The organism is Dyadobacter luteus (genome assembly GCF_003383615.1).
In the GTDB taxonomy this organism is placed as follows: domain Bacteria; phylum Bacteroidota; class Bacteroidia; order Cytophagales; family Spirosomataceae; genus Dyadobacter; species Dyadobacter luteus.
Genome location: NZ_QNUL01000006.1, coordinates 173,015 through 230,685, shown reverse-complemented (window position 1 = coordinate 230,685; position 57,671 = coordinate 173,015). Strand labels below are relative to the sequence as shown.

The following is a 57,671-nucleotide window of genomic DNA, read 5'->3' as shown; positions in this document are numbered from 1 at the left end:
CCGCTGCGCACTACCGCCCAGCCGTAACTTGCCGGTTTGGTATCATGAATCAGAATAACTCCTGCTGCGCCCTGGCGTGCTGCCTCTTCGAACTTATAAGTCCAGCGTCCGTAGTAAGTCATGGTTTTTCCTTTGAACAGTTTCGGATCCCAGAATCCCGGATCATTAACCACAACCACAACCGTTTTCCCTTTGACATCCAATCCGTCATAGTCGTTCCAGCCATACTCAGGTGCTACAATACCATATCCCACAAAGATCATCTCCGAATTTTCAAGCTCCACTTGCTCCTTTACTCTTCTGGAGGCGGCCACGAAATCATCCAGGTAATTCAGCTCAACCGCAGGACCTGTTCCTTTAAAAACCAGTTTACCTTCCGGTTTCGACATAATGTCTACCATCGGCACTTTCTGGAAGTAGCTGTCACCATTCCCTGGCTGAAGTCCTAATTTTTCAAATTCAGTTTTGAGATAATTGATTGTTTTCTCCTCCCCGGCAGAAAAAGGCTTGCGACCTTCTAGGGAGTCAGATGCCAGAACCGCAATGTGTTTTGAAAATTCCTGTCCATTAATCAGTGCATCATTTTCGTTCGATGTCTTTTCAGAACAACCGGTTAACACAGATGCCGCGCCCAGCCAGGCGAGCAGATGTAATTTAAATTTCATAAAGTATCATTATTAGGTCAGAAATGGATATTTAAATGAAGTTGGTGAAATTAGCTACATTTGTTTACAAACTTAAAAAACAAATAATATATGAGTTTAGCCAAATTGAGCTGTTCTCTTCTTGCCATTTCACTTCTTGCCAGTGGTTGCAAGAAGGAAAAAGAAGAATCGGCTGTTGAAAAAGTACCGGGGTACGATATCACCTCACTTGACTCCACCTATAAAGCCTGCGACGACTTTGATAACTATGCGAACGGAGGCTGGAAAAAGAATAATCCAATTCCTGGCACAGAAAGCCGCTGGGGCGCATTCGGTATTCTGGATAAAGAAAACAAGGAGGTTCGCCTGAAAGGAATCATCGAAGAAATTACAAAACAGAAGGATCGCAAGAAAGGTACAGAAGAGCAGCAGATCGCAGATTACTATCAGTCGTTTCTGGACACTGCAACGATCGAGAAAAGAGGTATTGAGCCTTTGAAACCATATCTGGATAAAATAGAATCGATTGCTTCTTTGAAGGATCTTGCATCGGTATCCGGTGAATTGCAAAAGATAAGCGTTTCGACTGTCATAGGTTTTTATGTTGACGGAGATCTAAAAATAGTAAGACAAATGCACTTTATCAGGGTCAGGATGGATTGAGCCTGGGTGAAAAAAGCTACTATGAAAGAGCCGATTCGAGCACTGTAAAAGTTCGTAACGAGTTTGTAAAACATGTCGATACGATGTTCGGACTGGCAGGTTTTAAAGATGTAAATCCTGGAAAAGCCATTCTTGATTTCGAAACCAAGCTGGCCAAACTACAACTCAGCAATGTAGAACTACGTGATCCCGTAAAAACGTACAACAAGACAGCCTATAAAGACTTCAAAGCACTTTTGCCGGATTACGATCTGGATGTTTTCATGAAAAATCAGGATATCAAAAGTGATACTGTGATCTTACAGAATATTGCTTACCTGACCAATACCAACAAATTGCTGAAGGCGACTCCGATCGCTACTCTTAAGTTGTATACCAAATGGCAATTACTTTCATCGGCTGCCGGGTATCTTCCAAAGGGTTTTGATAACGAAAACTTCCGTTTCTTCGCTACCGTGATGCGCGGAACCAAACAGCAACGAGCAAGAACTGAAAGAGCAATCCGCTCTACAGACGGTCTCCTGGGTATGCCATTGGGTAAACTATTTGCTAAAAAATACTTCCCCGAGGATGACAAAAAGAAAGTATCTGAAATGATCGAAAACGTTCGTGCTGTATATGGTGAACGTATCGACAAGCTTACCTGGATGAGTGACTCCACGAAAGCACGGGCTCACAAAAAGCTGAAGTCATTTACATATAAGATTGGCTACCCCGACAAATGGAAAGATTACTCTTCTATTAGTATTGAAAAAGATAAGCTTTATGAAAACGTAGTGGCGGCATCTTTGTTCAGCCATGAGGAGACAGTTAAAAAAATTGGCAAGTCTGTAGACAAGAGTGAGTGGTACATGACACCGCAAACCGTGAATGCTTACTATAATCCGCTTGGTAATGAAGTTGTGTTCCCGGCTGGAATTTTACAACCGCCATTCTACAACCGAAATGCGGATGACGCGATCAATTACGGAGGCATTATAGCCGTAATCGGACATGAATTTACACATGGTTTCGATGACCAGGGCTCTCAGTTTGATGAAGAAGGTAACCTGAAAAACTGGTGGACTGCCAGCGACCGTGCCAACTTTGATAAACTTACGAAACGTTATATCGATTATTTCAGTGGTATAGAGGCGCTACCAGGTTTCAAGATCAATGGTGCATTGACAATCGGAGAAAACGTGGCTGACCTTGGAGGTTTGACCCTCGCATACTACGCGTTAGAAAAATCTTTGAAAGGCAAACCGGAACCTGAACTGATAGATGGTTTCAACTGGAAGCAAAGATTCTTCCTCGGTTGGGCTCAGGTATGGCACATGAACACCACTGATGAGGCATTGCGCAATCAGGTTCAGACTGATCCGCACTCCCCGGCACGTACCCGTATCAATGGCCCACTTCCTCACCTTAAAGAATTCCAGAATGCCTGGAACTGTGGCGAAGGCAACAAAATGGTATTGCCTGAGGCTTCGAGAGTTGTGATTTGGTAGGTTTAAGAAGAAGTTACAGGAGGTAAAGAAGTTATAAGTAGTTAGCCATTCGGGAGCATTTTCCGGATGGTTTTTTTGTAGAAAAAAGGTAGAGGAGTAAGCTGTTGAAGAGCATTATCCGAAAGACTAACTTCTTTAACTCCTTCTAACTTCTTAACTCCTTATTAAACCACCTACTTCCCCGCCATATACCTATTTCTGTACACACTCGGACTACAGCCTTTTACCTGCCGGAATTGGCGGGCAATATTTTTACTGTCGGTGAGCCCCATGTCCAGAGCGATTTCAAATACTGACATATCCGTATCCAGCAACTTTTGAGTAAACTTTTCAATTCTGAGATTGAAGATATACTTATATACCGGGTAGCCTGTAATTTCCAGAAAGCGCTTTTCCAGTGCCCTACGAGACAGAGGCACTTGTTTCACCACTTCATCCACATGCAGATTTTTATCAATATTCTGGTGGATAAACTTTAAAGATGTCGCTATATGGTCATCGTTGGTCGCATAGATATCCGTGGAATGTCTGGTAATAACCTGAGTAGGTTTCACAAGAATATCGTGGTATTCGGCTATACCATTTTTGATCATATGATCCAATAAACGCGCTGTGTCGTAACCTCCCTTTTCCACATCCAGTGCAATACTTGAAAGCGGAGGATCAGAAAGATCGCAAATCATTTCATCATTATCGACACCTAATACAGCCACTTCTTCAGGAATACGGATCCCCAAATGACGGCAAGCTTCTGTGATATGTTGCCCCTGGTTGTCGTCGCACGCCATCAATCCTATAGGTTTGGGCAACGATTTCAGCCATCGACTTAGTGAACTCGGCTTATAGTACCATAACTCTGTTGAACGCGCTTTCTTATGTTCAAAGTAATGCACTTCATGTCCCATACTTTTCAGCCGTTCTTCAAACCCTTCCGCACGCTCTCGCGACCACACAATATCTCCGAAACCATAGAAGGCGAAGTTGGTAAATCCTTTCCTCAGGAAATAGTCGGCTCCCATTTGACCTGTTTCATGATACGCTCCGGTGATGTTGGGAATTTCAGTAAACCGCTCCTTGAAGTCCTGCGCAATCACCGGAATACCTGCCTCTACGAACTTGCCAATTTCCTTATCATTGTAAAGCTGCCCGATAATTCCATCCGCTTTCCATTCTAAAGCCCACTTGAGAATACCGTCGAGCCCGACTGTCTCCCTATGAAACAGAGGCATCCGGCAAAATATCCAGGGGCCAAACTCCCTTGAATAGCTATTGATTCCCTTCATCAGGCTTTTACTATAATCCTCCGCGAAATCAATAAGCAGGATAATTTTGTACATGAATAGCTGTAAACGATTGATATTAAATGATCAAACTAATAAACCTGAATTCATTTCTAAGCAAAAATGCTATATTTATCTTTAAACGATTTGAATTATGGACATGAATACAATTCTATTAGGCCATATCGCGCTCGCAGTCACATTTCTGGGAATTACTCTATTCTTCCGGGCGAAACAACCTCAGAACATCAATTCCTTTTACGGATACAGAACCCATGTTTCTATGAAAAATGCTGAAATCTGGAAGGAAGCGAATGCTTTCAGTTCAGATCTCTTTGTGAAGTTTTCTTTTATTTTTATCATTTTCGAGACCATTTCCTATTTATTAATTGGCGGGATCAACTCGTTTTACATATCTGCAACATTCCTGACAATTATCTCTATCGCGGTAATTCCATTGACGGAGATTCATATAAGAAAGAAGTTTGATAAAAATGGACGAGCTAAAAACTAAGCATTAGTTTCAGACAATTCTTTTTTAATACCTAACCGATCATTCGTTACCAACGGACGTGCCCATATTCCTATACTCAAAATATATCCTAGCGGTACAAGCAGAAATACCATAGCCATCCTGAGGCCAAATGCTTCTCCGAGTGCTCCAACGATAAGGGGAACAACTGCACCTCCACAAATACCCGCACACAGAATACCCGAAAAAGTACCGTGGTGCTGAGGCACCGAATTTAACGCAAGGGAGAATATAACAGAATACATCACTGAGGCGAAGAACCCAGCTGCTGGGAAAGCAATAAGCGCAGTGTCCAGTGTTCCGAACAAAGCAGCTAATACAGATAATACAGCACCGGAAGTAAACAAAATAAGCACCTGCCGGCTATCAAATATTTTAAGTAAAAGTAACCCCAGCAAGCACCCTATAGTAAGTAATCCCCAGAAATTAGAGATCACTGTAGCGCCAGTAGTTCCCGGGTCCGCACCATGATAGGTTTGTAAAAACTGAGATATCCAGTTAGCGATTCCTTGCTCGGTACCTACGTAACAAAATATCCCAAGAAAGAACAACCAAACCTGCCTGTTCACAGCCAGTTCCCGAAACGAATTACCGACATCGATTTTTTCATCATCCCTTAATTCCACTTTTGGAAAACGGACAACTGCAATGATCAGAACCATCAGAATAGAAATGACAGCAAAAACCCAATACAAGGAAACCCATTTCAAATTCTGAGGTACAACTTTGTTTAACAAATCCAGTAAAAAATCCGACTTGGCACTATGTACGTTAGAAACCAGATAGCTATACAAAAGCGGGCTCAGAAATGAGGCTGCCCCGAAAAACAGCTGTGCCATCACTGAGTTGAAAGCAAATTTGGATTCACCTCCTGCCACTCTGAGCAATGGATTAATTACAACCTGAAGCATGGACATCCCTATTCCTATCAGGAATAAGGAAAACAATGCGATTCCAAAGCCAGGCTTGACCGCAAACAGAAACGCTCCGGCAAATGATATCAGAAAGGCCCAGAGTAGAACTTTTTTCTCCCCCACCCTTTCCACCAGCAACCCTGCGGGAATCGACATAACACCGTAAGCAACAAAAAAAGCAAAAGGAAGAAAGCCCGCAAGTCCCAGGCTTAGATTAAAATCCCGGACAAGTTCAGGAATAATCGGACCAAGAATATTCGTCAGAAAAGATATGACGAAGAAAATAAGGAGAATCAGTAGAACGATAAAAGTATTTTTCCGCATGACAGGCAATTTTGGACTTTCCCTGCACAAGCTGCCGGAAGATCCATTTAGTGAGTTAAAATATAATTCATGAGTCTCTTTGGTAGCTGTGTGTGATCAATGCAAAAGAACAAATTAGTTTTTATGCATCAGTGCGGCAGCTCCAAGTAATGCAATATTTTCATTTTCGGAAAGAAGCAAAGTAAGATTGCGGATCGAACGCGGGTACGCAAAATCTTCCAGACTCTTCACCATACTATTTTTAAAGAAGCGGCTTGCTTTCGCTATGGAACCTCCGAATACAATAGCTTCAGGGTCGTAAGTGTACATCACTGTCTTCACCACAGCTCCCAGATGTACCCCAAATTCCTCCCATGCGGCCAATGCACTTAAGTCACCTTTCAAAGCTGCATTATGCGCTTCCCAGGCATCCATTTGCAGTACATTACGAAAGAACCTGTTGCACACATAATCTTCAAGAATAGAATCGCGGTAGGGAAGCATTCCAATTTCGCCTGCGCCACAGTTATTACCCGAATACAGATTGTTATCGATAATGATTCCTGAACCCAATCCCGTACCTACAGCCATGCCCACTACCGACTTAAATTGCCGCGCCAATCCGAATCGATGCTCTCCAAGAATAAAACAGTTTACATCATTATTGATAGACACCGGCAGATTAAACTCTTGTTCAACAATATCCCGCAAGGCCACTTCTTCCCAAGAAGGAATATTCATTACATTATAGACCATTCCGGTATCGACATTCACCACGGAAGGAACACCAATCCCAATTCCCTGTACAGGATATTTCGTTAGCGGCCTGATAAGCTCCATGAGCTGTGAGAGTGTCGAAGAAAGAGACTCCTTGTTTTCCAATGATATTTTAGACTGACGTGTAATCGCACCACCCAGCTCAATTCCGGCCCTGATATTGGTGCCCCCGATGTCTACCCCGATATTCATTAATTAAAAAGTTGAGTATTTTGTTATTGTCCTGACCTGTCTGCAAAACCTTTTTACAGACAGGTCAGGTTTTTAGAGAAGGATTTACTTATATCATTTTGTCGTGACAACACTCGTTCTTCCCGAACGACCTGCGCTGTCAAACGCTTTCAGTTTTACAATTCCTTTTACCTGCGCCGGTCCTTCGTACAAAGTCGATTTCACAGTAGGCTCAGAACCATCCGTAGTATAGCGAATAGCCAGCCCGGGTAATTCTGTATTGGCTTTCAATGTCCCGTTTTCTACAATCGCACCTGGCATCGGCAATCTGTAATTATATCCTCCATTCATGTATTTCAGTTTAGGAATACTGCGTTGAGCCATTGTATTGGCAAATACATTCCAGCCTTCCTGCATCATCTTCTTTCTGACGTTATCATCAGCTACATTCTCCCAGCCCCTTTCCGGTGCCCACGCACTTTCAGAGAAGCCCATGAGTTTAGGTAAAATGGAATATTCCATCATATCTCTTCCCTTGATCGTCTCGGCCCATAGTTGCGCTTCAATTCCAAGTACATTTTTTCTCGCTTCAGGTTTCAGCAACTGCTTACCAACAAACTCTTCCTTCATAGGCTTGCCCATTGCAGTTTCCTCCGTCGTCTTGAACATATTAAAGGGAGCAAATGCCCAGTTATCTCTGGCGTCAACAAATCCTCCCCAATATAATCCCGGTTCTTTCGGATCATTGTCGTAGGCCATGTCGAAGTAAAAGTTGGTAACGTTACAGAACACCACCTGATAGCCCGCGTTGGCAAGTCTGTTGCCCAAGTCCACATCAAATACGTTATTCCAGATATAAGGGACTACCGGACGACCAACAAATTCCGGATTTGCATTGTAAACACCTGCCGGCGTCTTGGTAAGAGCTACTTCTTCCCAGCCGTGTACTTTCAGATTTCTTTTTTCAAGCCTCGGCAATAATTTTCTTAAGAAATAAGCCTGCAGGTTTTTAGCGCCGCCAATTGAAGGATTTTCCTTTAATAGCTGAGCTGCCATCGGGGATTTAGTCCATGCTCCATCTGCCACTTCATCACCACCGGTGTGGAAAGTGTCCATGGTAAGTCCTGCCTCTTTGTAAAGTTTGGCCATTTCGTCTACCACCTTTTCAAAGAAATGATAGGTCGACTCCCGGGCGACACTTACAACGTTATTCTTATACGCCTGTGCAGAAATGTATTCCGATTTATCATCCGGATCAATCAGCCTGTATTCATTCGCTTCTTTTTCTTTTCCTTCTTTCATCAGGCGCTCATAGCGCGCTTCCATAGACTTGATAGCAGCAAGTGCATGACCGGGAAAGTTGAGTTCAGGAATAATCTTGATGTGTCTTTCGTTGGCATATTTCAGGATTTCTATAAAATCCGCTTTGGTATAATATCCACTGCCGTGCTTGCTTTTATCTTTTGCAAAAGGACCCGATCCGTATGAAGGATGTAATGCAGGTGCATTGATACCAGAAGTATGCTGCCGCTGTCCGCCTACTTCTGTTAACTCGGGCAGTCCGTCGATTTCTACACGCCAGCCTTCATCTTCTGCTGTATAGAGAAGCAAATGATTGATCTTATAAGAGGCCAGCAAATCTATCACCCGCTTAACAGATTCCTTAGTCTGGAAATTACGGGCAACATCCAGGTGCATACTTCTGAAAACAAAACGTGGTGCATCCTGAACATTTACAAAAGGAAGTGTAAGCTCGTTAACCGGTTTAGCATAATTTTCAACCGGTGCTAATTGAAGAAGACTTTGAATTCCATAGAACACACCCGCTTTATCAGCCCCTGTGATAGAAATACCCTTCGCATCCACATCAAGTGTATAAGCTTCCTGTGTTTTTCCGCTAACATTCACTTTGCCATTTTTCAGAATGATCACCGGCTCTGAAAGTGCAGTGGCAGCAGGCAATCCTTTCTGTACCGGAAATTCAGTTCCCGTAATTTCTTTTAATTTCTGAATAAGGTAAGTCGCTTCATTTTCCAGTCCTTCGTCATAAAACACATGATTTCTGTTGGAAAGGGTTATAGCTCCTTTCGGAGCAGTTATTTTGGCTGGGGTAGGTATAATTTTCAGCAGTTGGTCAGCTGCCAGTGTAGTAAAAGCGAGATTATTCGCATAGCGGGACTCGGCAGTTGGCACTTTAAGAAGATCCCTTTTACCTCTTAATATCTGCTCTTCCGTTGTAAAAGGCTCAATTACATAATCAGCAACTTCTGCAATCTCCCCTTCTTTACCATCCTTATCATAAAATACAAAGTATAAGCCAAGAGGCGCATCCGTCTCTTTGATCACGCCTTCTGTACCGGTATAATGGATAACTGCAGAATCTCCTGGTTGAAGAGAAAAGTCTTTGCCCGGAACCATCTTATACCAGTCACCATTGATGTGTTCTACCGTTGCTGGTTCGGGTGTCTTGTTGGTATGGATAGGACGAGGCGACATACTAAAGAATAGCGCCCAATTGGTACCGTCCAGTGTAATCCCACTCTCATTTTTTAGCGTAAATTTTGCAGAAAAACTACCATCAGGCTCAACAAAATTGCTGATGAGTTTCCAGGATACTTTGATTTTCTGACCTTCCTCCTTTGAAAGCTTTCCTGAGCTTCCACAGCTGAATAGCCAGAATGAGACAAGAGATAACAGAAGTAGTTTCTTCATAATTGACTGGTTAGTTGGATCCAAAATGATTGTTTGGCAATTTATCGATTCACCAGTTGATTTTTTAAATATTTTTAAAAAATCAGTAAACTCTTAAATTGCCTTCATTTTGTTCCGCAGTCTTAATACTGAGAACTTCTGAAAACATACTATTCCGACTTTCTGGCCTGAACGACGGAGTCGGGCTGAACAGAGAATGCAACAAACCACGCTAACGATTCAGCGCAGCCTGCTGCCGCATGCAGACCGGAGTGTTCTTACTTATTCTTTCCTTCCCACATCATCAATCCTTCAATCAAAGCTCCAACCTGATCCAAAGGCATTGCTTCCGTTAAGTAGGCATGCGGACCCATGGCATCATCCCGCCAGGTATTATTACCACCTTCGACAATCATTTTCCCTCGTTTCACTCCAAAATAAGGCTGCACGCCACGGATTGCTACCAATACGGCAGTCTGATCCCAGCTCATTCGTCCCTGCGCATCGCCTTCACTCTTTGGCATCGCATGTACATATACATCTTTTACCGGACTATCCAGCCTTTCATTCGCTACAAGTTTTAGCCCTGTTTTGATCTGATTTCCTATTTCAAAGCCACTCAGTATAATCTGTGTCGGCCACTGACTAAATACCTTTTCTGCAGCAAGAGAATCTGTGAATACGTTGTACTCCCTTCCTTCCGGAAAAGCACCGGCCATAGATACGAGCTGCCTCACCTTTCTCCTTACCAAATCCTCACCCGACAAAAGTGAGTTTTTATCAGGCTTAGAATCCAGTAGGTTACTCAGGTTTGTCAGAAAGCCGATCGTGATAATGGTAACACTATTATCCGGTTGCGCTGCCAGTACTTTCCTGTATGTCTCCACTGCGTCGGGCGCATCAGTTGTATTTTTGATCTTATGTGGGTATTTCGCAACCAGCATCTCAGGCCATTTTTGAGAAGCACCGTAATCAGGAGCATTACCCTTAGGAGCACCAACCGGCAACTCCGGCCTTCCGAACCAGGTATTGATCACGTCTATAGAAGGAATTACCAACTCATTTTTGTTAGATGCTATGACAGCCAAGGGTCTCATTTCACCTCTGTCAGCCATGGCATGAAACATAGCCATCGCTCCCACATCATCGTAGTCCGGCCCAATGTCCGTATCCAGAATGACAGCCGGAGTTTGTCGGTTACCTATTTGAGCATATGCTGATGAAGTGATGAAAACGCTGAGGAGTAAAACTATTCTATACATTATTCTAAATTCTGATTGCTACTGAAAGGTCCTTGATTACCTCAAAGTACCTGTTATGTTTCCTTTAAAAATTACGTTGAAGTGCTCCTTATTGCTGCAACAGTGTGGAAAAAATTTATATACCTGACTTACCGTCATTACCAAGTTTATCGATTTCTCTTCTTACTTCATCCAATAATTGCTGTTCAGTAGGTAAGTAAAGCTGATATTTACTCGTAATGATATTTCTGCTGTTTTCGGGTAACGAGATTTTCACCATAGTATCATTTTTATCAGTACAGAGTAATATGCCAATTGTAGGATTTTCAAATTCCTGTTTCTCATACCTATCGTAGTAGTTTACATACATTTGCAACTGCCCTAAGTCCTGGTGTGATAACTTTTGTGTTTTAATCTCAATAATGACAAAACACTGTAACAGTCGGTTGTAAAATACCAGATCCACGAAAAACTCATCTCCATCTATATGTATTCTTTTCTGACGGGCCGCAAACGTAAAACCGTTACCAAGCTCCAGCATGAATTCCTGCAAATGGGTAATAATGCCCGTTTCAAGATCTTTTTCATAGTAAGCAGCTTCTCTTTTTAATCCCAGGAACTCCAACACCATCGGATCTTTAATAATTTCTCTGGCATCAACAGGGTGTTTTTCACTTCGGGCTACCGACAATACCGATGCCACGTCGTTACTCATCAAAAGACGTTCAAACAACTGACTATTTATCTGCCGCTCCAGTTGCCTCGCCGACCAATTATTCTTTTCAGCTTCTGCTATATAAAAATCTCTTTTATCCTGATTATCAATACGAATAAGTAATCGATAATGAGTCCAACTGAATTGCGTACGCAGTGCGTTCGCAATTGGAAAAACACGGTAAAATTGTCTGTTCATTTCCAACTGCCGAACAGAAAAACCCGAACCCATTACTGGTTGAAACTCCTTTGATATCGACTTAATCAGAAAAGTGCCATAGGCAGCACGGTCTTCACCTTGTTGCTCTTCTTCAAAGATGACCTTACCAATATGCCAGTACATCAACACTCTTTCAAAATCTACACTCCGGATGGCTCTCTGCTGCGCATCAGAAATAATCGCCTGTATCTCAGTGATAACATTTTTATTCAGCTCCATAGATGTGTGTGTGTGTGTGTGTAAAGATTAGATAAGTGCAAAGTTATCCCGCCCCCTATTGACAAATATAACTGAATAAAATAAGGAACTACCGGAGAGATGAGGATGCGCAAGGAAGGGGAAACAGGTCACCCGATGAGGTAGTAATACAGTACCTTCCTCCCAAACCTTTGTGATTCCGTTACAAGTCGGTTAACTTCGCCATTGCGTTTGAACATCCTCATCGGGGTAGCTCTGATCATTCCACGTCAGATATTAAATGCAGAACAACTTTCGCATCAGAATCACAAATCACTATGAATTTATACGGCCTGATAGGATTTCCACTTACTCATTCGTTTTCAAAGCGCTATTTCGGTGACAAATTTACAAGAGAAGGGATAAAGGAAAGCAGCTACGATCTCTATGAAATGGAAACATTGGACGGACTTGCTGATCTGCTCAAAAAACCTGATCTGCGAGGATTAAATGTCACTATTCCACATAAAAAAGCCGTCATCAGCCATCTGGATGATTTAGATGATTCTTCGGCAGAAAGAATTGGGGCAGTCAATACCATTAAGATTTTTGCTGATGGCAGTACCAAAGGATATAATACCGATTACTACGGATTCAAGCAATCATTGGTAGAATGGCTTGACCGCCGCGGAGAAGCATGCAGTAGTTTCCAGGCACTTATTCTTGGAAATGGCGGAGCTGCTAAAGCTGTACAGGTTGCATTGCAAGATCTGGAGATTACCTATCAGCAGGTATCCCGCAGTCCGCAGAATGGTTGCCTTGTTTACGAAGATCTGAACGAAGAGATTGTTGGCTCTCACCGCCTTGTTATCAATACAACTCCTCTTGGTACATTTCCCAATATAGAAGGATGTCCGGCGCTACCTTTTGAATGGGTCGGCAATCAGCATTATCTGTATGATCTGGTTTATAATCCTGCAGAAACAACCTTCCTGAAAAAAGGAGCAGAAAAGGGCGCTGCCACACAAAATGGTCTTAAAATGCTGGAGCTGCAGGCCGAAAAAGCCTGGGATATCTGGACCAGCGACGACGAAATGTGGAGTATTTAGTCTTTTCGGTAATAAGTCCATAAATCATCCTGTACCTTCTCGGATCCAGTCAGAATTCCGTGAGGTGCAGGAGCCATAATTCCTTCTCCCAATACCTTATTGCTCTGGCAACGGCGTATTTCATCCCATAGTCCGCTTTTCAGAAAAGAATTAATAACTGCTGGTCCGCCTTCTACAAACACAGAATGTATCTTCTGGTTTACCAGCTCCTTCAACAACTGTCCTATTTCATCATTTCCAGGTGTAAGCTGAACAGCCGCAGTTTCAGGAGTATCACTGTAACGCTGAGGAAAAGCTATTGCATCTCGTCTGCTTTTGTAGCCTGCTATCAATGTTGGTTGCGATCCGTCAAAAAAATGAAGCGTTTCCGGCAAAATCCCGTTTCTATCCAAAACTATTCTCACCGGGTTTCTCCCTGCCCATTTTCTGACATTCAACCGGGGATTATCCACCAGTGCAGTATTAAATCCCACCAATATAGCATCTTCTTCACTACGCCATTTATGCACACGCATATTGGAATACGCTCCACTGATGGCTACCGGAGCGCCGTTGCTGTGGCCCAGGTATCCATCTGCTGTTTCTGCCCACTTCAGGATTACATAAGGACGATTTGCTCTAAACGCCAGAAAAAAACGTTTGTTCAATTCCAATCCCTCCTCTTCAAGTACTCCCTGCTCTACTTCAATTCCTGCATCCCGAAGCTTCTGTATACCTTTTCCAGCTACCAAAGGGTTAGGATCATGATTACAGATAACGACCTTTTTTACATGCTTCGCTACCAGCAGATCCGCACAGGGAGGTGTTTTCCCGATATGAGAACACGGTTCCAGCGTTACATACACCGTTGCATCTTCCAGCCATGCTCCGTTTCCTTTCTCTTCAGCATCTTCCACCGCTCTTACTTCGGCATGTGGCCCGCCATAGTGTCTGTGCCATCCTTCGCCTATAATTCTACCTTCATGCACGATCACACAGCCCACCATAGGGTTAGGACTTACGCTTCCCCTACCGTATTCCGCCAGCTGTAAAGCGCGCTGCATCCATTGAATATCTGAGTTCATAGTGGTAAAAATACAAAGTCAGGGCGAAACTCGAGTTTCGGGAGTTCTTTAAATTTGTTAACTTTCCGACCTTGGAATAAAAACTGATCAAAAATGACTTCGGCACGTCAGCTATATAAAAATATCGTAAGCGGCATTACAGCATATCCCGAAAAAGAAGCGCAAGCCATCACATTCATGCTATTGGAGCATTATATGCGGTTAAGAAATATTGATGTCCTTGTGGACAGACCTATTCCTGAAACCACAGCGCAACCCGACTGGCTATCCATTATCTCACGCCTCAACAATAGCGAACCTGTTCAGCACATTATTGGCTCCACAGAATTTTGCGGATTGGAGTTCAGAGTTTCTTCTTCTGTGCTTATTCCACGGCCGGAAACAGAAGAGTTGGTAAGAATGGTCACCCGCGACTATGCTGAACCCGACAAAGATATTTCGATTCTTGACATCGGGACAGGTAGCGGATGTATTGCCATCGTGCTTGCCCGCTTTCTTCCGCATGTGAATGTACACGCCTGGGATGTATCTGATGAAGCGCTGGAAGTTGCCCGCGAAAATGCCCGTCAGTTGATTGCAGATGTGCAGTTTGCAAAGCAGGATATGCTGAATGTAACATTTCCGATACCAGGAAACGTTATCAAATTTGACTGTCTGGTAAGTAATCCGCCATACGTTACTTATTCTGAAGCGGAGCATATGCTACCTAACGTGTTACGTTTCGAGCCACACGAAGCACTGTTTGTAGAAGATAACGATCCGTTATTATTTTATAAAGCCATTGCTGATTTTGGCAAACATCACCTTAAAGAAGGAGGAAAATGTTATGTAGAAATCAACGAACACTTCGGATTAGAAACAAAGAAAGTTTTTGAAGACAGATCTTATCAAAAAGTGGAGATTCTTCGCGACATACATGGAAAAGACCGGTTTGTGAGAGCCATTTGGGGAAATTAAAAAGCAAAACTGAGACAGTTGTACTCCGTAATGCTTAAAACAGAAAAACATGTATTTAGAAAAAATAAAAGATGTACTCGGCGAATTAGGGAAAGTGGTCGTAGGGCAGGATCGGTTGCTGAACCGGCTTTTGATTGGTCTTTTCACAGGAGGACACATTTTGCTGGAAGGAGTACCGGGCCTTGCCAAAACTTTGACCATCAACTCAATGGCCAAAGTTTTAGATCTTGAATTCAAAAGAATACAATTTACACCCGACTTACTGCCAGCCGATTTAATCGGTACCATGATCTACAAACCCAAGATCGGTGATTACGAGGTCAAAAAAGGTCCGATATTTTCCAATATTATTCTGGCAGATGAGGTAAACCGCTCTCCCGCGAAGGTGCAATCGGCCCTGCTGGAAGCCATGCAGGAAAAGCAGGTGACGATAGGCGACGAAACTTACCCACTTGATCGTCCTTTCATCGTTCTTGCCACGCAGAACCCTGTGGAACAGGAAGGAACCTATCCGCTTCCGGAAGCGCAAATCGACAGGTTTATGATGAAAGTATATGTCGACTATCTTGAAAAAGCTGAGGAACTGGAAGTAATGAGGAGAATGTCCGACATCAATTATGATTACAAAATAAGGCCTCTACTTAATAAAGAAGATATTTTTGCAATCAGGAATGCGGTCAACAATGTCAACATTTCCGATACACTGGAGCGTTATATCATTGAGTTGGTTTTTGCCACGCGTCGTCCGTTGGATTATGGATTGAGAGACGAAGCGCGATACATACAGTTTGGTGTCTCACCCAGGGCGACGATCTATCTGAACCGTGCAGCCAAAGCCATGGCTTATCTGGAAGGAAGAGATTATGTATTGCCGGAAGATATCAAGGAGCTCGCACCCGACATTATGAACCACAGGATATTGCTTAACTATGAAGCGGAAGCCGACAATGTAAGAACAATATCTATTATTGATTCTATATTGAGAAAAGTGGCGATTGGATAGTGGTTACGGAACAGGGTCATGACCGTGACCTCCCCAGGGGTGACAACGGCCTATCCGTTTTAATCCCATCCATCCTCCCCTGATCACACCATGTTTCTGAATAGCCTGAATCATATACTGCGAACAGGTAGGTGTATAACGACAGGAATTAGGAAGATACGGCGACAGTACCCCCTGATATATACGGACCAATCCTATGAGTATGAATTTCATTTTATGACTTGTAAAAGGTAGTCTGCACGCTTAAAACATCTGCTCCATAACGTAAATGTACCAGCTTGCGTTCTGCAAAAGTTTTACGTTCTTATTCTTAATATAATGTGGCAGACAAAATCAATACATAATTTTCTATCATATTTGTACAGGTATACGATAACCCTTTGCCTTATTGCCCATTAACATCATATAAAAATGATCTCCTACATCATCTGGGATGTGAATCCCGAAATTTTTACAATACCCGAAATAGCAGGCTTTGGCCCTTTCCCTGTTCGCTGGTACGGATTGCTGTTTGCAGCCGGCTTCCTGATTGGTCAGCAGATCATGATTCATATTTTCAAAAAAGAGGGAAAACCTCAGGAAGATATTGACGCACTTACGCTGTATATGGTCATCTCAACAGTTCTGGGTGCGCGTATCGGACATTTTTTGTTTTACCAGCCAGAGGTATTATTCAAAAACCCGCTGGAAGTCATCATGCCTCCGTATGCAGGTCTGGCCAGCCATGGAGCCATTATCGGAATCATCACCGGTCTTTTGCTTTATTCAAGATCGAGAGCTTCATCCGGGCAATCCTTCCTTTGGGTAGCAGACAGGATTGTTATTGTAGTTGCCCTTACAGGCTGCTTCATCAGATTCGGAAACCTGATGAACCATGAGATCGTGGGTAAATTGACCGACGTTCCCTGGGGTTTTATATTCCTGCAAAACACCGAATTTTCGCAAAATCCAAGGCATCCTGCTCAGCTCTACGAGTCCATTTCATGTCTGGTTCTGTTCTTTATTTTGTTTGCTTTATGGAATAAGTACAAAACAAAAACCCCACGCGGACTACTTGTAGGTGTATTTTTCGTGTGGGTATTTACACTGAGGTTCCTATACGAATTCCTTAAAGAAAACCAGGAAGCATTTGAAGCAGATTATGCCCTGAATATGGGACAGATGCTGAGCATTCCTGCAGTTGCTCTGGGATTATTCTTTATTTTGAAAAGCAGGCAAAATCAATTGCCAGATTAGGCTTATATTTAATTATCAATAGGTTACATAAAAGAGGGAGCGCACGCTCCCTCTTTTATGTCCAAGCCAATAGAATTATTTCTACTTTTTCATGAAAATGAAAGTATTTAAAAGTTTTTTTTACCTAATTTTCCCTTCAAACTCACCTATCATTTATTCAAATTATCCATGAAACTACTATTACCAGTTTTTACACTTTTCCTGCTATCACTTACTGCCAATGCTCAGGATTTCGCACCTGATTCTTCTGTTACCACGCAAAAAGAGCAATTATACACCTTTGCACCCACCGAAAATTTATCGGTGAAAGGTCAGATTGACGCAGAAAAAAATTACAAAAAGTATAAAGGAGCTGCTACAGGCACTTTGATCGCCAGTCTTGTTTCACCTCTGGTAGGACTGATACCTGCTATTGCAACATCGGCAACCACACCAAAACTACAGAATCTGGGATATCCCGACGAAACCCTGTTCAGACAAGGCGAGTACCATGCTGCGTATACGAAAAAGGCTAAAAAAATCAAGCAAAAGAAAGTATGGACGAACTGGGGGATTGGTTTTGGGGTAAATTTAGTAATTGTTGTTATTGCAGCAAGTGGCAAATAATATATGTAAAAAACCGGGAGTTGGCCAGCTCCCGGTTTTTATTGAAGTTATTCATCACGTTAAATTTCCTGACTACTTACCATCTCTTCAGGCAGTAGCAACATCCATCTTATCACGTAGTATTTGCTTCGCTTTTACAAGCTGATTTTTGACAGTATTCTTTGAAATTCGTAAGAATTCGGCAATTTCCTGGTAAGATTTCCCTTCTTCGATATTAAGCTTTAGAATCAATTTTCGCTTTACTGAGAGTGACTCAACAGCATTTTGTACGAGACTTATTCTCCTCTCCTTTTCCTCCTGTTCGTCATCAGCCATCAGCATCATTCCTTCCATAAAATGTTTTCTGAGCTGCTCGCTTTTCTCCATTTTCTTGAAATAGTCAAATGCCATGTTTCTAAGGCAGGTGAATAGGTACGAGCTAAAATTATACTCGGTCTTGATGTGCTCACGTTTGATCCAGATCTTCAGAAAAACATCCTGAACCATGTTTTCAGCTTCTTCCTCATCTTTGAGCAGAGAAGTCGTAAACCGAAGTGCAGGCGACTTATAATAATTATACAGTTCCGCAAAGGCATTTTCATCCCCCTGGATCACTTTTGTCAGAATATTTTCGTCAGGATAGGCCACAGTCGTAAGGGTTTAATCAATAAAATGATAGGTTCAACTACAAAAAATCGAAATCAATTACTATAATAAAGTTTACTTTAATCTTTCTATAATTATATTTAATACATCAAAAACCTGACATTACTAAACAATATACTGTAATGAGAAACAAGTCAAATGATTTATAAAATATCACAAAACACTAATTGCGTAATCTTAAATTCTGCTATTAAAAAAAGCTTTAATGTTTTCTTTTGTGCGGCGTCATGAATTTCTGATGATAAATGTACCTGATGATTTTTGAATTCAAATCGCAACTTGCGTAAAAATATCTTCATTTTGCGCAAAGTGCATTTATTTAACAAATCAGTAACAATTATTTAGTGTCGAGGTCATATTGACTCATTATCAAGTGATTTCGCAATGCCCGGTTGCCAGAAATAACCGTACATCTGACAATTTTGCGTTTCAGTAATTTCTCAATCTGAAGCATCTTCGATAGCCCGCCTTTTTACATCACAAGTATATAGGTACAGACAAGTTTCTTTCCTAGACTCAGAGCTAAACCTGCGACACCTTCATGAATCACAGTCAGATTGAAAACATACTTAAAAAGATAGCCACAGTAAAAATTGCTGTATACGGAGACTTTTGCCTGGATTCGTATTGGATTATGGATTCATCTGCATCGGAAGTGTCTGTGGAGACGGGCTTGATGACGGAAACAGTAAGAAAACAGTATTATTCACCTGGCGGAGCCGCGAATGTAGTAGCCAATGTTGCTGCACTGAAACCTGGCTCTATTCATGTAATTGGTACAGTAGGAGATGATATGCACGGACGCGAACTTACTGCACAGTTGAAACAAGCAGGGGCCGATACCTCTTCTCTATTTATTCAAAAAGAGAATTTTGATACCTATACTTATCTGAAGCGGCATCTGGAAGGAACAGAAGAACCACGGGTTGATTTCGGCTCCTATAATATAAGAAGCGCGGAAACAGACACCTTGCTCTTAAAAGCAATTGAAAGCGCACTCCAACAATGCGACGCACTTATTTTTAATCAGCAGGTTACCGGTAGTATTTCAAATCATTCTTTTATTGAAGGGGCTAATTCCATTTTTGCAAAGTACCCCGACAAAATTGTTATCCTTGACTCCCGCCATTTCAACAGTCATATAGAGAATACATATCTCAAAGCCAATGACCGCGAAATTGCAACTTTGGCAGGTCAGGAATTCGACAACTCTACGTCCCTTGCCGATCTGAAAAAATGGGGTCGTGAAATCTTTATTACAAAACAAAAACCGGTTATCGTTACTTGCGGAGAAAAAGGTATTCTTTCTTTTGATGAGCAAGGCGACTACCATGTACCGGGATTGCAATTGAGTGGAAAACTGGATACCGTAGGAGCCGGCGACACAGTTATCAGCGCTGCTGCTCTGTGCCTTGCCGCAGGTATTCCCGTACAGGATGCAGCTATTTTTGCCAATTTCGCAGCTGCTGTAACCGTACAAAAACGCTTCACAACCGGTACAGCAAATGGAAGTGAGATTACAGCAGTAGCAAGTGAACCCGATTTCATTTTCAATCCTGACCTCGCAGTTAACGAAAGAAATGCCGTGTTCATTCACAACACAGCGTTCGAACTGTGCGATCCGCTTGTGCTGGAAAGGATGGGACATATTAAACATGCTGTCTTTGACCATGACGGAACGATCAGCACGTTGCGGCAAGGCTGGGAAAGCATCATGGAACCGGTTATGATGAAATCTATACTGGGCACTCATTACGAGACCGTTGAGCAGAAGGTATATCTCGCTGTCCAACACACCGTAAAAGACTTCATCCAGAAAACCACAGGAATACAAACCATTTATCAGATGGAAGGTCTGGTAGCCTTGGTAAGAGAGTTCGGTTTTGTACCGGAAGATCAGATACTCAACAAGTTTCAGTATAAAGAAAAATACAACGATGCCCTCATGGAAATGGTAGGGAAACGTATCCAGCGATTCACATCCGGAGAGTTGTCTCAGGAAGATTTCACATTGAAAGGTGCCGTCCGGTTTTTAGAAGTCCTTAAGGAACGGGGTGTCAGAATGTACCTGGCAAGCGGGACAGATGTAGATGATGTACAGCACGAAGCAAGGATATTGGGTTATGCTCATCTGTTTGATGGCGGAATCTACGGAGCGCTGAGAGAGTATACCAAGTTCTCAAAAAAAATGGTGATCGAAAATATCATCCACGAAAATGAACTCCATGGCAGTGAATTGGCTGTTTTTGGCGATGGTCCTGACGAAGTGCGTGAAGGAAACCGGGCAGGTGGAATCTCCATTGGCATCACCAGCAATGAAGAGCAACGGTTTGGTCATAATCCTGATAAAAGGCCCAGACTTGTAAAAGCAGGTGCTCAAATCCTGATTCCTGATTTTTCTCAATATCAAAAACTGATTGCTTTGCTTTTCAACGCAAACAATTGAATACAAACATCCACAAACCACATCCCTTACCCGATAACCGATCCGGTAATGATTGACAAAATGAAAAAATACATTTTTCTTCTATTCATTTCTCTCTTCTCCATACAGTCAAACGCTCAGATTGTACAGCAAACCCTTGTTTTTCCACATCAGAGTCAACATGTCCATGCGAGTAGCCTGGTGAACCTGCCGAACGGCGACATGCTCATTACCTGGTTTCAAGGCAGCGGTGAACGCACCGAAGACGATGTAAGAATTATGGGTTCCAGATTAAAAAAAGGACAAAAAACCTGGTCGGCACCATTTCTGATGGCAGATACACCTCACCTGCCCGACTGCAACCCAGTACTTTTCCTGAATAAATCAGGTAAACTGTTTCTTGTCTGGATTGCCGTTCAGGCCAATTTGTGGGAGCAATCGATTCTGAAAGTGAGAACTTCAACAGACTATTCCAAAGATGGAGCGCCGATATGGAGCTGGCAGGATAACATATTGCTCAAACCAGACTCAAAGTTTGCAGAAGAAATGGCGGCGAAGTTCAAAAAGCTGCCGGAATCTACAACAGGCTGGGCCGGATACGCTCCCAAATATGATGAAATGATTGTTGAAGCAGCCAAAGATCCTTCCAAGCGTAGTATTGGCTGGATGACCAGAATCAAACCGCTGATTATGCCGGATGGGAAAATTATTCTTCCGCTGTACTCCGATGGCTACAACTTATCGATGATGGCCATTTCAAAAGATGACGGAACCAGTTGGCTGCCAAGCCTTCCTGTGGTGGGAAGAGGACCTATACAACCGGCAGTGGTTGCCCGAAAGAACGGAAACCTCGTGGCTTACATGCGAGACAGTGGCGATGAACCAACCCGTGTACATATCAGCGAGTCGACCGACGGCGGCGAAAGTTGGGAACCAAGCAAAAAAACGGACATTCCCAATACAGCAAGTGTAGAGCTTCTGGTTCTGAAAGATGGTCGTTGGGCGTTTCTCGGTAATGATATAGACGATGGTCGCTATAAGATCAACCTGCTTTTGTCGGACGACGAAGGCAAAACCTGGAAATCGAAAGTAGTATTGGAAGACGATACAACTAAAAAAGGAGGTTTTTCCTACCCTTCGCTTATTCAAAGCAACGATGGTTTAGTGCATCTTTCCTATTCTCATCATCCGGAAAAAGGGAAAAAATCCATCAAATATGTAGTTGTCGACCCGTCAAAAATCCGATAGAATAGCAAGATGTGATCCTCCTGCTTCAAAATTTATAAACTCACAACAATGCAAAAGTTCATTAGTCCTTTTCTGGTTTTAGCAATGGCAGGTATTATTTCCTGTTCAAAATCAGTAATTACGCAACCTGTTCACGAAGACAAGCCCTTTGTTCAGGATTATAGTGTCAAATATTACTCCGACACCGTTCGGCAGAACCTTATTCAATCGGCATCAGACAAAAACGGGCTGATAAAGATTGTTTCGTCTGAAGGACTTCTTCATCCATATAATGGTCATTTTCAATACCACGGAACCATTGCTCCTGATCAGTCTTACAGATTTTTAAGAGACAAAAAAATCAAGGCAGTAATCAGCTATCAGGATCAGTTTGTGTACCTGAGCGACTCCGTAGTTTTTGCCAATGCGTGGGCAGGAACGGTCTTTATCAAACATGATTTACCAGATGCAAAAGTATTTGAAGGGGGAAAAAATTTCGACTTTCTGGTTTCCGATGGAAAATCGCTGCAACTGGTGCAAAAAAATCAGACGCCCTGGACTGGCTCACTGTCGGGCGATAATGTACTTGAAATACGATTCAATCAGGCCGACAATCAGTTCTGGATACTTGGAAGTAAAACACTTTCCGTCTTCGATCCGGCATCCAAAAATCTGAAAAAAGTGTTCGATGGTACCCATTTCAGTTCATTCGATCTTTACAAAAAGGGAACAGTGGCTATGATCGGAACTACGGACGGATATCTAGAATACGACATTGCCACACAAAAGCAAGCCGGTGAAATTCACAGAAAATTGCCTGTTACAAATATCACTTCGGTAAAAGTCATTAATGATAAACTATGGTTTGGCACCGTAGATGGCGCTTTTTCACTTCGTGCTGATGGCAAATATGACTATTATAACGGCGAGCGCTGGCTTCCGGGCAATCGTGTGAAGCAGATCACGAAAGGGCCCGCCAACTCGGTATTGTTCCTCACCAATGCAGGACTCGGGCAGCTTCACTTTAAAGATATGACGCTGGAACAAAAAGCTTTGTTCTACGAAGGGCAGGTTCGCAAGCTGCATATCAGAAACGGTTTCAACGCCACTGTCCGCGGCATGGATCACGGAAATTTGTCGACCGGTTTCATGGAAGATTCTGACAACGACGGGTTATGGACTTCGATGTATCTGGGAGCAGAAATATTCAGATATGCGGTCACAAAAGATTCCTCTGCCTTGCAAAATTGCCGCGAGTCCATGGAAGCAATGGAGAGATTGTATAGCGTCAATCCGGTTCCTGGCTTCCCTGCCCGATCATTTGAAAGAGCCGGACATGTGAATGAGCTCGGCGATTCTGAATTCTGGCAGCAATCTGCGGAAAAGGAATGGGTTTGGAAATCAACAACGAGTAGTGATGAAGCGATCGGGCATATCTTCGCATTCGGAGCCATGGCTGAGCTGGTTCAGGATCCAGACCTGAAAAGTCGTGCTGTTACGATGATTGATACACTCATGTCACATATTGTAAAAAATGACATGTATATGATTGACTATAATGGGAAACCCACTTTATGGGGAAAATGGAACCCTTCTTATGTCAACTCCTTCCCTGTAAATGTGGGAGATCGTAAACTGAACTCCTCCAATATCATCGCCATGCTTCAGACTGCTTATCATTTCACAAAAAAAGAAAAGTATAAGGAAAAAGCGTTTGAGCTGATGACGAAACACGGATATTTTGAAAACCTAATGCGCCCAATGGAACTGATTGGCAAAGCACCGGAAGATGCAACGGCTCATGCCAAACATATGTCGGACGGATGGAACCACTCGGATGACGAAATGTATTTCCTTGGTTATTGGGGATTGTACCGATATGCGCTGAATGATACATTAAAGGCGCGTTACAAAGAAACAATTATCGACCACTGGAAAGCTGAAAGGCCTGAAAAAGAAGGTGCATGGAACATTTTCACCGCACTCACAGGAACAGATACGTTTGACCTGAATGAGGCCGTTTGGTACCTACAGGAACATCCGCTGGACATGATCGACTGGCGAATCCGCAACAGCCACAGAAAAGATATTGAGAAAATAGAGCCTAATTTCCGTAAGCAAACAATTACAGAAGTGCTACCCGCAAGCGAGCGTCCTATTCAAAGACATAACGGCAATACTTTCAACCTTGATCGTAACAGCAGTAATGGAACTTCTGCACAAAGCGCAGGAGATATATGGCTGCTGCCCTACTGGCTGGGAAGGTATCTGGGGGTAATCAGTGCTCCGGTAAGCAAATAGGTACTACTTCAAAGTTATTTTCACTTTTCCGATCAGTTCAACTGCTGTAACTTTGAAAACATTTCTGATCATTTTACTAACTGTCGCGGCCATGAGTTCCTGTCAACCGGATGAGAAACAGATCACACACGATCTTTCCTACCATCACGATCTTGATAATAATGATAATTTTTCACCTGACGGCTCCTGGCTGGTTTACGATACCCGCACGGATGACGGCGGAATTGCAGCCTCATCCAAAATTGAAAAAGTAAATATCAATACTGGCCAAAAGAAGGTATTGTTTCAAATAGCAAATAATCAGGCTTGTGGGCCTGGCGCAGGAGCGGTAAGTTACAGTCCGGTTGAAAATGCAGTGGTATTTATTCATGGACTCACAGCCAGCACTGAAGCTAATCCCTATCAGCAATGGCGACGCACGGGAGTGATTATTGAAGATGCGAATCCGAATAAGCCGATATACATGGATGCCCGTGACGTAACATATCCTTTCACGCCCGGCGCGCTACGGGGAGGGACACACAGGCACGAATGGAGTGGTGACGGAAAGTGGATCGGATATACTTACAACGACGCGATTCTGAAAGCGCTGGAAGACAGCACAGGAGAACGCCATAATCTGAGAACCATTGGTGTATCAAAAAAAGGAATGGCGGTACGGGTAAGCCATTCGGATGAAAATGTATCAGGTACCTGGTTCAGCGCATTAGTAGTAAAGGTAACACCGAAACCTCAACCCGGAAGTGATGAGATCAGCCATGCAGCGAGTGACAGCTGGGTTGGGAAAAATGGCTACCTGAAAGATGGCAAACACCAAATCGCCAGAGCATTTTTAGGGACTGTAAAAACGGAAAGTGGTAGTGACGTTCCAGAAGTTTTTATTGTTGATATTCCTGAGGACATCAGCATACCTGGCAATAGCGGTCCACTTGAAGGAACTCCTGACACTTTCCCAATGCCCCCGAAAGGAACGGTGCAGCGACGGCTTACGCATACTGCGAACCTCTCAAAGCCAGGCTGCTCAGGTATTGTTCGCTCCTCGCCTGACGGCAGTACGCTTGCTTTCCTTGCTCACGATGCAACGGGTATTCAGCAGGTATTTCTTATTCCAGTAACAGGTGGAACGCTAACACAGCTTACCTATCATAACTCCGACGTAAATGGTAATGTAAGATGGCATCCGGACGGCAAAAGTGTAAGCTACATCTGGAATGGCAGTATAATGCTTTGCAAAACAGGTACAGAGGAATTTGAAAAGCGTTTTGTTGAACTTACCAACCCAACCCCCATTGCTCCAACCAATACCGTATGGTCACCGGACGGCAAAACCATTGCTTTCAACAGACTTGTAAAACAAGCCAATGGACAGCCTGCCACACAACAGATTTTTATTAAAACGATCAGATAAACAGAAGAAGCATGGCTTAATTCCGTGCTTCTCTTTGCAGTTTCCGGGAAGAATCCCGGATCAACAATTCGGACTGTAATACGACACTGTTAGCAGGATCTATATCCGAAGTTCCTGTCAGGTGGTTGATCATCGTTTTCACAGCAATGGCACCCATTTCTTTTCCCGGATAATAGACTGTTGTAAGGCTTGGCTCCACCACCTGAGAAACAGGATCATTGTTGAAGCCTGCAATAGCAATATCTTCTGGAATGCGGTAACCACGTTGCTTCAACTCCTGAATACAGCTGATAGCGCAAATATCATTCGCCACAAAAATAGCATCGGGGCGTACAGGCAGCTTTTCCATATAATCTACAGCTGCTTTACCTGCCTCTCTGGAAAGATCCGTTTCCAGCACCCATGCCTCGTCAAATGCAATTCCATGAGCTTCAAGTGCTTTCCGGTAACCACTCAGTCTGTCGATATATACATTTCTTTTCAAATTCCCTGTAACGTGTAAAATATGAGTACACCCTTGCATAATCAGGTGCGAAGTGACATCATAGCCAGCCTTTTCATTGTCAATCACGATCGTAGCGCATTCCGAATGATCAAAGATCCTGTCAAAAAACAAAACAGGTACCCGCTTTTTGACGAAATTCTCAAAATGATCAAAACCCTCTGTATCATAAGCCAACGAAACCAGTAAACCGTCTACCCTACTGTTATACATGGTTTTCGCATTGGATTTTTCCTTTCCCTGAGATTCCAGCGACTGACTGATCAGCAAGTTATAGCCTGCCTTATTTGCCACTTCCTCCATGCCGGCAAGTACAGCAGACATAAAACTGCTATCGAGACGAGGTACAATCACGCCAAGTGTACTGGTACTTTTCCTTCTTAAATTACTTGCAAACGTATTAGAGCGGTAGCCGAGCTCTGCCGCCGTATTGGCAATGGAAAGCTTGGTTTTACTATTAATCGCCGGATGATCGTTCAAAGCTCTGCTAACAGTTGCCGGAGACAGATTGAGGATTTTGGCGATATCATAAATAGTTACTTCCTTTTCCATGGGTAATTCCGGTACTTGATTGTTTTTTATAAAAAATCAAGAGACAAATGTAAGGGATATTGTAACCGATTGCGTCCATGTATATATCCCAATTCTTTATCGCCTTGATTTATCCAAAGCAAATAAGAAATGTTGGCTAATGCAATCGGTTACAATCCAAAATAAAACAAATATTTTTATATTATTAAACTAAATAGTAGCATCTAACATGATTCATACCATGCGTTGGTTCGGGCCTAATGATCCGGTTTCCTTATCTGACATACGTCAGGCAGGATGCAGCGGGGTTGTGAGTGCTCTGCATCAGATTCCGGTTGGGGAGGTATGGGGAACAGAGGACATCCGTGAAAGAATCAGCATCATTGAGAAGGACAATGACAAACTGACTTCATTGCATTGGCTTGTAGTGGAAAGTCTGCCGGTTCACGAGGAAATCAAAAAAGGCCTTCCATCCAGAGAGCAATATATCCAGAACTATAAAACATCCCTGAAAAACCTGGCAGGTGCCGGCATTACAACCGTTTGCTACAATTTCATGCCGGTGTTGGACTGGTCCAGAACTCAGCTGGATTATACCCTTGCCGAAGGGCATAAAACATTACGTTTCGTATGGGAAGATTTCGCCATTTTCGATCTGTTCATTCTGAAAAGGCCGAATGCCGAACAGGATTATGAACCTGAGATCAGGGCATCCGCACAGTTGAAGTTTGAAGCTATGACTGCTGACGAAATCAGTACGCTTACCAATACTGTTTTGCTGGGATTGCCTGGCTCAGAAGAGGCTTTCGACCTGGCCGTTTTTCAGGATTTACTGAATGCCTATCGCGATATAGACGACCAGATACTTCGTCAGAATCTCTATTATTTTATACAGCAAGTAGCTCCGTACGCTCAGGAATTGGGTGTCAATCTTTGTATACATCCTGATGATCCTCCGCGACCGCTATTGGGATTACCTCGTGTCGTAAGTACAGAGGACGACCTTGCCGAACTGATGCAGGTAAGCGATGTAACAGCAAACGGCATTACGTTTTGTACAGGATCACTTGGTGTACGTGCTGACAACGACCTGCCCGGAATGATCCGTCGGTTTGGAAATCGTATTCATTTTGTACACCTCAGAACAACGAAGAGAGAAACAGGTACGAGAAACTTCCACGAAGCTCCACACCTGAATGGCGATGTGGATATGTACGAAGTAGTGAAAGCACTTGTGCAGGAAGAACACAAGCGTATAGAATCCGGTGCAAGGGTTTCTCAATTGCCCATGAGGCCCGATCATGGGTTTCAGATGTTGGACGATCTCCATAAAAGAACCTATCCGGGCTACTCAGGAATAGGTCGACTGAAAGCACTTGCAGAATTGCGGGGTCTTGAACTAGCAATACGGCGTTCTCTTAATCTATAGTGAATTTTTAAAATACTTTTTATGACAATTGAAAATGAACTGACTGCGCCTCAGAACCTGCTCCAACAGAATTTTTCTCTGAATGGACAACTTGCAGTGGTAACCGGAGGAGGAAGCGGAATTGGCTTTTATATTTCCCAATGCATGGTAGCAGCTGGCGCAAGGGTCGTGATCACAGGAAGAAGAGAAGATGTATTGAAAGCAACTGCTGAAACGCTTGGTGATCAGGTAAGTTATTTTGTCAATGATATCACAAAATTGTCCACCATTCCTGACCTGGTGGCAGCTATTGAGGAAGCGCACGGGCCGATTGATATTTTGGTAAATAATGCCGGTATCAATATGAAAAAACATGCTGTTGAAGTTACAGATGAAGATTTTGACCGGGTCATTCAAACCAATCTTCATGCCGTATTTTCCATGACCCGCGAGGTGGGAAAACGTATGGTGGAAAGAAAACGGGGATCAGTGATCATGATTACATCCATGGCAGCATTGTATGGTATCGACAGAGTGGTTGCCTACACTGCCTCAAAATCTGCAATCGGAGGAATGGTCAAAGCGCTTACCACAGAGTTTTCTCCATACAATGTTCGGGTGAATGCTATTGCTCCGGGTTTTATAGAAACCCCTATGATGCTTACTGCCATGAACGGGGATCCCTCGCGTCGCGACAAAGCGATGGATCGTACTCCGATGGCTACCTGGGGAAAACCGGATGATATTGGCTGGGCAGCAGTGTTTCTTGCTTCTCCCGCAGCTAAGTTCATCACCGGTGTATCCTTGCCTGTAGACGGAGGCAATTCCATCGGTTTCTGATCATCCGTTATCTTAAATATATTCCTAACCTTGAAGAATTGATTCATGAAAAAACACCTTCTGATAAACCCAATTGTAATCCTCACTTTCATCTGTACACTTTTTATTGCCGGCAACACCACTGCTCAGAAGATCAAATGGAATAAGGTTAAAGTATTGGTATACACCAAAAACGGCCAGGGCTATGTACATGACAATATTGCGAATTCTGCAACTGCAATTCAGGCACTTGGAAAAGAGCACGGCTTTAAGGTAGATGTGAGTGAAGATCCCGCTCAATTCACAGATGATAATCTGAAACAATATGATGCATTGATTTTCTCTAATACCAATAATAATGTCTTTGATAATGATGCACAACGTGTTGCATTGATGCGGTACATTCAGGCAGGCGGTAACTTTGTCGGATTACATTCTGCATGTGGTACCGAGCGTAGCTGGAAATGGTTCAAAGGATTATTGGGGGGAACGTTCTTCTGGCACGAACCCGGACAAGCATTCGCAGTGAATGTTCTCGATGCCAAAAATCCTTCTCTGGCTCACTTGCCAGCTCAATGGAAAAGAGACAAAGATGAGTTCTACTTCCTGAAAGAAATGAGTGTAAACCTGAATGTGCTTGCAGTAAACGATCATACTACTATAGAAAAACCCGGAGGAAAAGCGCTTGACACTTTTGGCAGTGTATTCCCGTCAGTCTGGTGGCACGAGTACGATGGAGGCCGCGCTTTTTATACATCATTAGGTCATGAAAAAACGGATTATGAAAAGGATGATCTGAGAAAGCACATTCTTGGAGGAATTGAATGGGCCATCGGACCTCAAAAACCAAGAAATTACAGCAAAGCCTACGCCACGAAGCCGTAACCCAGAATTATAGCCCAACAGGCTTACATCTCTTAATATCGGGCAACGCCCGATACTCGATACTCGATACCCGATACATCCTGATATATCCCTATACATAAAGCCGGATCACATGAATAACTCAGAACAAAACAACCAGAACAGAAGGGAATTCCTGAAAAAAGCTGCTACCGGTACTGCAGGTATCATTGCTGCCAGTATGTTCCCAACCATCGTACCTGCAAGCGTTTTCGGCAAAAATGCGCCGAGTAACAGAATCAACATCGGCCAGATCGGCTTCGGAAGAATCGGAGCGTCACATGATTTGCCGGAAGTAATTAAAAACGAGGCGGCTCATGTAATCGCCGTTGCAGACCTTGACAGAAACCGCCTTGCTCAGGGAAAAGCATGGATCGAAAAAAAGTATGCTGAGCGGACAGGAAAAGACAAATACCTGGAAGTAAAAACATACGAAGACTATCACGAAATATTGGGCAGAAAAGATATAGACGCTGTCATTATCAGTACCCCTGACCATTGGCATGCGCAACCGGCGATGGAAGCAGCGGTGGCGGGCAAACATATCTATATGCAAAAACCTACTTCTCTGACGATTCGTGAAGGACGCCAGATGGCAGATATGGTGATTAAGAAAAAAGTCATATTCCAGCTGGGAAGTCAGCAACGTTCCATGAACCCATGGCCGCAATTCAAGCGTACCTGCGAGCTGGTAAGAAACGGACGTATCGGGAAACTGAAAAAAGTTTATGTAGGCTTGCCGGGGGATCCTGCCGGGGGAGACATAACCCAAATGCCTGTGCCTTCCAACCTCAACTATGATATGTGGCTGGGATCTACACCGGAAGTATATTACACCAAAGATCGCGTACACTCACAAACAGATATGTTTAATGAACGCCCGGGATGGCTTCGTTTGGAGCAATTCGGAGCTGGAATGATTACGGGTTGGGGTTCGCACCATATTGACATTGCGCACTGGGGAATGGATACTGAGTTGACAGGACCCATCGAAATAGAAGGCACCGCTCAGTTCCCGGCAAAAGGATCCGGACTATGGGATGTTCACGGAGATTTTCTGGTAAATGCCAAATATGCCAATGGTGTAGACATGGAAATAGGTGGTACAAATCCTAACGGAGTTAAGTTCGAAGGGACAGATGGATGGATATTTGTTTCAAGAGGGAATGTGGGAGTAACAGCTACCGATCCTGGTGCATCGCAAGGAAAAGAAAACAAAGCTTTTTATGCCAGTGATCCCAAAATACTGGGTTCAGTAATCGGCGAAAACGAGATTCATTTATATGAGAGTCCGGAGCAGCACCAAAACTGGATAGAAAGTATTCAAAGTGGAAAACAGACGATCAGTCATGCAGAAATTGCACAACGTTCATGTACTGCATGTCTTCTGGCTCACACAGCCATGAAACTGGGCAGAAAACTAAAATGGGATCCAAAGAAAGAGGATTTCATAGGTGATAAAGAAGCCAGTGCGACCTTATCGAGACCGCAGCGAGGAAAGTATGGCACGAACAAAGTAAAAGGATAATCACTGACTTATATAATTTGAAAACAACCTTTGTGGGAAACCATGAAGGTTGTTTTACTTTGCAGCTCAATGTAAAAAACCACGACGCAATTTCTAAACACAGTGAAAATTCTTACGTTCGTTTTGATGTCTGCCGGCTATTGATTTGGACAATCTGATAACCCCGTTTCTATTCCCGGAACCAGGTACACCCTGATACCACCCAAAGGATTTGAAATCGCAAAGCAGTTTTCCGGATTTCAGAATACAGGCAGCGGTGCATCTATTATGTTAAATGAATTACCAGCTCCGCTTCACCTGGTAACGGGCGGTTTTAATGCAGATGCACTCCTGAAGAAAGGAATGACACTCCTGGACGACCAAACCATTGATTTCAATGGTGGAAAAGCAAGAATTCTCAGGATAAGCCAATCCGCGAATGGTACTTTATACCTGAAAGAAACCTTGATTTTTGGCGATAGTACAAAGGCTGTTATGGTCAATGGCATATATCCGGAAAAGAATAAAGCCAGTGAACCTGACATCAGAAAAGCCGTCCTTTCGGTTAAATACGATGAAAACAGCAAGGTTGACCCTTTTGATGCTGTAAATTTCTCCGTCAGTGCGGAAGGGACTGGATTTAAGTTTGCTGCCTCTATGGGCGGAAGCATTATGTATACACCCACCGGCAAGATTTCTCCCGAGCAACCCATATTTGTTGCAGGTAATTCCATTTCAAAAGTAGAAGTAACCAACAGAAAACAATTCATTATCAACAGATTAAAAAACCTGCCAAATACGCAATCCACAGAAATAAAAGAGGTCAATGCTATTACTATTGACGGTCTCGAAGGTTTTGAAATTACCGCATCCGACGCATCCAGTCAAGAAAACATCTATCAGGTCATCTTATTTTCAGAAACGAACGATTATTATATTATGGTCGGCAATACCAAAGAAAATAATTCGGAAAGCAGGGCAGCGTTTAAAAAGATTGTACTGACTTTCAAGCGGAAGTGATTAATAACATGCTTAACATAGGCAAAAACAACTAGAATAGCATTCTTTGAAATTAAGACATGAATAACATGGAACCCGATTATTCCCTTTTTTCTTCCATTAAAGATATCGTTGTTCAGGCAAAGCAGGTTGCCTACAGAAATAGTAACAATATTTTACTGAATATGTACTGGCAGATAGGTAAACTAATTGTTGAAGATGAACAAGGAGGTAAAGAGAAAGCAATTTATGGAAAAGCTGTACTCAAAAATCTTAGTAAGCAGCTTACTGCGGAATTTGGTAGAGGATTTGACGAACGGAATTTAAACAACATAAGAGCATTTTATCTGGCATTCCCGATTTGGAACGCAGTGCGTACCGAATTGAGCTGGACACACTACCGGATTATCAGTTGTGTTGAGAATGAATCAATGAGAACTCAATATATTCAGCATAGTCTAACACACTAATAATTCCCCTTATACTCCCGTGGCGTATGCCCGATATACCGTTTAAAGTTTCTGTTAAAGTTGGATAAAGAGTCAAAACCGCTGTCGTAGGCGATCTGAGCGATCGTCCACTGATCTTCCAGCAGCAGTTTGCATGCATGACCAATCCTGATTTCGTTCACAAAATCGATAAAGGTTTTATTGGAACGCGCTTTAAAATATCTGCAGAAAGCGGCCTCGCTCATTCCTGCAAGCGATGCTACATCTCCTAATCTTATTTCCTGGGCAAAATGCTGGAGCACGTAGCTATGTACTTTTTGCATACGTTCGGTTTCTGATATTTTATAGGTATTGACATATCCGTAACTGGCAATCGGCGTCCCCCCCTCTTCGTGCGAGAGCTTATTGAGTAACGTCATCAAACGAAGCACACTTTGAAAACCTTCCTCATGCAACATGCCCATCAGTTCGGACCGCACATGATCACGGAGTGCTCCTTTATAAGCAATCCCTCTCTTAGAATCAATCATCAGCTGCTTAAGCGCAAGCATCTCAGGTCGGTCGAGAAAATCTTTCCCTAAAAAATCCTCCTGAAAATACAGCACTATACCGTGTGTACTCAGCCCCGAATCCGCATTGAAATAATCCGAATCGCTTCTCCACAGGTGGGGAATGTCGGGACCCAGAAAAACGGTATCTCCCGGCTCAAAAGTGTGAATAGAATCTCCTATCAAACGCTTACCCGTACCCTCCATCACAGTGAAGAGCTGATAGTGTGGATGAAAATGCCAGTTAGGATCGAAATGGGATTCTTTCAACTCCTGAACGGTGACCGTCCTCACCTGACTTTCGATATTTTTATGTATCGGGGCTTTCATATCACAACACCTTTATTTTGATCAAATACAGCGATTTATCACAAATATAGATCAAAAAACAGTATGATATATGGATTTGAACGAGTAAAATACCTTTAACTGCGGGAACGCATAACGGTTTTGGCAGGTTTATATTAATTCTGAATTGTAAATACGGTAGAAGAAAATCGAATTATTATCGTTAATATTCTACTCCATCGATGATTCGGACAGGAATCTGGCATGCTTTTTACAAACTGAATGCACAGAAAATCGAGGACCAACCCATGTGATTTCAAGTTGAGAACACGATTCTTTTATCAGTTATTTAAGACACATATCATCATGACGAAAATCTTCAAATTATTGACATTACTGATCCCGGTTGTTGCACTCATGAGTTGTGGAAAAACAGCAACCACCATAGTAAGCGAAAAAGAACTCACAGGCAAATGGCAATTGGAAAGTGTAGTTGAAAACAATGATACCACTTACAGACCAGCTGTAAAAAACGGAATGTATGATGTAAGTGTCACGTTCAAAGATAAGGGTGAACTTGAAGCAACATCTTCTACTAATTACCTCACAGGCTTTTACGAAACTGCACAACTTAATGCCATCCATGTAGGCGGCGACGGCACAGAAAGAAAGGAAACTTCCTGGGGAAATCTGTTCGTGAATGCGCTACCACAAGTCAATATGTATGATTTGAAATCAAATAACAGACTGGTTCTTTTTTACAACAACGATAGTCAGCTGATATTCACCAGATCCAGATAAAAATATTAAGGTTCAGTAAGAGAAACCGGGTCAGTCGCATGATCCGGTTTTTTATTTTTCAATGGATTAATTTTACCCCTAATGAGCCAGACAGCACACGGATCAATCAAAATATAATCAATACTAATCAAATGCGGCAAATTGATTGGTATTATATCTCTGTAAAATTGTACAAAGTTAAATTGTTAGTGTATACACGCTTTCAAATCACTAAATCCTGTTGTCTACAACGGCAAGCCAAGTAGCATTACCGTTCAAAATTAGTTTTGATGAAATATAGCATGAACCTTCTCCTATGGGGGAATCAAATTGACGAAAGCCTGTTCCCTACACTGGAACTGATAAAAGAAATTGGTTTTGATGGTGTAGAGGTACCTATCTTTAATACAAACCCTGAACATTGGTTCGGTTTCCGCAAAAAACTGGATGAGCTTGGCCTTGCCTGCGAAACCGACACTATTTGCGGACCCGACGAACATCTGATCAGCGCGGATCCTGCCATGAGACGCCATACAATTGAGCATCTGAAACGTGCATTGGATTGTTCTCTGGTACTCGGTGCTACCAAATTAATGGGGCCATATCATTCCGCACTGGGTGTTTTCACAGGCCAGCCTGCTACTGAACAGGAGTGGCAATGGGGTATTGAAGGTATTCGTGAAGTGGCCGATTACGCCGAATCACTTGATATTACATTGGGTCTGGAATATCTGAATCGTTTCGAATTGTATCTTACAAGCTGCGGAGACGAACTGATACGCTTTGTGGATGAGGTAAATCACCCTAACTGCAAAATTATGTTTGACACATTCCACGCCAATATTGAAGAGAAAAATATCGGCGATACCATCCGTAAGGCTGGCGATCGCATTTCATTCATCCAACTATCTGAAAACGACCGATCTACACCTGGAAAAGGAAATGTAGACTGGGATGGTATTTTCAAAGCAATTAAGGATATCAATTACGACGGCTGGATCAGTATGGAAGCGTTCAGCCCAAAACTTCCCGTTGCAAATATCTGGCGCAAGATGTTCGATTCGGAAGAACAATTGATGCGTGACGGCCTTTCATTCATAAAATCAAATATCTGATTACAAGATAGCACATCTGCATAGCCTCTGTTGTTCAAAATGAACAGCAGAGGCTTTTTGTATACCCGCACCTTCTCATTGATTTTTTCAAAATTTTCACAATAATCTCATATACAAAGTATTACAAATTAATTTTGTAACCTATAAGCGACTCATAAATAGCAAAACTTAATTGATATTTAATTTGGTATTGGTCTAAATAAGCCTACTTTTGCGCCATTAACACCAACTTCCCCCATACAAATAGCTTTATGAGAGTACTCTTTACACTCCTTTTTGCAGTGGCATTATCTGGTGCATTTGCCCAGACAGCAGCTGTAAAAGGAAAAATTACATCACCATCCTACGAGCCTGTTGAATTGATCAACCTCATCCTGAAAGAAACAGGAAAAGGGACGATTACATCTCATACGGGAGAGTTTGAATTTTCAGGGCTTGACGCAGGCACATACCATATCATCGGAACAGGAATAGGTTTCAAAAAAATCGAAAAGCAGGTAAACATAAAAGATGGAGAAACGATTAATGTAGAGCTTGTAGCCATCGAAGATGCGCGTCTCCTACAAACTGTTGACGTCATCGGAAATTCCGGATCCAGCTATAAGAATGATTTGTCATTTATCGGAAGTCGTACTGCGACACCCGTTCGCGAAGTCCCTCAGGCCATTTCCTATATTACGAAAGAAGTCATGCATGATCAGGGAGTATTCCTGATGGGAGATGCTGTAAAGAATATGAGCGGTGTCAACCAGTTTACCTTTTATGATGACCTCACCATTCGTGGCTTCCGTATGAACGGAGGAAGTACCACACAATTGTTCAACGGGTTACGTACATTTTCAGGATTCTGGAAACAGCCTCCGGTTAACTATCTCGAAAGGGTCGAAGTGGTTAAAGGCGCTGCATCAGCGCTGTATGGTAATACTTCTCCGGGAGGAACCATCAACAGGGTTACTAAAAAACCATTGATGACCCCACGCAAGTCGCTTTCGTTTACGACAGGAAGTTTCAACACGCTTCGTGCTCTGGCCGATTTCACCGGTCCTATGAACGAAAACAAAACATTGCTTTACCGATTAAATCTTGGTTATGTAAATGCGCAGGGATTCAGAAACATGCAGTTTGATAAAAATATAATCGTTGCGCCCTCAGTTTCTTTCCTACCTACACAGAAGACACGTATCAACTTTGACCTTGTATACAACAACTCCAAAAGCAGACTTGATCGTGGTCAGTCGGTGGTTGGAAACGACCTTTATTCCAGCTCAATCAAAACGTCGCTGAATGCTGCAAATGATTACCTGAATGAAGAGACATACCTGATTACCACATCGCTGAATCACCAGTTTACACAAAATACATCTCTGAACGTTGCTTACCTGAGAACAGGATATAATGAAGATTTGCTGGAACACCGCAGCAGCAATGTAAACGGGATTGACTCCGCTGGGGCAGCTATTCCTAATCTGGTAGCCAGACAGGTGTTTGTCCGTAAGACCAAATCTTTTATGGATAATATTACACTTTTTGTAAACCATAATTTCAACACAGGAAAAGCGGAGCACAAACTGGTAGCAGGTTACGACTATATCCAGTCGTACACACCCAAAGGATCGGGACAGCAGACGGCCAATGGTTATTTGCTGAAAGCAGGGGGTGCCGCGGCCTACAACGCCAAAACACCAGAGAAATATGTGTTTTATAACTACACTGCAAACGGCATTACCCGAAGCATTCCCAAGCCGAACATTACCCATTATGATCTGACTTTGCAGAATAACCAGATGGAAGATCCTACCAAATATACCTTCAATGTGGTTTCCAATGCGGCAACAACTCCGGTTTTCTATCAACTACACGGTTTGTATTTACAGGAGCAGGTAAAAATCGACCGTCTGCAAATATTACTTGGACTTCGTTACGACACCTACATTGATAAAAAAGGATATACCACAAACAACGAAAGCAATGTGACGCAACATGCATTGCTCCCTCGTGTCGGTGCTGTATATACGATCAACAAAAATGTGAACTTGTATGGTACCTACACCAAAGGATACAATCCCCAGGACGCAGCGGTACAAGCCAATCCGCTTACAGGAGGCCCATTTGATCCGATCAGAAGCAGCCTGATTGAGGGAGGTTTGAAATCGGAATGGTTTGACGGCCGGCTTACTGCCAATCTTTCGGTGTATAACATCACTCAGACAAACACATTGTACAATGCCAACGTAGCTGAGCAACCTGACCTTTTGCGTCAGATTGGTGAAGAAAGAGCCAAAGGTGTGGAGTTTGATATGACCGGAAACATCCTGCCTAACTGGAACCTGATTCTGGCTTATAGCTATAACGATGCAAAAATCACAGACGGAGGCCCCAGAGCTGCTGATCAGGTTCTTGTAAACGTACAAAAACCCAATGCGCCGAAGAATCAGGGAAGCATCTGGACCAAATATACTTTCACCAACAGAGGTTTGAGCGGACTTGGACTGGCTATCGGCGGTAACTTTGTAACAGAGCGAAATGTATCACTCAGCACCACGCAGACATTGCCAGGCTATGTGGTTCTTAACGGAGGTATTTACTATAAAATTGACAAATTTCAATTCCAGGTTAACCTGAACAACCTGGCTAATAAAACCTATTGGGTGGGTGGCTACGATTACCTGAGATTATTCCCCGGAGCACCACGTAACTTTATGGCAACTGTTTCCTATACATTCTAGAAAACGCCGGCATGAACCTGATCCTTCAAATGGAGGATCAGGAGTTATCACCATTGAACAACATTGAATACTGTGAAGAACGTTTTGAAAAAAATATCGTCACAACTGCATCTTTGGCTGGGGATTTCCTCCGGCCTTGTGGTTTTTATAGTGGCACTCACCGGCTGTATACTTGTTTTTGAAGAAGAACTGGAACCTGTGATCAACAGGTCGTTTCATATTGTGGCGGTTCCCGAAAATAGCTCCCGTCTGTCGCTCGATAGCCTCACACATCTTGTACAGGCACAATTTCCTAAAAATAAGCTGAGCAGGATTATTGTCGAAAAAGAAGAGAACCGCAGTATCTTATTCGGATTCAAACAAGGTAAAAAAGAAAAGGAATTACTTACCGCTGCGATGAATCCCTACACCGGCCAACTTATCGGCTCACGCGCTGAACATGACACTTTCTTCGAAGTGGTTCTCAGGCTTCACCGGTACTTATGCATGGGCGACACAGGCAAAGTCATTACCGGAATCTCATGTATTTGTTTTCTTGTGATTATGATCACCGGCCTGGTGCTGTGGTGGCCAAATCGTAAAAACCAAAAACAGAGATTCACCATCAAATGGGATGCTTCTCCTAAACGCCTCAACTGGGATTTGCACGCCGTCTTTGGATTTTATGTACTCCCCTTCGTATTTCTGATTGCGTTGACCGGACTTGTATGGAGTTACAAATGGGTCAATAATTTGATTTACCTCGCGTTTGATGGCAAACCCCAACAAAAGCGTGAGGCTCCTGCACAACTTTCTTTAATGGGTAAATCTGCGACACACTATCAGGAAATTCTGAGCGAAACGCACAAACTTCTTCCCAATCCTGGTAAAGTAACTTTCACCACTTTAGATGCAGACAGTCTCAGTATCACAATAGCCAAAACAGATGATGCAGCTGCAATCAGTAATGTGGTAAGTTTTCTGTATTTCAGTAAAACGGATGGTTCTCTTGTATCCACCCGATTGTACAAAGATGAGACACCCGGATTTAAAGCGCGAAGGGTTGTGTTCCCGATACACACAGGTAGTTTGTGGGGATTGCCCACCAAAATCATCGCTTTTATTGCCTCATTTATTGCTGCCAGTCTGCCCGTAACGGGAATAATTATATGGTTGGGACGTAAAAAGAAAGGAAAGAAGAAAACGAAAAAGGCATTGACGAAAAGTGACAGGATCAAGCCTGAAATACTAGTGAAGAAAAGTGTGATATAACTATTATTCAAAAAAAGAGGGAGCATGAACGCGAAAAACATCACCCCGCATTCATGCTCCTTTTATATACGCCCTGCTCAATTCACCTTTACCAAAGCCCACCACGGCGCCGACCTTTCTCCATTTTCATAGATCATTCGCGCTTCATAATTACCCGAAACTACATCCGCAGGAAGTTTGTATTCGCAGTAATACAACGGTGCACTTCCCTGACCATAGGAATTATCTACCCGGAGCTTAGCAGGTATAACCACCACCTTGTCTCCCATTTTCAGTTCCAGATCTGGCATCTTCTTATCCGCACTGCCCTCGCCGTGTTTTCCTCCGAAAATCCAAGGCTTGGGATCAGCATAAAATACCTGTCCTTTTTTAACAATAATCTTTTCGGGATTTTTATTAAAGACGACCTGAGTCGGGAACTCCAATGTCTCTGTCCAAATTCGCCCTATACCTTTGATTGATTTACTTTCATCCGAAACCAAAAAATTCCTCCGTAAAAGCAGAATTTCACCTTCATAAACTGTAAAAATATAATCCTGATCAGCTACTCGTGACGGAATTTTAAAAGTGAGTGTGGAAGGCGTCTTTACATGGGCATCAAGCCAAACAGACTGTTCCAAAAAGTCGTTTTCCAGCTTGATCCGGTAATTGTTCCCATTCAGAAAATAACCACCATCGACTTCAATCTCATTATTTTTAGTCAAAGGTAATATCCCCGAAATATTAGCCCATATACCTGAACGTACTGGTTGATACGCATCAGGAAATGTAAAAGTTTTATTACCGTAAGTAAGGCTTACAGAAAGTTTAGATGAAGTAGTCAATGACTGGACATTTGGAAAATCCAACTGACCTGCATACGCCAAACCTGCAACACTTACATTTTTTCCCTGATCAGTCAATCCACTAATAAGCGCCTTGGGATCTTCCGGTTTTTCAGGTATCGTCCCTACCCCTGAAAGCAATCTCATTTTCGCACTTATAGCCGAACCCGATTTCTTTGGTATTGCCTGCAACTCCAAAGAAGTTAAAAGTTCAGCGGAGAGTTTTCCCAGATGTTCGACGTAAACCCAATACGATTTAGAAGATTCCGTTTTTGTTCTTGAAACTCTAAAATTTTGCGGCGAAGCTCCTCTGAACTTAAACCCCACTTTATGCTCCGTGTTATTTACATCCGGCGCTTGAAGTACCAGCTTTGCACCATCATAATAAGTTAAATCAAGCGACACAATACTATCGGTATACGACTCAGGAAGGACCACCTGGATGATATTCGAATTAGTACCCCACGTCACCTTGGTGGCACCCTTTACATTTACACTTTTAAGAAAATCTTCGTGCTTGACATCCACAGTTGCCCATTCTTTTTGCATACCCGGTTTATTACAAGCCTGAAAAGCCAGGACTACGCAAAGCACTGCCAGAAAAGATCTGATTAGCATGAGGATAGGGATAAGTTTGTAGAAATAATTTTCAATAAATTTAGATATAATTTATGAATAAATGTAATAATTCAAATAAGTTATGATTATTACACAGAGATAAAAACGAGAGCCACAGAGATTAGTTTATTCTCCGTGGCTCTGTTCTTAAACTCGGTGATCCTCTGTGTAACCTGGCAGGTTGCAAACTCTATATCACGTTTGTATTTGATTTGAGATTACACTCAGAACCACGGAGACAAAAAAGAGAGCCACAGAGGTTAATTTGTTGCTCCGTGGCTCTATCCTTAAACTCTGTGGTCCTCTGTGTAACTTTGGCAGGTAAGCAAATTAATACACCTTCGCCAGTAAATGCGGGCGCTCTTTTTCTAGTTTCAGGATCAGTTCACCAAACAATGTATTCACCCAGGCAAACCACTTACGTGTAAACTTTGCCTGATCATCCTTATCGAAGGATTCATGCATAAAGCCAGTGTTGTTATGGGTTGTTTTCAATAATTTAAGTTGCGCTTCAATCTCTTTCTCATCTGTAGATGTAATCGCGCGGGCGATAATTCCCATTGGCCATATCTGATCTACTAATGTATGCGGGCTACCCAATCCTTCACCCGCCTTTCCTTTAAAGAAATAAGGATTAGAATCACTCAATACAAATTTTCTCGTGTTGACATAGATGGGGTCTTTTACTGACATCGCTCCCAGATACGGCATACTGATCAGTCCTGGTATACCGGCATCGTCCATCAGCAGATAATTACCAAAACCGTCCACTTCAAATGGATAAATTTTCCCGTACTGCGGGTGATTATAAACTGCGTGCTTTTTGAGTGCATTTTCTACCTCTGAAGCAAGCGCTTTGAAATCGGCAGATAACTTCGCATCCTTTCCTGTTTTATCCAATATCTCGGCAACCTGCCTGAAGGAAACTACCGCAAAGAAGTTGGAAGGGATAAAGAACAAATACTGAGATGCATCGTCAGATGGCCTGAAAGTACTTGCAATTAATCCATTTGGTTTAATAGGATTACCATATCCATTCCCTGGAACCGTGTCGGTAGACCATGCCGTAGTACGACCAAATTTATAAGGTCCGCGGTTTTCTTTTCTTTGTTGCTCTTTGCAAGTTTGCAAAACCAATCGCATCGCTTTCAGCCACTCGTCATCGAACGGAGAGGTATCGCCCGTGGTTTTCCAGTAGTGATAGGCAAGCCGGATAGCATAGCACAAAGAATCCAGCTCCCATTTCCTTTCATGCAGCATTGGCTTCATCTCGGTGTGATCGGAAGTCCATTCGCTTTCCTTCGGTCTGTCGTAAAAAGCATTGGCATAAGGATCAATAATGATACATTTGGTCTGGCGATGAACAAGTCCTGCCACCATATCCTTAAGCTGCTTGTCTTCTTTCAACAAAGGCAAATACGGCCAAACCTGAGCAGTACTGTCACGGAGCCACATCGCATCAATATCCCCTGTAATCACAAAAGTATCAGGCTTTCCATCAATAGGCTTATAATGGACAGTAGTATCAATCGTATTGGGAAAACAGTTTTCAAAAAGCCAGGCAAGTTCCGGATCTTTGATCACTTTTTTCATTCTTGTAATGGTAGCTTCTACCGCTGCACTCTTAAAACTTCGCTGGTCTGCCGCAATACGCACTACCGGAAAATCCTGCGCATCGCGTGAAAACGACCAACGGGGAACTGCCATACCTGCTACAGCAAGAGTACCGGCTTTTATAAAATCTCTTCTTTTTACCATGAGGTTAAGGACCGTATCGGGAATAATTAAATAAATTAAAAAAAGCAATTTAGACATAAATACGCAAAAAAGCTGCGCCGGTTTATCCATTCCTCAGGACAAACCGGCGCAGCTTAGTTAACTGTTTTTTAAAGTTTAAATACCGAAAAAGTACTGGAAGTAATTTCGTTAGAAATTATGACCTGGTACATACCCGTAGGTAGCTTTTCCAGATTCTGATTAATCCGGCCGTTAACAACTCTTAGACTGATGTCATTTAAAACTACTCTTCCGGTCATATTCACTATTTTTATCTTCCAATGTCCAGTTCCCCCTTCCGTAACATCAATATTGAGCATTGACTGTACCGGATTAGGAAAGTACTTTACAACAGCTGACTGTTGCTGGTTATCAATTGAAATAATCTTACTGTAGGCGAAGCTACCGTCTGTATCCACCTGGCGCAACCTGTAGTAATTGGATCCAGACTTGAAATACTGATCAACATACTTGTAAGTATGCGTAGTTGCTGAATTACCGGCACCTGACACTGTTCCGATTTGCTCAAAGAATTTCCCGTCCACAGAACGTTCAATTTCAAAACGGTCATTCCTCAGTTCAGCGGTAGTTTCCCAGGTTAGCTTATTGCCTTCAACTGTATTTTTCGCTGAAAAATGAGACAGCGTCACCGGTAATGACGTCTCCCTGTAATCTCTGTCGGAGAGCGCGAAGCCCGAGAAGCCTGTATGGAAAACCGATGTGAAGGCATAATCCGTGTTGAACACAGACGAAGGACTTACTGCCGCAAAGGTCATCGTCTCCGGAACCGCTGATGCAATTCCGTCTTTGCTTTTACTCATCGAGCGAATCAGGCTTCCGTTAAAAGTAGGAAGTTCGGCTGCGCCATAGAACAATGTAATTTCGTAACTACCTCCCGGATTGTTATATCTCGGTGTTACCTTAAATGTCTTGTTAGTCATTTGATGAGCACCCATCCAACTCGACGCATCTGTTCCTGATCTGTCGACAGCTACGGCAGTACAGCCATAGTTATGCTCTCCGAAATTGTTGATACGCGCTATCAGATTACCTGTACCAGGATCAAAAAACTGTACAGTTTCTCCTGCTCCCATATACTGAATATCCGGGGTAACCATCACAGCAGTTTGTACCTTTTTCGGAGAATCGGCAGTTAGCTTCACGTTGTCAATAGCCCACCAATAATCATAGTTGGCAATATATCTGAACCGGATTTTCATCCCCGCATTTCCATATTCTGCAGGAATTTGGAGAGTTCGTTTAGCCGGCGAAACCCACGACCCTGATGTACCCGTTTCCTGAGTTTGTTTTAGAATATTACGCCATGCGGTACCATCCCATACATCAACCAAAGCCTGTTCTGCAAACCCGCTTTTCCACACATAAAAATATTCCAGAAAAGACAACTCGATATTGCTCATTCCGGCAGTATTGAAAGGAGCCGATTCCACAACTTTGTCCATATTGACATTACCCGCCGCATCGCTGTTTATAAAAAGCAATTTAGGTTTTAGTGGATCCAGCCATACGGTTCCCAGATTTACCACCGCCCAGGTGGTAGGATATGCTCCGCCTCCCACCACATTCCAGCCTTCGGGCAGGCCTCTTTCAAAATCTTCGGAAATCAGAACATTGTTTACCGAAGTTGGGATTCTGTCATTATCTACGATCGTAAAAGTGTGGCTTTGCCCGAAGGTTTCAGGGAACGCATCTCCTCCCTCCGGGCTCGTGAGTGTATAGGTGAGAACAAGGCTCTCATTTTCCTCAATATAGGCATCATCATAAATCCGTACTTTAATATCCTGTGAAAGATGCCCGGCCTGTAATACAAAACTGGATGGAGAAAAGCTAAAATCAGCCGTTTCGCCCAGCTTCGCGGTACCATGTGCAGCAACGGTGACGGTAACAGGTTGAGAAGGCACTCCGTTAATCTTAACCGTAACCGTCTTCTCAACATATTTCAGACATTCATTCGGATATGCAGATGGAATATTGGCTTCTCCTTCATTTACTGTTGTAGCTGTAGTCACAAACTGAACCGACGGAGCTGAGCAATTATAGATCCGGAAGTCATCTATGTACCAGCCATCCAATCCTCCGCAGCCATCTGTCCCGAAATCCCAGCGTAGTTGTATAGTCTGCCCGGGAGCGAGATTTAATGCACTCAGATTAATGCGGCTTTGCCCCCAGCTTCCTCCTACCGATCCCTGATTAGCACCCGAAAAGCCGGGCTGTCCCCTCAAAGGATTATCTCCTGTAGTGGCCAAAGTGATATTGTAGGGATTATCGGTAAAAGCAGTATAGGGCATCAGAAGCCATTCTCCATTATTAATACGATACTTCACATTACCTCCGTCGTAATTGGCTTCGGTAGCTACATAGTGGTCAAATGCTGCCATAATCGGCCCTACAGTATTGGCTGGAATCGTAATCACCGGACTCCTCAGACTAATTACTCCATTTTGAAAGTTATTTACACAATCGCCTCCATTAAAATCGACTGCATACGCACTCTTCCCTTCACGTCCTCCTGGCAATCCGTTACGAATTAACCATTGGCGTTCTGTCCACTGCGCCGGATTAGAAGCCGTGGATGATACAGCCCATTCACCCAATCCTGACTCAAAGTTTTCGAAATAAATGGCGTTACCCGGATTTGCACCCGAGCACAAGGTGGGAACCGGCTTCAGCATTACCTGGAAACCGCAGGCATTTGTCCCTCTTAATTCTACTGCTGCAATTACCCGACTCAATTGAATGGCATCAGCTTCGGTAATGATCTCCCCCGAATATGCGGCAGGCGTATCGTCCAGCGAAAGTTTCCGCAGGTTAATCCCGATCAGATCAGCCAGGGAAGCTTCAAGGATATCAGCCTGAGCCGCAAAATCGGTTGTACTTGTCATATATTCAGACTGAGCACGCCAGAAAATATGCGCCGCTTTGGTGAGCCCGAGCCCTGTTATTGTTTGCCCGTTGTACGTTCCCCCGTCGACTAGCAATGCAAAAGCATGGTTCAGAATACCGGAATTGATATGTACACCACCGTAATCTGTAGAGGCACACCAATATTGAGGATCCGATACTTTTCCCGGATCTCCATAACAATTGGGATTCCACATATCACGAAGTCCATAGTTAAAAGCTGATGCCTTCTCCCCTATTTTCCATCGTGATGAGCTTCCACAACCTGTTCTCAGATCAGTACTTTCATCGTCGTCCATGTAATTGTTGAGCATGTCCACGGTCTCTCCCCATATATCAGAATACGATTCGTTCATGGCACCTGTCTGCCAGGCGTAGATCAGCCCACTGGTGTTCTCAGTATAAGCATGAGCCCACTCGTGTGCTACAATATCATCGGAAGCTGTCCCTGTACAAAAACTCGCAGCTCTTCCATTCCAAGTAGCGTTCGGGCAGTTCACATCCGGATTATTGTTAATTGTGATCATACTTGCATCCTTGTTGTCGTAGGATACAAATCCGAAAGTGTTCTTCATCAGATTATAGATATGCCCTGCACTTTTCACTTCCGACTTTTGCCACTGGTCCAGTGCAGCAAATGCAGCTCCATCCATTCCGTCAGACTCTTTCCATTTCAGGTTAGCAGACGATATCGACGTTTCATACAGTTTCCTGTCAATGCTGTGCATACCGGCAAACTGCTCCACTATTTCTCTTGTATGCGCATCTACATATACAAACTCCCTGATGTCCAATCCATTTCCAACTTCCACTTCGTATACCAGATGTACCGCTCCTTTATAGCCCTGAGCCAATCCTTTCTGAAACACATAAAGGGTATTTTTATTAATATGAAGGGGCGCACCAATATTACCCAGTTTCTGCCCAGTAATATGCTTGACAGCCAGTTCTCCTGCTTCAGTAGACTTAACAGACGGGACCGTATTGAGTTTCGAAACACCAATAAAATTCCCGTTCAGCGAAGTAAGGTCAGCGCTCTGGTTAAAATGGAATCTCAGCACACCATCAAAAACGGGAACACCATTTATATGCTGTTGTAAAGTTACATGCTCTCCGCCGTGCCTGTCCTTTTTATTATCTTTTACCACAAAGGCTTCGTTCTCCCATTTGGCTTTGAACAATCCTGAATTCTCTTTCAAAAAAGCCATGGCTTTATCCTGAGGTGCGCCACTGCTAGTTACTTTCATGGCACGTGTAGCAGGGAAGCGCATGAAGCTTAGTGACTGGGTAGCTTTACCGATGGTGGGTATTGCTCCGGTTTTAGTAGCAAATGCATTGATCTCATTTTGCACTGCATCCTGTGAAAAGGATTTTGCTGCAATAATCAATAGTATTAAAGTTAGTTGTAAAGTGTATCTCATAGAATTGGGCTAATCGGCTCTTCGCCAAATTAGAAAAAAATACAGCAATAACAATTGTGGTATGTCCCTATCAATCAGTCGGGAAGATATTTAGTTTTATTTTTTCAAAACAACTAGTTGTATAAAATTCGAACGTATACTACACAACTAATTACAAATCAAGTAGATCCTATTTTACAGCTATACTTTTACAAATAATTTAAGTTAATTAAAAAATTCACCTAGTTTTCCAAAAATTTTCCCTGAACGGCTCTCCTTATACTTTCAGGCAAGAATGTTTCCTGTATCCGGCAATGTATTGAGAGAAGCTTCCCGACCAGGTTTTTTGAACAATAGCAAGAACACTGATAATCCACATCTGATTGGTAAGGCGTAGCACTCATTCCACTCAATAACTTGTAACTATCTCTGATAAAAATATGACAAGTAATTTCTAACTTTATACACTAAACGTATTCTCTATGAAAATCAAAAGGATATACATCGCTTTCTTCCTGATCACTGCTTTCTTCAGCTGTGCAGAGCAGGACATTGACAAAACACAGGAGGCGGTATTGTCGGACCAGGAAATCTATTTTGAAGTTTCACATGTAAACAATGCCTGGGGTGTGGGACAGAAGGGATTTCTTATTGACAAAGCCGGTGCTGTACGGACCTACTCCAACCCTGCGGTCTGGAACGTAGCGAAGGATTATGAAAAAGGAGCACTTACCCCAAATCAGATCAAAGAGAATATCACTAAAACAGTCGTAAGTGACGTTACAGTGGATGCTGCACAGTTCAAAACATTAACGGGCAAAATTCCTGCTCTGTCTACTTCGGCATATACAAAGAGAATACAGATAGGGGCGGATATGGGGCAGACAAACTTTTACGCATACCGCTATGATGCCAAAGCTGAAGGATATGTACCTGTTTTGTTAAGTGAAACGGGCGATTGGCAAAGTCAGAATACGGATAAATCAGCAGTTGAGATTTCGGAATGGCTTAAAGGTATACAATCAAAAATAAAGTAATTTTTTTCCAATTACTTGCTGTAAAATGTCTGTCCGAATGTTCAGGCATTTTTTTATTCCCGGCTGCCAGGAGGTATAATTTTCAAATACATAACCTTCAAAAAAGGGATGTCCCGAAGCTAACTCCGAAACATCCCTTTTGACAGAATCAGGACAAGTTTTTACAACTTCACCATCTGGAAATTGTAGCCGGTATTTTCATCAGATATAACTACCTGATAAAGCCCCGCGCCTAACTTCGAAACATCCTGTACCAATACTCCTCCGGTAGTTTTAACTTTATCTTTCTCCAGCACAACCTGTCCGGAAGCATTGATAATTTTAACCCTCACAGGACTGATATTCACGTCAGGCAATTCTATATGCAAGGTGGCCTGAACCGGGTTCGGGAACGCTTTAATCTCTCTTGCATTGGCAGCTTCTATTGCTACAATTTTACTGTAAGCAAACGAACCATCCTGATCCACAGACTTCAATCTGTAATAGTTTAAGCCTTTGCCATATTTGCTGTCCTTAAACTGATAGTTATTCGTAATCGCAGAATTTCCATTCCCGTTTACTCTGCCGATTTCAACAAAGCTTTTAACTTCTGTTGCACGTTCCACAGCAAAATAGTCACTGTTTACTTCCGAAGTCGTTGCCCATTTCAGGAGATTTCCTTCGGTGGTATGTTTACCATCAAACTTAACCAGCTTCACAGGTAAACTTCCTATTGCAGGTGCGTTGGACAGACCAAATCCCGAAAAGCCGCTGTTAAAAGTAGCAGTGTACGCCCAATCCGTTTCATAAGCAGAGCTTATCTGCACTTCCGCAAAAGACCCTGCTCCCTGGTTACCAGTGGTAATTCCGTTTTCACTTTTCCCCATGGATGCAATCGAACCTTTATAAGCTCCCAGCTCCGCATCCTTATAATACAGCGTAATTTTATACGAACCGTTAGGGTTTGGATTGGACGGAGTTACTTTAAAAGTTTTTCTCGTGATCGTGTACGATGCCACCCAGCTTTCCGAACCTGTTCCTGTACGATCAATTTGTACTGTTGTACAACCATAATCCCAATCTGTCAGGTTCTCTATTTTGGCGATCAGATTACCCGTACCCGGGTCATAGAAGTAAGCCGTTTCCCTAGGCCCAAGATATTGCGCATCCGGATTTGTAGTCACAGCCGTTTCAATTTGTTTAGGATAGGTGGCCGTCACTTTGATATTGTCCAGAGCCCAGTACCAATCGAAGCTTGCTGTATATTGAAACCTCAATTTCATTGCCGCATTTGCATACGCATCAGGGATAGTAATATTTCTTGTCACAGCTGCGCCAATTGTTCCTGATGTACCGGATGCTTCATTCTGCGTAAAAACCGACCTCCACGCTGTACCATCCCAAACATCTATAGACGCTACCTCGTCAAAGTCACCGGGTTGCGCATAGGTTCTGAACACCTCCAGAAATGACAAATTGATTGATTTCATCCCCAGCGTGCTGAAAGGCGGTGTTTCAACACTCCACGTTCTTACTCCCGAACCATAATGATCACTGTCTGCAATAAGGAAAGGCTGCCCTGCAACATTGGGATCCAGATATATCACATTAGGATCCTCTCCGTATATCACGGCCCAATCCTGCGGATACTCGCCGTGTATTCCATTATTATCGTTATCTGAAAGCCAACCTGACGGAAAAACTTTATCGTTAAAGTCAGCATTCAGCACTTCTACCCTCTGAGTTTCCGGATCAACGTCGTCGTCGTTAATGATAAGCGTGTGGGTCTGAAGCGTAGATCCGGCAATGGCGTCACCTGTTGTAGAAAGTGAGTAGGATAATACAGCAGTTTCCGTCCCTTCTACATAAGCATCATTATATATTCTCACCACTACATCCTGTGACATTTGACTTGCCTGCAGTACAAACGACCCGGGACTGAAACTATAATCGGCAGTTGTTCCCAATCTTGCAGTTCCGGAAGGCGTCACAGCAGCAGGCGGATTAAACGTAACAGTTACAGGAGCCGTAGGCGCTCTATTTATCCGAACTGTTATAATTTTTTCTACGTAGGGTAGACAAACCGCTGGCGCTATTCCCGCAGTTGCTTCCACCTCATTGACAATTGTACTGGCAGTTGAAAATTGTACAGAGGGGATTGAGCAGGAATAAATCCGGACATCATCAATATACCATCCGTCGGTGCCCCAGCCACAATCGGTTCCAAAATCCCAACGGAATTGAATTGTTTCTCCGCGATCCAGGCCCAGCGCCGTGAGATTGATACGGCTTTGCCCCCAGCTTCCTGCCACCGAACCTCCGTCTGACCCTGTAAATGCCCGCTGTCCTGCCAGAGGATTTGAACTTTCAGCAGTTGTTAAGGTAGAGTTATAAGCATTTGCAATAAATGCAGACGCAGGGATCAGTGTCCAGCCACCAGCACCAATTTTATATTTGATATTTCCGCCGTCATATCCGCCTTCAGTTGCAACATAATGATCAAATGCCATTGTGAGCTCAGTAGGAGCACCGGCCGGAATAGTCATGATCGGGCTCATCAGACTCATTACCCCACTTTCATTATCTGCTCCACAGTCGCCTCCGTCATAGTCCACTGCATATACCACCTGTCCTGGCCTGCCGTCCGGAGCAGATCCTTTCACGACCCAATTGCGGGGAAACCATGTTCCGTCTGAGCCAACATTTGAAACCGTCCAGTTGCCAAGTCCACTCTCAAAATTATAAAAGAACAGAGCGTTTTCAGCGGTACCTCCATCGCATATCTGAGCAACAGGTTTTAGCATAGGAGTATGTCCGCAGCGCGTATCTGATCTCATCTCTACAGCCAGTAATACTTTTTTCAATTCGGCAAGATCTGCTGGAGTAATATATTGTCCGGAAAGGGACGGAGCTACATCCAGTGTGGACAGATTAGGAAGATTCCTGTTCAGGTCGATGAGCGCCTGACCTGATGCCTCAAGTATATCTGCCTGTGCTGCAAAGTCTGTCGTTTTAGTCATAAAATTTGCCTGTGCATACCAAAAAATATGAGCCGCTTTGGTAAGACCTATCCCGCTGATCGTTTGCCCGTTATATGTTCCACCGTCTACCAGCAGCGCATAGGAGTGGTTAATTACACCAGAGTTAATATGTACTCCACCATAATCATTAGAGTTTGAAAGCGGAGGGTTCGTACAATAGTACATAGGATCCAGAACCCTCCCCGGATCATTGAAGCAATTCGGGTTATACATATCACGAATCGCACCGTTCGTGACGGTAGCTTTCTCCCCCACTCTCCATCGCGAAGTGATAGCGACGGCAGGGCAATCTCCCCCTGCAGAAGGTCTCATAGCGGTTCCTTCGCCATCATCAAAATAGTTATTCAAGAGATCAACCGTTTCTCCCCAAATATCCGAATATGCCTCGTTCAGCGCACCAGCCTGCCATAAATAGATCAATCCGCTGGTATATTCTGTGTAAGCATGCGCCCATTCGTGTGCGACCACGTCATCGGTAGCTATACCTACACAATAGTTAGCTCTGCTTCCATCCCAGTTCGCATTGGGACAGTTAATAGTTGGGTTGTTGTGCGAAGTCTCCATAGGAGCATGAGCACCATCATAAGAAGTATACCCGAAGGCATTTTTCATCATGTGATACATCTGTCCTGCCGACTCAATTTCAGACCGTTGCCAGGTATCCAGATCGCCCGGAAACTGATTTCCTTCGCTCCACGTCAACGTTGGTGTGGTAAACCTTGTGGAACCAGGAGGATAAGTATACAGCTTTCGATTCAGTGCCTCATGTATCCCTGTAAATTGTTCCACAAGCGTATTTGTGTGGGCATCAATGTAGAGAAACTCCCGAACGTCGGCATCATTACGTACTTCTATCTCATATACCAGATGTTTTTCTCCTTCATAACCCTGTGCAAGTCCCTTTTGAAAAACGTAAAGTGTATTGTGAACCACCTTCAAAGGTGCTTTCAGCTTTTCTTTAAAGTCTTTTGTTTTCTGAGATTCCACCATTTTCAGTGCCAGAGCCGCAGCAACTTCCTTCTTAATTGTTGGTATCGGATTTAACTTATTAACCCTGATCACATTCCCGTTCATGGATGAAAGATCATTTGCCTTGTTGAAATGAAATTTCACAATGCCATCAAAAACAGGAACACCACTGATATACTGCTGTAAAACAACATGTTCCAGTCCATAATTATCGCGCCTGGTTTCCTTTACCTGATACACATCCCTATCCGACCTGAGTGCGAACAACCCGGCATTTTGGCTCATAAAACTCAGTGCTTTTTCCTGTGCTGTTCCACCATTGATTTTCAGGGCATTCCCTGACGGAAATCTTAGAAAGCTGATTGAGGAAGTAGCTTTGTCAATAGTCGGGACAGCGCCTGTTTTCGCAACAAACTGATCAAGTTGCCCTTGAATTGCATTTTGGGCATACGAAACCCTGTAGAGCAGCAGCAATGCCGCAATTAACCGTAAAGTTAACTTCATAAATTGATAGGTTTTGAGGTGACTAAGCGCGAATGTATACGATAAATGGCATACATCAATATAGATTTATTAATCGGCCTCAATTATTTATAAACCAGTAGTTTTACTATCTGTTTTATTTAACAAATCAGACACAGACAAGAAAAAATCTATAGGAAGGAAAAACCAGCGAATAAGAAAATCTGCAGAAATGAACTAATACGGATGTAAGTATACGATGAGATACAAGATCTTTACAGCTGGTCTGGATTTTAGATTACCAGCGCTATCCTAAGGCTTTCACCATATGAAAATAACGGTGCCCCATGAATGACTTTAAGTCAGCTACCGAGAAACCCTGGTTCTCATAAAATTTGCGGGCACGGGGATTGTCCAAATCCACAATCAGTCCGACTTTATCGTAGCCAAGCGATCTTGCTCTTTCACAAAATGCCTCAATAAGTTTTTGCCCGATCCCTTTGCCCTGATGAGCAGGATGGACATTGATACAATCGAGGTAATATTCTCCGGCTTCCGTTTCGTCATCCGGTAAGAATCCTGGTTTTGTTTTTCGCACCTGATCCAGAATCGGCTTTCTTAACTCGTGTAAATCCGCACCATCATAACCCGTTATTGAACCAATTATCAAATTATCCTCCTCCATAACTTGTGTAAATGCATAGCTATATTGGTTGTCAGACTGTTTGAAAAAATTCTCAAAAAATGGAATAGCATCTTCATATCTGTCAGAATTCGCAAAGATGCCTGCTATATGTCCCATGGCAAGAATAAACAGCGGAGCTACCTGAGCTGCATCGTAAGGAGTGGCTGGTCTGATCATTTCGCTAAGATAGATGTTGACCATTTAAAACGGCTATTGCTATCGTAAAATTCGTAATGGAATTATATTTTCTGCCAATATTTTGCTCAAAATACTGACATAATAAAAAAATAGATCAAAATATAGCCACTACTAATCAAAACAAAGAAAGTTTTTAGCACTATTTTGCTTTAAAATTGTATTGCCATTCAAGTGGGCCTTCGCTAGTTGATTCTGTTTTTTGATTTGATCAGAATTCCGGCAAGTACAAAATTGGCTCTTACCTCAAATAGCACACGCTAAAATACTCAATATCAGAATCATTAACCTTAAATATATATGTCTAAGAAAATTAATGTTGCCATTGTTGGTCTTGGTTTCGGAGCCGAATTTATCCCCATTTATCAGCAGCACCCTCATGCGAACATGTACGCAATTTGCCAGCGTACTGAGTCGAAAATGAATGCTGTGGGTGACCAATATGGCATCGATGTACGTTACAGCAGCTACGACGACCTGTTGGCCGACCCTAACGTAGATGCAGTACACATCAACTCTCCAATCCCTAACCACGCAGAGCAGACATTAAAAGCGTTGCGTGCCGGCAAACACGTTGCATGTACTGTTCCAATGGCTACCAGCGTTGAGGATTGCCTTGAAATTGTGAAGGCTGTGAAGGAAACAGGCAAAAAATACATGATGATGGAAACAGTGGTTTACGCCCGTGAATTCCTGTTTGCAAAAGAACTATATGAAAAAGGTGAGCTTGGTAAAGTTCAATTCCTGAAAGCCAGCCACCAGCAGGATATGGAAGGATGGCCTGACTACTGGCCTGGTTTGCCTCCGATGCACTACGCTACCCATTGCGTAGGACCTGTTGCAGGTTTGCTTAAACTGGAAGCTGAGTATGTATCCTGCTTTGGTTCAGGAACGATCAGCGAAGATCTTGTAAAAATCCACAATTCACCTTTCGCGGTTGAATCGGCACACATCAAGTTCAAAGACAGCGACTTGTCGGCTTATGTATACCGTTCACTATTTGATGTAGCACGTCAGTATCGTGAAAGCTTCGAGGTTTACGGTAGCAAAAAATCCTTCGAGTGGCCGTTGATCGAAGGTGAAGATCCTGTGATCCACACTGCGAAGAAACCTGAGCACGAAATTGCTGAGCGCGTACCAACGCCTGATTATGCACATTTGCTTCCAAAAGAAATCCAGCATTTCACAGGAAAAGGTGTTTATGACAACGATGATAATTCTCACCTTTCTTTTGTACAAGGTGGTGGCCACGGCGGATCACACCCGCATTTGGCGCATGAGTTTATCAGCGCACTGATTGAAGACCGCGAGCCTTTCCCGAATGCTGCACAGTCTGCAAACTGGACCAGCGTTGGTATTCTGGCACATGAGTCGGCGATGCAAGGCGGAGCTCTGATTCAGTTGCCGGATTTTAAGAATGCTTGATAATGGAATTGGTGAATATCTGAGTTATTATTTCGGTGCGCTGCACCTTAATGAAACATAGCAGGCATTTCGTTTTCTACAAATATTATGGTGCTCTGCACCAAGCTCAGACTTGATAGTAGTCAGTAAATAACAGGTGCAGAGCACCGTGCTAATTGTAGAAATGAAATTAAAGAGGTCTTACAAAAGGTGCAGCGCACCGAAATAAAACCTCTCAATACTAAAAACGAACATTAAATCACTCAACGAAATAAAAATGTAACGACCAAATCACGCTATCTATGGCTAATACCTATTCGCAATTATACATTCAATTGGTATTCGCTGTGCAGGGGCGCGAAAGCTTGGTTCGAAAGATCTGGAAAGACGAATTATACAGCTATATAGGAGGAATCATCATCAATAATCAATGTAAACCTCTGGCTATAAACGGCATGCCAGATCATATACATATTTTCATCGGGTATAATCCAACAGTTTCACTGCCTGGTTTAGTGGAAGAGATTAAAACATCGTCCAACAAATTTTTAAAAGCAAAATATAAAACATCAGTATTCAACTGGCAAAGAGGTTATTCCGCATTTTCTTACAGCCGCTCTCATGTTGACGCAGTGATTAAATATATTATGAATCAGGAAAGTCATCATCAAAAGCACACATTTAAAGAAGAATATCTTAAAATGCTCACAGACTTCGAAATAGAGTACAACGACAATTATTTATTTGATTTTCAAACCATTTCGAACTGGGATATTTAAAGAGAAAGTAAAGAAGATAAAACCTATTTTAACTATTTAAATGAAAACCAAAGCCTTATCCTTTTTATTCGGTCTCGTCCTCCTGGGCTGTGCCGTACAACCTTCTTCCCAAAAGGCATCTTTGACGGCAGAATCTACGAAAGACGCTAAGAAGGCGCGTCGTCTGGAAATTCTGTTTATGGGTGACAAAGAAGGCCATCACAAACCTGCTGAACGTCTTCCGCAGCTGATGGCAGCACTGGGACCTAAGGGTTTCAACTTCACTTATACAGATGATCTTGAAGACCTGAACCCTGAAACACTTGGCAAATACGATGCCCTGATGCTTTTTGCAAACTGGGATTCTATTGCTCCTCAGCAGGCTACTTCCCTGCTTGACTTCGTGGCCAGCGGAAAGGGTTTCATCCCTGTTCACTGTGCTTCTTACTGTTTCCGTAACAACCCTGAAATCGTGAAATTGATGGGTGGGCAGTTCTGGAGACATACATTCGACACCATTCAACCTGTTTGGGCAAAGCCTGAGCACCCTGCCATTGCTGGTGTGAAGCCTTTCAAAACAGTGGATGAAACATATTTGCACAAATTGCTTCAGCCTGACAACATCGTGTTAACTGAACGTCTGGTACAGGCGGATCAGGAAAAAGACAAGCCGGGCCGCGCTAATGAGCCTTACACATGGGTTCGTACGCACGGAAAAGGTCGCGTGTTCTACACTGCTTATGGTCACGATGAGCGTACATGGGCTACCAAAGGATTCCAGGATCTGATCGAGAAGGGGATTTTGTGGGCTGTGAACGACGATGCAAAAAAAGCATTGGCTGCTCTTGCTCCAAAGCCTTTCGAATACCGTCCTGCTGTATTGCCTAACTACGAACAACGCCCTGGTCAGCAGATGCAGCAATTGCCTCTTTCTCCTGAAGAATCTGTAAAACACATTCAGATTCCTGTTGACTTCACTTTGGATGTGTTCGCGCATGAGCCGGATGTGATGCACCCTATCGCAATGACATGGGATGAGCGTGGCAGATTGTTTGTCCTGATCACAAAAGATTATCCTAACGAAAGAAAAGATACAGGCGGAAGTGACTATATTCTGATTTGCGAAGACACCAACGGTGATGGTAAAGCGGATAAATTCACGAAGTTCTCTGATGATTTGAGCATCCCTACCGGACTTGTGTTCGCAAACGGTGGTTTGATCGTTTCTCAGGCTCCGCACATGTTATTCCTTCAGGATACAGATGGTGATGACAAAGCTGATGTAAAGAAAATCCTTTTCACAGGTTTCGGAACAGGTGATACACACGCCGGACCTTCCAACCTGCACTACGGATTTGACAACTGGGTTTATGGTTCTGTAGGTTATTCAGGATTCAAAGGTGTTGCAGGAAAAAGCGATTCTCTTGATTTTGGACAGGCGCTTTTCCGTTTCAAGCCTGACGGATCTGATATGGAAGTAGTTGCTAAAACTTCTAACAACACCTGGGGACTTGGTTTCAACGAAGCGGGTGATCTTTTCGGATCTACTGCTAACAACTCACACGGCTGGTACAGCGCAATTCCTAACCGTTATTTCGGAAAGAGCCGCGTAGACAACGGAAGCCGTAGTACAGATACGCATAAAGACATGCAGCCAATTACTGAAAAAGTGCGTCAGGTGGACGTATTCGGTGGTTTCACTGCAGCAGCTGGTCATAACTTCTACACTGCCCGTGCCTATCCTAAAAAGTACTGGAATAAAGTAGCGTTCGTATCTGAACCTACGGGACACATTCTGCACCAGAACTTCATGGAGAAAAAAGGAACTGACTTTGAAGATAAGCTAGGTTTCAACCTGCTTGCAGGTGCCGACGAATGGGTTGCTCCTGTATTTGCAGAAGTTGGTCCTGACGGAGCAGTTTGGATTGCTGACTGGTATAGCTACATCATCCAGCACAACCCGACACCAAAAGGAGC

At 43.1% G+C, this 57,671-nt stretch carries 42 protein-coding genes and 1 pseudogene (2 of these 43 running past the window's edge); 26 read left to right on the top strand and 17 right to left on the bottom strand.

Translation table 11 applies throughout. The features are described from left to right. Nucleotides 1-665, bottom strand: partial view of a M28 family metallopeptidase gene (locus tag DSL64_RS10745; RefSeq protein ID WP_115830782.1) — the 5' portion only. It extends 976 nt beyond the left edge of the window; only the first 665 of its 1,641 coding nucleotides appear in the window; it begins with the start codon at nt 663-665; its stop codon lies beyond the left edge, outside the window. 90 nt (nt 666-755) lie between these two features. Between DSL64_RS10745 and DSL64_RS29540 the strand changes: the two are divergent. Next, a pseudogene (locus DSL64_RS29540) lies at nt 756-1,963 on the top strand (M13 family metallopeptidase); the annotation flags it as partial. Continuing rightward, nucleotides 1,955-2,797, top strand: a complete 843-nt coding sequence (locus DSL64_RS29535; protein ID WP_374755828.1) for a M13-type metalloendopeptidase — start codon at nt 1,955-1,957, stop codon at nt 2,795-2,797. The pseudogene DSL64_RS29540 and the gene DSL64_RS29535, both read left to right, overlap by 9 nt. A gap of 173 nt (nt 2,798-2,970) precedes the next feature. Here the strand turns inward: DSL64_RS29535 and DSL64_RS10735 are convergent, their stop codons facing one another. Continuing rightward, on the bottom strand, nt 2,971-4,134 hold the full coding sequence (locus DSL64_RS10735) for an AraC family transcriptional regulator (RefSeq protein ID WP_115830780.1): 1,164 nt from the start codon (nt 4,132-4,134) through the stop codon (nt 2,971-2,973). 97 nt (nt 4,135-4,231) lie between these two features. Between DSL64_RS10735 and DSL64_RS10730 the strand changes: the two genes are divergently transcribed. Further along, complete coding sequence (locus tag DSL64_RS10730; RefSeq protein ID WP_115830778.1) at nt 4,232-4,591, top strand: SdpI family protein; 360 nt, start codon at nt 4,232-4,234, stop codon at nt 4,589-4,591. Here the strand turns inward: DSL64_RS10730 and DSL64_RS10725 are convergent. The 5 genes from DSL64_RS10725 to DSL64_RS10705 all read right to left on the bottom strand — a co-directional run bounded on the left by DSL64_RS10725 (nt 4,588) and on the right by DSL64_RS10705 (nt 11,859). Further along, nucleotides 4,588-5,847, bottom strand: coding sequence for an MFS transporter (locus DSL64_RS10725; RefSeq protein WP_115830776.1), 1,260 nt, complete (start codon nt 5,845-5,847; stop codon nt 4,588-4,590). The two genes, DSL64_RS10730 and DSL64_RS10725, sit on opposite strands and share 4 nt — an antisense overlap. Before the next feature lie 114 nt (nt 5,848-5,961). Continuing rightward, a complete protein-coding gene (locus tag DSL64_RS10720; protein WP_115830775.1) occupies nt 5,962-6,795 on the bottom strand; it encodes an ROK family protein in 834 nt (277 codons plus the stop codon). A 93-nt stretch (nt 6,796-6,888) separates the two neighbouring features. Continuing rightward, complete coding sequence (locus DSL64_RS10715; protein ID WP_115830774.1) at nt 6,889-9,486, bottom strand: family 20 glycosylhydrolase; 2,598 nt, start codon at nt 9,484-9,486, stop codon at nt 6,889-6,891. Nucleotides 9,487-9,743: 257 nt separating this feature from the next. Continuing rightward, nucleotides 9,744-10,727: a nucleoside hydrolase gene (locus tag DSL64_RS10710; protein ID WP_115830773.1), complete on the bottom strand. Its 984-nt coding sequence runs from the start codon at nt 10,725-10,727 to the stop codon at nt 9,744-9,746. A 115-nt stretch (nt 10,728-10,842) separates the two neighbouring features. Beyond that, on the bottom strand, nt 10,843-11,859 hold the full coding sequence (locus tag DSL64_RS10705) for a PDDEXK nuclease domain-containing protein (protein ID WP_115830772.1): 1,017 nt from the start codon (nt 11,857-11,859) through the stop codon (nt 10,843-10,845). 296 nt (nt 11,860-12,155) lie between these two features. Between DSL64_RS10705 and DSL64_RS10700 the strand changes: the two genes are divergently transcribed. Next, the gene (locus DSL64_RS10700) at nt 12,156-12,926 is read left to right on the top strand and encodes a shikimate dehydrogenase family protein (RefSeq protein WP_115830770.1); all 771 of its coding nucleotides are present in this window, start codon (nt 12,156-12,158) and stop codon (nt 12,924-12,926) included. Here the strand turns inward: DSL64_RS10700 and ribD are convergent. Continuing rightward, a complete protein-coding gene (gene ribD, locus DSL64_RS10695; protein ID WP_115830769.1) occupies nt 12,923-13,990 on the bottom strand; it encodes a bifunctional diaminohydroxyphosphoribosylaminopyrimidine deaminase/5-amino-6-(5-phosphoribosylamino)uracil reductase RibD in 1,068 nt (355 codons plus the stop codon). The two genes, DSL64_RS10700 and ribD, sit on opposite strands and share 4 nt — an antisense overlap. Before the next feature lie 93 nt (nt 13,991-14,083). Here ribD and prmC point away from each other — a divergent pair, with 93 nt between their 5' ends. Together prmC and DSL64_RS10685 are read left to right on the top strand one after the other, a co-directional pair. Then, nucleotides 14,084-14,947, top strand: a complete 864-nt coding sequence (gene prmC, locus DSL64_RS10690; RefSeq protein WP_115830767.1) for a peptide chain release factor N(5)-glutamine methyltransferase — start codon at nt 14,084-14,086, stop codon at nt 14,945-14,947. A 49-nt stretch (nt 14,948-14,996) separates the two neighbouring features. Next, nucleotides 14,997-15,950, top strand: a complete 954-nt coding sequence (locus tag DSL64_RS10685) for an AAA family ATPase (protein ID WP_115830765.1) — start codon at nt 14,997-14,999, stop codon at nt 15,948-15,950. 3 nt (nt 15,951-15,953) lie between these two features. Here the strand turns inward: DSL64_RS10685 and yidD are convergent, their stop codons facing one another. Continuing rightward, the gene (gene yidD, locus DSL64_RS10680) at nt 15,954-16,163 is read right to left on the bottom strand and encodes a membrane protein insertion efficiency factor YidD (RefSeq protein WP_115830764.1); all 210 of its coding nucleotides are present in this window, start codon (nt 16,161-16,163) and stop codon (nt 15,954-15,956) included. Nucleotides 16,164-16,361: 198 nt separating this feature from the next. On the opposite strand from yidD, the gene lgt reads away from it, so the two are divergent. Continuing rightward, entirely contained in the window at nt 16,362-17,186 is an 825-nt protein-coding gene (lgt, locus tag DSL64_RS10675) for a prolipoprotein diacylglyceryl transferase (RefSeq protein WP_115830762.1), read from the top strand. A 168-nt stretch (nt 17,187-17,354) separates the two neighbouring features. Continuing rightward, entirely contained in the window at nt 17,355-17,792 is a 438-nt protein-coding gene (locus DSL64_RS10670) for a hypothetical protein (protein WP_115830760.1), read from the top strand. A gap of 87 nt (nt 17,793-17,879) precedes the next feature. Here the strand turns inward: DSL64_RS10670 and DSL64_RS10665 are convergent, their stop codons facing one another. Beyond that, nucleotides 17,880-18,419 carry an RNA polymerase sigma factor gene (locus tag DSL64_RS10665; protein WP_115830758.1) on the bottom strand — a complete coding sequence of 180 codons (540 nt, stop codon included), beginning with the start codon at nt 18,417-18,419 and terminating at the stop codon, nt 17,880-17,882. A 559-nt stretch (nt 18,420-18,978) separates the two neighbouring features. On the opposite strand from DSL64_RS10665, the gene DSL64_RS10660 reads away from it, so the two are divergent. The 4 genes from DSL64_RS10660 (at nt 18,979) to DSL64_RS10645 (ending at nt 25,798) form a co-directional block, all read left to right on the top strand. Further along, nucleotides 18,979-20,883, top strand: coding sequence for a PfkB family carbohydrate kinase (locus DSL64_RS10660; protein ID WP_115830756.1), 1,905 nt, complete (start codon nt 18,979-18,981; stop codon nt 20,881-20,883). Nucleotides 20,884-20,943: 60 nt separating this feature from the next. Then, the gene (locus DSL64_RS10655; protein WP_115830754.1) at nt 20,944-22,110 is read left to right on the top strand and encodes a sialidase family protein; all 1,167 of its coding nucleotides are present in this window, start codon (nt 20,944-20,946) and stop codon (nt 22,108-22,110) included. Nucleotides 22,111-22,158: 48 nt separating this feature from the next. Beyond that, nucleotides 22,159-24,390: a ligand-binding sensor domain-containing protein gene (locus DSL64_RS10650; RefSeq protein ID WP_115830752.1), complete on the top strand. Its 2,232-nt coding sequence runs from the start codon at nt 22,159-22,161 to the stop codon at nt 24,388-24,390. 91 nt (nt 24,391-24,481) lie between these two features. Then, the gene (locus tag DSL64_RS10645; protein WP_115830750.1) at nt 24,482-25,798 is read left to right on the top strand and encodes a DUF3748 domain-containing protein; all 1,317 of its coding nucleotides are present in this window, start codon (nt 24,482-24,484) and stop codon (nt 25,796-25,798) included. 16 nt (nt 25,799-25,814) lie between these two features. Here DSL64_RS10645 and DSL64_RS10640 read toward each other — a convergent pair whose 3' ends face one another. After that, complete coding sequence (locus DSL64_RS10640) at nt 25,815-26,852, bottom strand: LacI family DNA-binding transcriptional regulator (protein ID WP_115830748.1); 1,038 nt, start codon at nt 26,850-26,852, stop codon at nt 25,815-25,817. A 208-nt stretch (nt 26,853-27,060) separates the two neighbouring features. On the opposite strand from DSL64_RS10640, the gene uxuA reads away from it, so the two are divergent. From uxuA to DSL64_RS10610, 6 genes are all read left to right on the top strand, one after another. Beyond that, entirely contained in the window at nt 27,061-28,260 is a 1,200-nt protein-coding gene (gene uxuA / locus DSL64_RS10635) for a mannonate dehydratase (protein ID WP_115830746.1), read from the top strand. A gap of 21 nt (nt 28,261-28,281) precedes the next feature. Then, nucleotides 28,282-29,079: an SDR family NAD(P)-dependent oxidoreductase gene (locus DSL64_RS10630; protein WP_115830744.1), complete on the top strand. Its 798-nt coding sequence runs from the start codon at nt 28,282-28,284 to the stop codon at nt 29,077-29,079. 45 nt (nt 29,080-29,124) lie between these two features. Continuing rightward, on the top strand, nt 29,125-29,943 hold the full coding sequence (locus DSL64_RS10625; protein ID WP_115830743.1) for a ThuA domain-containing protein: 819 nt from the start codon (nt 29,125-29,127) through the stop codon (nt 29,941-29,943). Nucleotides 29,944-30,055: 112 nt separating this feature from the next. Then, nucleotides 30,056-31,489, top strand: coding sequence for a Gfo/Idh/MocA family protein (locus DSL64_RS10620; protein WP_115830741.1), 1,434 nt, complete (start codon nt 30,056-30,058; stop codon nt 31,487-31,489). Nucleotides 31,490-31,756: 267 nt separating this feature from the next. After that, a complete protein-coding gene (locus DSL64_RS10615; RefSeq protein ID WP_115830739.1) occupies nt 31,757-32,488 on the top strand; it encodes a PsbP-related protein in 732 nt (243 codons plus the stop codon). 59 nt (nt 32,489-32,547) lie between these two features. Next, a complete protein-coding gene (locus DSL64_RS10610) occupies nt 32,548-32,937 on the top strand; it encodes a DUF1016 N-terminal domain-containing protein (RefSeq protein ID WP_115830737.1) in 390 nt (129 codons plus the stop codon). Here the strand turns inward: DSL64_RS10610 and DSL64_RS10605 are convergent. Then, a complete protein-coding gene (locus DSL64_RS10605) occupies nt 32,934-33,794 on the bottom strand; it encodes a helix-turn-helix transcriptional regulator (protein WP_115830736.1) in 861 nt (286 codons plus the stop codon). The genes DSL64_RS10610 and DSL64_RS10605 overlap by 4 nt on opposite strands. 324 nt (nt 33,795-34,118) lie before the next feature. Between DSL64_RS10605 and DSL64_RS10600 the strand changes: the two genes are divergently transcribed. From DSL64_RS10600 to DSL64_RS10585, 4 genes are all read left to right on the top strand, one after another. Continuing rightward, the gene (locus DSL64_RS10600; RefSeq protein WP_115830734.1) at nt 34,119-34,553 is read left to right on the top strand and encodes an META domain-containing protein; all 435 of its coding nucleotides are present in this window, start codon (nt 34,119-34,121) and stop codon (nt 34,551-34,553) included. A 269-nt stretch (nt 34,554-34,822) separates the two neighbouring features. Then, on the top strand, nt 34,823-35,647 hold the full coding sequence (locus DSL64_RS10595) for a sugar phosphate isomerase/epimerase family protein (RefSeq protein ID WP_115830732.1): 825 nt from the start codon (nt 34,823-34,825) through the stop codon (nt 35,645-35,647). Nucleotides 35,648-35,898: 251 nt separating this feature from the next. After that, nucleotides 35,899-38,373 carry a TonB-dependent receptor gene (locus DSL64_RS10590; protein ID WP_115830730.1) on the top strand — a complete coding sequence of 825 codons (2,475 nt, stop codon included), beginning with the start codon at nt 35,899-35,901 and terminating at the stop codon, nt 38,371-38,373. An 84-nt stretch (nt 38,374-38,457) separates the two neighbouring features. After that, nucleotides 38,458-39,624 carry a PepSY-associated TM helix domain-containing protein gene (locus DSL64_RS10585; RefSeq protein ID WP_229217033.1) on the top strand — a complete coding sequence of 389 codons (1,167 nt, stop codon included), beginning with the start codon at nt 38,458-38,460 and terminating at the stop codon, nt 39,622-39,624. 77 nt (nt 39,625-39,701) lie between these two features. Here DSL64_RS10585 and DSL64_RS10580 read toward each other — a convergent pair whose 3' ends face one another. From DSL64_RS10580 to DSL64_RS10570, 3 genes are all read right to left on the bottom strand, one after another. After that, entirely contained in the window at nt 39,702-41,066 is a 1,365-nt protein-coding gene (locus DSL64_RS10580) for a hypothetical protein (protein ID WP_115830728.1), read from the bottom strand. A gap of 330 nt (nt 41,067-41,396) precedes the next feature. Continuing rightward, on the bottom strand, nt 41,397-42,824 hold the full coding sequence (locus DSL64_RS10575) for a glycoside hydrolase family 125 protein (RefSeq protein WP_115830934.1): 1,428 nt from the start codon (nt 42,822-42,824) through the stop codon (nt 41,397-41,399). A gap of 128 nt (nt 42,825-42,952) precedes the next feature. Then, nucleotides 42,953-47,185: a M4 family metallopeptidase gene (locus DSL64_RS10570; protein WP_115830726.1), complete on the bottom strand. Its 4,233-nt coding sequence runs from the start codon at nt 47,183-47,185 to the stop codon at nt 42,953-42,955. Between the two features lie 461 nt (nt 47,186-47,646). Between DSL64_RS10570 and DSL64_RS10565 the strand changes: the two genes are divergently transcribed. Next, nucleotides 47,647-48,201: a hypothetical protein gene (locus tag DSL64_RS10565; RefSeq protein ID WP_115830725.1), complete on the top strand. Its 555-nt coding sequence runs from the start codon at nt 47,647-47,649 to the stop codon at nt 48,199-48,201. Between the two features lie 161 nt (nt 48,202-48,362). Here the strand turns inward: DSL64_RS10565 and DSL64_RS10560 are convergent, their stop codons facing one another. Then, nucleotides 48,363-52,694, bottom strand: a complete 4,332-nt coding sequence (locus DSL64_RS10560; protein WP_115830724.1) for a M4 family metallopeptidase — start codon at nt 52,692-52,694, stop codon at nt 48,363-48,365. A 265-nt stretch (nt 52,695-52,959) separates the two neighbouring features. After that, nucleotides 52,960-53,538, bottom strand: a complete 579-nt coding sequence (locus tag DSL64_RS10555; protein ID WP_115830723.1) for a GNAT family N-acetyltransferase — start codon at nt 53,536-53,538, stop codon at nt 52,960-52,962. Nucleotides 53,539-53,832: 294 nt separating this feature from the next. Between DSL64_RS10555 and DSL64_RS10550 the strand changes: the two genes are divergently transcribed. From DSL64_RS10550 to DSL64_RS10540, 3 genes are all read left to right on the top strand, one after another. Next, the gene (locus tag DSL64_RS10550) at nt 53,833-54,957 is read left to right on the top strand and encodes a Gfo/Idh/MocA family protein (protein ID WP_115830722.1); all 1,125 of its coding nucleotides are present in this window, start codon (nt 53,833-53,835) and stop codon (nt 54,955-54,957) included. A 281-nt stretch (nt 54,958-55,238) separates the two neighbouring features. Continuing rightward, nucleotides 55,239-55,715 (top strand): IS200/IS605 family transposase, encoded by a 477-nt coding sequence (gene tnpA, locus DSL64_RS10545; RefSeq protein WP_115830721.1) that lies wholly within the window; start codon nt 55,239-55,241, stop codon nt 55,713-55,715. A 40-nt stretch (nt 55,716-55,755) separates the two neighbouring features. Beyond that, nucleotides 55,756-57,671 carry the 5' portion of a PVC-type heme-binding CxxCH protein gene (locus DSL64_RS10540; RefSeq protein ID WP_115830720.1) on the top strand. 1,825 nt of this gene lie beyond the right edge of the window, so 1,916 of the gene's 3,741 nt are visible here — the first part of the coding sequence; the start codon lies at nt 55,756-55,758; the stop codon falls past the right edge of the window.

Bases quoted from the DNA above. Each gene is read 5' to 3' on its own strand.
- DSL64_RS29535 (WP_374755828.1), top strand. From the start codon at position 1,955: ATGAGTGACTCCACGAAAGCACGGGCTCACAAAAAGCTGAAGTCATTT.
- DSL64_RS10735 (WP_115830780.1), bottom strand. From the start codon at position 4,134: ATGTACAAAATTATCCTGCTTATTGATTTCGCGGAGGATTATAGTAAA.
- DSL64_RS10730 (WP_115830778.1), top strand. From the start codon at position 4,232: ATGGACATGAATACAATTCTATTAGGCCATATCGCGCTCGCAGTCACA.
- DSL64_RS10725 (WP_115830776.1), bottom strand. From the start codon at position 5,847: ATGCGGAAAAATACTTTTATCGTTCTACTGATTCTCCTTATTTTCTTC.
- DSL64_RS10720 (WP_115830775.1), bottom strand. From the start codon at position 6,795: ATGAATATCGGGGTAGACATCGGGGGCACCAATATCAGGGCCGGAATT.
- DSL64_RS10715 (WP_115830774.1), bottom strand. From the start codon at position 9,486: ATGAAGAAACTACTTCTGTTATCTCTTGTCTCATTCTGGCTATTCAGC.
- DSL64_RS10710 (WP_115830773.1), bottom strand. From the start codon at position 10,727: ATGTATAGAATAGTTTTACTCCTCAGCGTTTTCATCACTTCATCAGCA.
- DSL64_RS10705 (WP_115830772.1), bottom strand. From the start codon at position 11,859: ATGGAGCTGAATAAAAATGTTATCACTGAGATACAGGCGATTATTTCT.
- DSL64_RS10700 (WP_115830770.1), top strand. From the start codon at position 12,156: ATGAATTTATACGGCCTGATAGGATTTCCACTTACTCATTCGTTTTCA.
- ribD (WP_115830769.1), bottom strand. From the start codon at position 13,990: ATGAACTCAGATATTCAATGGATGCAGCGCGCTTTACAGCTGGCGGAA.
- prmC (WP_115830767.1), top strand. From the start codon at position 14,084: ATGACTTCGGCACGTCAGCTATATAAAAATATCGTAAGCGGCATTACA.
- DSL64_RS10685 (WP_115830765.1), top strand. From the start codon at position 14,997: ATGTATTTAGAAAAAATAAAAGATGTACTCGGCGAATTAGGGAAAGTG.
- yidD (WP_115830764.1), bottom strand. From the start codon at position 16,163: ATGAAATTCATACTCATAGGATTGGTCCGTATATATCAGGGGGTACTG.
- lgt (WP_115830762.1), top strand. From the start codon at position 16,362: ATGATCTCCTACATCATCTGGGATGTGAATCCCGAAATTTTTACAATA.
- DSL64_RS10670 (WP_115830760.1), top strand. From the start codon at position 17,355: ATGAAACTACTATTACCAGTTTTTACACTTTTCCTGCTATCACTTACT.
- DSL64_RS10660 (WP_115830756.1), top strand. From the start codon at position 18,979: ATGAATCACAGTCAGATTGAAAACATACTTAAAAAGATAGCCACAGTA.
- DSL64_RS10655 (WP_115830754.1), top strand. From the start codon at position 20,944: ATGAAAAAATACATTTTTCTTCTATTCATTTCTCTCTTCTCCATACAG.
- DSL64_RS10650 (WP_115830752.1), top strand. From the start codon at position 22,159: ATGCAAAAGTTCATTAGTCCTTTTCTGGTTTTAGCAATGGCAGGTATT.
- DSL64_RS10645 (WP_115830750.1), top strand. From the start codon at position 24,482: ATGAGTTCCTGTCAACCGGATGAGAAACAGATCACACACGATCTTTCC.
- DSL64_RS10640 (WP_115830748.1), bottom strand. From the start codon at position 26,852: ATGGAAAAGGAAGTAACTATTTATGATATCGCCAAAATCCTCAATCTG.
- uxuA (WP_115830746.1), top strand. From the start codon at position 27,061: ATGATTCATACCATGCGTTGGTTCGGGCCTAATGATCCGGTTTCCTTA.
- DSL64_RS10630 (WP_115830744.1), top strand. From the start codon at position 28,282: ATGACAATTGAAAATGAACTGACTGCGCCTCAGAACCTGCTCCAACAG.
- DSL64_RS10625 (WP_115830743.1), top strand. From the start codon at position 29,125: ATGAAAAAACACCTTCTGATAAACCCAATTGTAATCCTCACTTTCATC.
- DSL64_RS10620 (WP_115830741.1), top strand. From the start codon at position 30,056: ATGAATAACTCAGAACAAAACAACCAGAACAGAAGGGAATTCCTGAAA.
- DSL64_RS10615 (WP_115830739.1), top strand. From the start codon at position 31,757: ATGTTAAATGAATTACCAGCTCCGCTTCACCTGGTAACGGGCGGTTTT.
- DSL64_RS10610 (WP_115830737.1), top strand. From the start codon at position 32,548: ATGAATAACATGGAACCCGATTATTCCCTTTTTTCTTCCATTAAAGAT.
- DSL64_RS10605 (WP_115830736.1), bottom strand. From the start codon at position 33,794: ATGAAAGCCCCGATACATAAAAATATCGAAAGTCAGGTGAGGACGGTC.
- DSL64_RS10600 (WP_115830734.1), top strand. From the start codon at position 34,119: ATGACGAAAATCTTCAAATTATTGACATTACTGATCCCGGTTGTTGCA.
- DSL64_RS10595 (WP_115830732.1), top strand. From the start codon at position 34,823: ATGAAATATAGCATGAACCTTCTCCTATGGGGGAATCAAATTGACGAA.
- DSL64_RS10590 (WP_115830730.1), top strand. From the start codon at position 35,899: ATGAGAGTACTCTTTACACTCCTTTTTGCAGTGGCATTATCTGGTGCA.
- DSL64_RS10580 (WP_115830728.1), bottom strand. From the start codon at position 41,066: ATGCTAATCAGATCTTTTCTGGCAGTGCTTTGCGTAGTCCTGGCTTTT.
- DSL64_RS10575 (WP_115830934.1), bottom strand. From the start codon at position 42,824: ATGGTAAAAAGAAGAGATTTTATAAAAGCCGGTACTCTTGCTGTAGCA.
- DSL64_RS10570 (WP_115830726.1), bottom strand. From the start codon at position 47,185: ATGAGATACACTTTACAACTAACTTTAATACTATTGATTATTGCAGCA.
- DSL64_RS10565 (WP_115830725.1), top strand. From the start codon at position 47,647: ATGAAAATCAAAAGGATATACATCGCTTTCTTCCTGATCACTGCTTTC.
- DSL64_RS10560 (WP_115830724.1), bottom strand. From the start codon at position 52,694: ATGAAGTTAACTTTACGGTTAATTGCGGCATTGCTGCTGCTCTACAGG.
- DSL64_RS10555 (WP_115830723.1), bottom strand. From the start codon at position 53,538: ATGGTCAACATCTATCTTAGCGAAATGATCAGACCAGCCACTCCTTAC.
- DSL64_RS10550 (WP_115830722.1), top strand. From the start codon at position 53,833: ATGTCTAAGAAAATTAATGTTGCCATTGTTGGTCTTGGTTTCGGAGCC.
- tnpA (WP_115830721.1), top strand. From the start codon at position 55,239: ATGGCTAATACCTATTCGCAATTATACATTCAATTGGTATTCGCTGTG.